This window comes from Rahnella perminowiae (assembly GCF_019049695.1).
In the GTDB taxonomy this organism is placed as follows: domain Bacteria; phylum Pseudomonadota; class Gammaproteobacteria; order Enterobacterales; family Enterobacteriaceae; genus Rahnella; species Rahnella perminowiae.
Window position 1 is genome coordinate 1 of the sequence record NZ_JAFMOT010000153.1, and the last position, 52383, is coordinate 52383.

A 52383-nucleotide genomic window follows, 5' to 3' on the forward strand; every position below is an offset into this window, starting at 1 on the left:
CCCCAACCCTTCCCTTCGCAGGGGAGGTAGCTGATTTGCATAGTTTTTAAACTTTTGAGTTCAAAATTTAGACATGCAGAAACGACGTACAGGAAATACGAATAATCGGGATTGGGTAGTGAATTTTTTTGGGGTATTGAACAGATTTGAGGAAGAAGTTTTTGGAGCGGGTGAAGGGAATCGAACCCTCGTATGCAGCTTGGGAAGCTGCCGTTCTACCATTGAACTACACCCGCTTAGGTGTGCGACTGGCATTATAACCGGTTACGACGGCGGAGCAAGACGTGATTGCGGATAAGCGCTGGAGTTTTAAGCAGTTAGCATTTGTCGTGATCTGCAGCATGAAAAAAGGCGCCGGAGCGCCCTTTTGTAGTTTCTGAAGAAAACTTATTTCTGAGTCTGCGGACGCATCGCCGGGAACAGGATAACGTCGCGGATGGTGTGGCTGTTAGTGAACAGCATCACCATACGGTCAATACCAATGCCCAGACCGGCAGTCGGTGGCAGGCCGTGTTCCAGCGCTGTCACGTAGTCTTCGTCATAGAACATCGCTTCGTCATCGCCTGCATCTTTCGCAGAAACCTGATCAGCAAAGCGCTGTGCCTGGTCTTCTGCATCGTTCAGCTCGGAGAAGCCGTTACCGATTTCACGCCCACCGATGAAGAATTCGAAACGGTCAGTGATTTCAGGGTTCACATCATTACGGCGCGCCAGCGGAGAAACTTCTGCCGGATATTCCGTAATGAACGTTGGCTGGATCAGCTGTGCTTCGGCAGTTTCTTCGAAGATCTCGGTCACGATACGGCCCAGGCCCCAGCTCTTCTCGATTTTGATACCGAGTGATTCTGCAATAGCGGTCGCTTTTGCCAGATCGTCGAGATCCGCAACGTCAGTTTCCGGACGGTATTTGCAAATCGCTTCACGCATGGTCAGCTTGGCGAATGGCTTGCCGAAATCGAAGGTCTGGTCGCCGTACTGCACCACACTGCTGCCCAGAACGGACTCAGTCAGGGTGCGGAACAGGGATTCGGTCAGAACGATCAGGTCTTTGTAATCCGCGTACGCCATGTAGAGTTCCATCATGGTGAACTCTGGGTTATGACGCGGAGAAACACCTTCGTTACGGAAGTTACGGTTGATTTCGAAGACACGATCGAAGCCACCGACAACCAGACGTTTCAGATACAGTTCCGGCGCGATACGCAGGTACATGTCGATATCAAGCGCATTATGGTGAGTGATGAACGGACGCGCCGCCGCGCCGCCAGGGATCACCTGCATCATCGGGGTTTCGACTTCCATGAAGCCGTTTTCCACCATGAAGCTGCGGATGCCCGACATGATCTGAGAACGGATCTTGAAGGTTTTACGGGAATCTTCGTTAGCGATCAGGTCGAGATAACGCTGACGGTAACGCGCTTCCTGATCCTGCAAGCCGTGGAATTTATCCGGCAACGGACGCAGCGCTTTGGTCAGCAGACGCAGTTCAGAACAATGGATCGACAGCTCGCCGGTCTTGGTTTTGAACAGCTTACCGGTCGCACCCAGAATATCGCCCAGATCCCATTTTTTGAATTGCTCGTTATAGATGCCTTCAGCGAGATCATCACGAGCCACGTAAAGCTGGATACGGCCGCCGACATCCTGCAGGGTGACAAAAGACGCCTTGCCCATGATACGGCGGGTCATCATACGGCCACCCACGGTGACTTCGATGTTTAATGCTTCCAGTTCTTCGTTGGTCTTTTCGCCATATTTCGCATGCAATTCATCAGAGATGCTGTCACGACGGAAATCGTTAGGGAAAGCGATACCGGATTCGCGCAGTAAAGCCAGCTTCTCACGACGAGATTTCAGCTCGTTGTTAAGATCTGGTACATTTTCTGCACTTTGCGCTGCTGGTTGTTGCTCAGACATTTTGGTTCCTCATAACCCGGCTTTCAAACTTGCCTCAATGAATTTATCCAGGTCGCCATCCAGTACGGCCTGCGTATTTCGCGTTTCAACACCCGTGCGTAAATCTTTGATACGGGAATCGTCCAGCACGTAAGAACGAATCTGGCTGCCCCAGCCGATGTCAGACTTGTTGTCTTCCAGCTGCTGTTTGTCCGCATTTTTCTTTTGCATCTCATACTCATAAAGCTTCGCACGCATCTGCTTCATGGCCTGATCTTTGTTTTTATGCTGGGAGCGGTCGTTCTGACATTGGGTCACAATGTTGGTCGGAAGGTGGGTAATACGTACCGCAGATTCCGTTTTGTTGACGTGCTGACCACCCGCACCTGACGCGCGGTATACGTCGATACGCAGGTCGGCAGGGTTAATTTCGATTTCGATATCGTCATCCACTTCCGGATACACAAACGCGGAACTGAACGAGGTATGGCGACGACCGCCGGAATCAAACGGGCTCTTACGCACCAGGCGATGGACGCCGGTTTCGGTACGCAGCCAGCCAAACGCATAATCGCCGATGATCTTGATGGTCGCAGATTTAAGCCCTGCCACTTCACCATCCGATTCTTCGATAACTTCAGTTTTGAAACCTTTGGCTTCCGCCCAACGCAAATACATGCGCAGCAACATGCTCGCCCAGTCCTGTGCTTCCGTACCACCGGAACCAGCCTGGATATCGAGGTAGCAGCTCGCACTGTCGTATTCACCGGAGAACATGCGGCGGAATTCAAGCTGTTCCAGTTTGGCGGTCAGTACATCGAGTTCAGCAACCGTCTCATTGAAGGTGTCTTCATCGTCGGCTTCTACAGCCAGTTCCAGCAGGCCGGTGACATCTTCTGCGCCCTGCAACAACTCATCGATGGTTTCAACGATAGCTTCCAGAGAGGAACGCTCTTTGCCCAGCGCCTGCGCACGTTCTGGCTCGTTCCATACGTCCGGCTGTTCCAGCTCGGCGTTTACTTCTTCGAGGCGTTCTTTCTTGGCATCATAGTCAAAGATACCCCCGAAGAACCACTGTCCGATCGGACAGGTCCTGAATGCGGTTTTTAACCGGATTAATTTCAAACATGATTTTCGCGTCTTACGTTAGATTCGGAGTTGGCCCAATGCCATTCGAACCGCAGATTCTAACGGAATTAGCGGTCTTTTTATAGCAAGGAGCCGTTTTTTTGCAGGGTTTATTGCCGGCGTAAATCGCTTATTTCGGCCATAAATGTTCGATAATCAACTGAACGTTGCGATTTCCACGGAATTCATTGATATCCAGCCGGTAGGCCAACTGCACTTCACGGATACTGCTGTCCGGCCAGAAAGTCGGATCGATATTAAAGGCAATGCCGTCAAGAAGCGGACCACCGCCGACAGGTTCAATCATCAGCTTGAGATGACGCTCCTTCAGCAGTTTCTGTTGCAGGATGCGGAACCTGCCGTCAAAGGTTGGTTCCGGGAACGCCTGTCCCCACGGGCCACCATCGCGCAGCATTTCAGCTGTATCAAGGGTCAGCTCGCGGGCAGTCAGTTCCCCATCCGACCAGATCACACCTTCAAGATGAGCGGGATCCAGCCATTCGCCCACCAGTTCAGCGAATTTATCGCGAAATTCATCGAACTTGCTCTCTTCAAGCGATAAGCCAGCCGCCATCGCATGGCCGCCAAATTTCATCATCAGTCCGGGATTGAGTGTATCGAGACGCTCCAGCGCATCACGCATATGCAAACCGGCGATAGAACGGCCGGAGCCTTTGAGAATGCCTTCACCCGCTGGTGCAAAGGCTATCACCGGACGGTTAAAGCGCTCTTTCAGGCGTGATGCCAGAATGCCAACCACACCCTGATGCCATTCGGGGTGATACATCGCCAGCCCGAACGGCAGCGCGTCGGTGCTGCGTTCCAGTTTGTCACACAGCGCCAGTGCTTCGACCTGCATGCCCTGCTCTATCTCACGGCGGGTCTGGTTCAGCGCATCCAGATCACTGGCCAGCGCACGCGCCTGCCCGATGTCTTCGCTGAGTAAAAGCGCCACACCAACCGACATATCATCAAGACGTCCGGCGGCATTCAGCCGTGGCCCGAGCGCAAAACCTAAATCACTGGCGCACAGCGTACGGGCTTCGCGCCCGGCCACTTCCAGCAGAGCACGGATCCCCGCCCGGCATTTTCCGGCACGAATACGGTTCAGCCCCTGATACACCATGATGCGGTTGTTGGCATCGAGCGGCACGACGTCAGCCACGGTGCCAAGCGCCACCAGATCCAGATGTTCCGCCAGATTCGGGATAGCCAGGCCGTGTTGTTCAAACCAGCCGCTCTCGCGTAATGCACTGCGCAACGCCAGCATCAGATAAAATGCCACGCCAACACCTGCCAGCGATTTGGACGGAAACTCGCAGCCGACCAGATTCGGGTTAATGATCGCTTCGGCATCCGGCAATGTTTCGCCCGGCAAGTGGTGATCGGTGACCAGCACCTGAATGCCTTTTTCATGGGCAAGCGCCACACCCGCGTGGGAAGAAATGCCGTTATCAACGGTGAGGATCAACTCTGCACCGCGTGACGCCGCCTGTTCGACCACTTCCGGGCTGAGACCATAGCCATCTTCAAAACGGTTCGGCACCAGATAATCCAGGTTCCCACAGCCCATACTGCGCAACGAGAGCAATGTGAGCGCAGTACTGGTTGCGCCATCAGCATCAAAGTCGCCAACGATAATTATGCGCAGACGTTCAGCCAGTGCTTTTTGCAGTAAGGCAACGGCGGTATCAATACCATCAAGTTGCTGATAAGGCAGCATGCCACGTACGCTGCGCTCAAGCTCCTGGCTTTGTGTCACACCGCGGGCGAGATACAGGCGGCGTAAAAGCGGGGAGAGTTCGGCGGGAAGATCCACGCCAGCCGCCGCCTCCCGACGGCGAAGTTGGGTCTGCAAGGTCACGAAAAATCAACCACCGGTTTTATGTGAAGGATCCTGCTGGTCGAGCATGGCAGCCATTTCTTTTGGCGGCTGATAGCCAGGGATCAAAGTACCGTCTTCCAGCACAATGGCCGGAGTGCCTGTCACTCCGAACTGGACGCCCAGCTCAAAGTGTTTCGCAATATCACTGGATTGACAGGTTGCCGGCGTAACATCATCGCCACGCATTGCCGCATCAAAACTGGTTTTGCGGTTGCCTGTACACCAGACCGACTGCATGTCTTTCTCGGTTTTAGAATTCAATCCCTGACGCGGGAAGGCCAGATAACGCACGGTTATACCAAGATCGTTATAGTCCTGCATCTGCTGATGCAGCTTGTGACAATAGCCACAGGTGATGTCGGTAAATACTGTGATCACATGCTTTTCGTTTTTGGCTTTGTAAATGATCATCTCGTTTTGTAATGCATCCATCTTCTTCACCAGCGCTTTGTTGGTGACGTTAACCGGATGACTGCCGCTGACGTCATACAGCGGCCCCTGCAAAACGTGTTTTCCGTCGTCGGTAATGTAAAGGGTGCCGCTGTCGGAAGAGACCGCGCTCAGGCCGGTTACCGGCGAAGGCTGGATTTCGGCATGGCTCATGCCCAGTTTGCCCAGCGTGGCTTTGATGGCTGCTTCGTCAGCATGGACGGCGGAACTCATACACGCAGCCATAAGCGTCAGCAGCATTAAACCTTTTTTCATCATGTCGTCCTTTTTCTCCGGCCTGTTACGCACGGGGATGATGTTGTTGATGTAGCTGTTTGAGTCGTTCAGTCGCTACATGGGTATAGATTTGTGTGGTCGATAAGTCGCTGTGACCTAACAACATTTGCACCACGCGCAGATCTGCGCCGTGATTCAATAAGTGGGTGGCGAAAGCGTGGCGCAGAACGTGGGGAGACAGCCGCTCTGCATCAATGCCCGCAAGGATCGCATAGTGTTTGATGCGATGCCAGAATGTCTGGCGTGTCATTTGCTGCGCCCGGTTGCTGGGGAACACGATATCCAGCGATTGCCCGTTCAGCAGCCACGGCCTGCCATGCTCGAAATAGTTTTCAATCCAGTACACGGCTTCTTCGCCCATCGGCACCAGCCGTTCTTTATTGCCTTTACCGATAACCCTTACCACTCCCTGCCTCAGGCTCAGATCACTGAGCGTCAGCCCGACCAGTTCGGAAACACGCAAACCGGTGGCATAAAGCAGTTCCAGCATAGCTTTGTCGCGCAGTTCAAGAGGCACATCGACACTCGGTGAAGCCAGTAAGGCGTCAACCTGCGCTTCGCTGAGGTCTTTCGGCAGGCGTTGCGGTAATTTTGGCGAAGACAGCAACGCGGTCGGATCATCCTGACGCACGGATTCGCGGTTCATGTACTGAAAGAGGCGGCGCATCGCGCTGAGCAACCGCGCTGAGCTGGTGGCTTTATATCCCCCTTCGATCCTCTCAGACAGAAACAACTGCAGATCTTCGGCGCTGACATGCAGCAGATCCGTATTATTATGATGCAGCCAGCCCAGCAGAGATTTCAGATCCTGACGATAGGATGACAGTGTATTTTCAGCAAGATTGCGTTCAATCCAGAGCATGTCCAGAAACTGCTCCGTCAGACTCTGATCGGCTTCGTTGACCGCCCGGGCCATCTGCTCAGGTGTCACATCCCGCTGGCTCGCATTATCTTGTTTTGGCATCCCGACTCCTCTTACTCATGACGGCCATTATGCCTTTCCTGTGCCCGGATCTGCTACACTGCCTGTCATTCGTATTCTGATAACGTTATGGCAGCAAGTATGAAGATCGGACTTTTCTACGGTTCCAGTACCTGTTACACCGAAATGGCAGCGGAAAAAATCCGCGACATTTTAGGTGAAGAACTGGTTGATTTGCATAACATAAAAGATGTTGATCCCGACAGGATGGAAGACTACAACATCCTGATCCTGGGCATCCCGACATGGGATTTTGGTGAAATCCAGGAAGACTGGGAAGCGGTCTGGAATCAACTCCCGACGCTTAAATTACGCGGCAAAATCGTAGCCATGTATGGCATGGGCGATCAGCTCGGCTACGGCGAATGGTTCCTTGACGCGCTCGGCATGCTTTATCATCAGCTGGTTCCCCTTGGCGTGCATTTCATTGGTTTCTGGCCGACGGAAGGCTTTGAGTTTACCAGCCCGAAACCGCTGAGTGCGGACGGTAAACATTTCGTCGGGCTGGCTCTGGATGATGTGAACCAGTTCGATCTCACCGAAGAACGTCTGCAACAATGGTGCGAACAGATCCTGCTGGAAATGGATGCGCTGCTTTAACGCCGCATAAAATCCCGGCGTCAGCTTTCCATGAACATGGCCCTTTCAGCCCGGTTTTGCCGGGCTGCGCGGTGCACCGCTGAGCAATATCTGTCGCAACCGCCGCCATTCTTCCAGACTCATGCTGTCCGATGCCAGCCATAACCGCTGCCTTGAACTGCGCATCGCCTGTGCCAGCCCGCCTTTACGCTTTTCGCGACGCAACGAGAGCAGCACACCATGGCTTATCATCCATACCGGCTGTTTAATCTGCCATTCATGGCCGCGCCACAAAAGACGATTATCTTCAAGCAGGATCATTTCGCCCGTGCGTGCTGTAATGCGCCGCTGGCTACGGATGCATTCAAACAACACCAGCAAAAGCAACGTCATCCATACCGGCCAGTAACCTGCAGGCCAGGGTGCCAGCAAAATAAGCAGCATCACGCCACCGTAACATCCCAGTGAAATGAGCTGACTGCGCCAGGACACCCGGAGATCACATCGCCACAGGGCCACGGGCTTTGTTTCGAGTCTGAATAAGGGCAACCATACGCTGTAATTCGGTGTCTTTCGGTTCACCGTGATTCATCAGCCAGTTGAACAAATCCGGATCGTCACAGGTCAGCAGGCGGACAAACACTTCTTTATCAGTATCGCTCAGCGAATCATATTCATACTCGAAGAACGGCATGATGGAGATATCCAGCTCGCGCATACCGCGGCGGCAAGCCCAGTGAACGCGGGAACGATTATTAATATCCAGTGGGTTTTTGCTTTCCATAACAAGACTCTTTTTTAGGATACACAATGAGAATTCTTTTATATAGAAAGCGATTCTAACAGCCCGTTGCGCAGGGGCGTAATTTTTCAGTGCCCTGTTTTGTCAATCTATGTGATGTGCTGGAAAACCTGATGCAAACCTGTCGCTTATCTTACATTCTCTGGAAGGTATCCTGGAAAAGGCACCAATAACTGTTTTCAAAGCGGGTGGGCTCTTTTACCATGAGGCATCAGTCACATTTCATAGACCGGGATCAGAAAATGGCTAACGACTTTCCCTTTCCACCGCAAAAACCTTCAGCATCCTCCCATCTTCCGCTAACGCTGATTTCACTGGAAGACTGGGCACTGGTGACCATGACCGGTGCAGACACCGTGAAATACCTGCAAGGTCAGGTTACCGCGGATGTCGATGCGCTGGCCGCCGATCAGCATATTCTCTGTGCGCACTGTGATGCGAAAGGGAAAATGTGGAGTGATTTGCGTCTGTTCAAGCGTGGCGATGGTATGGCGTTTATTGAACGCCGCAATGTGCGCGACACCCAGTTAACGGAAATCAAAAAGTACGCCGTATTTTCTAAAGTGACTTTCACTGCCGATGACGATGTGGTTTTGCTCGGTGTGGCAGGTTTTCAGGCCAGTGCTGCACTGACCGGGCTTTTTTCAACCTTGCCAACGGCTGAACAGCAAGTCGTGCAACAAGATGAAACTACCCTGCTGCATTTCTCTCTGCCAGCCGAACGTTATCTGATTGTCACCAGCCCGGAAAAAGCCCGTCAGGTGGTGGAAGAACTGGGTGAGCAGGCACAACGCAACGACAGCCAGCAATGGCTGGCGCTGGATATCGAGGCCGGTTTCCCGGTGATTGACACCCTCAACGCCGTACAGTTTATCCCGCAGGCCACTAACATTCAGGCGCTTGACGGCATCAGTTTTACTAAAGGCTGCTACGCCGGTCAGGAAATGGTGGCTCGTGCGAAATACCGCGGTGCGAACAAACGTGCATTGTACTGGCTGGCAGGTAAAGCAAGTAAAGTGCCAGCACCGGCTGACGACCTCGAATTACAATTGGGTGAAAACTGGCGCCGGACAGGCACCGTACTGGCGGCGGTTCAGCTCAGCGACGGTACGCTTTGGGTTCAGGCCGTACTGAATAATGATCTGGAAGCCGATGCCAGTCTGCGGGTGCGCGATGACGCCACCAGTCAGTTGCGCATTCAGCCGTTGCCTTATTCCCTGGAAGAAACGAAGTAGCTTTCAGCATGAAGTCACTTCAGCATATTGCCGCCTTAAAGATATAGGGCGGCAATGGTAAATTTAATCGTGAGGGCGTCGGCCTTGCGCATTCAGCAAATCAACATACGCCTGATCCACCAGTTCCTGCCGGTTAATCCCCAGCCGTTCCAGTAAGTCCTCAGCAATGACAATGCCCTGCTCCGGTGTTTCGTCATCAGCAAGTACGACTTCGAATTCCAGATAATCGCCCAGTCCTTTTACCCTGTCGAGATGCAGTCGGGTTTGTCCGATCATAAAAAGGGTGCGCTGTTTGATGACACGCCCGGCAGCGCCATAGGCCAGTGTCAGGGTTTCGCGCAAACTGTCAGGATCCTGCGTGGGTGAAAGCGTGTAGAAACTGGTTTTAGGGCCAACCTTGTCAGGGCGCTGATAGAAAATCAACTCACCGCGATCGGGCGCTAATGTGCGTAATTTCAGGCGGCCGTGCGGACACACGAAAAAGGTATCATCCTGATCAATGAGATCCGGCAATCCATCAGATAGCAGCGCAATTTTTTCATACAGTGCGGAAAAATCATCGATCCGGGCTTTAATCTCAATATTTCTGGCCATCACTTACTCCCTTAAAAGTTTATGTTATTTACACGGGTATAATGAACGTTAAATGACCGTACCGTGGTTTTGTGAAGATCATCATCTCCACAGAGCGCAAATTCTTTGTCACTCCTTCACGTATTTCCCCCCATTAGCAGATAAACTCGCAGCATCGGGTGTTGCATGCACCTTTCACATCACGCCAGAAAAGGCCGGAGGCCAGAGTCCAGAATGATATGGATTATGCTTGCTGCAGTAGTTGTGGTTTTTATTGTGGGTTATTGGTTTATGACAGCAGATACCCGAAAAGCGAATGATTCTCTCGCCAGTCTGTTGAAAATAAAGCCGGTTTATATCGATTCCATGCTGCTGGAAATGGGCAAACGTCAAAGCGAGATGTTTATCCGCTCAATCAGCGGCGGCTATGCTGAAGAAATCCGCAAAGCCGCGTATGTCGTTTTTATTTATCAGACATTTATTAAAGACGCTTCAGAAGAAAATATCGTCCGCTGGCGGAACATTTTAGTGCGCGCACATCTGCCGCCACAGTTAAGCAGTGAACACGCAGAGCTGGCGTTGTTCTATTTTGCCGAACTGGATATCGAACCCTTCGAGCTGGCGCAATTTCGCCGCGACTACAATGAAACCTATAATCAGATCCATCTGGTTTAAAACGTAAAAAAGCCACTGAGTTCAGTGGCTTTTTTGCATCACCCGCCTGTGTATGAAGATTATCTGAATACGTTATCCAGATAGCTGGCCAGGATCTGGCGTGAACTGAAACCGTGGCAGATGCCGTAGTAGGTCTCATTGTCACTGGAAACATCCAGCGGGAAATTCTTGTAGGCTTCACTGCTGCGAAACGATGCTGTCGGTTCAGCAAAACGCTCACTGCGCTCTTTCAACGCCGGGTGTATTACCAGGGCAGTCCGGCCAAACCGCGCTTCCCGGTTTACATACACATAATGCTCACCCCGGCGGTAACCGTAGGCTTTATCATCAATAAAATCACGTTCAAACCCTGAGGTTTCTAAAACACGTGCCACTTCATCTGGCCGTAAATACATGGTTGCTCCTCGCTTCTTTAACCGCAAGGCGACCTTACCGCAATAACTCTGCCAGACAATGCGTTTATCCCAAATTTCGGCGAATTTAGGATTTATCCAAACGCCTTAGCCCTGAAAATTAAAGGGGTATTACACAGACGTTTGCCGCGAAGTGTTTACCCACAGTCTGAGGGTCAGCAGCCAGGCAATTACCACCATAAATGCCGCTGCAAGATAAATAGACGGCGTGCCAAAATGCGAAATAATTAACCCGGCCACCGGCCCGGTAATGCCGAGCCCCAAATCCAGAAAAGCGGAATACAGCCCAAGTGCCGTGCCCTGATTTTGCGGCGGCACTTGTTTTACCGCTTCAACGCCCAGCGCAGGGAAAATGAGCGAGAAGCCGGAACCGGTAAGAAAGGCACCCAGTTGCACCGACAACGGATCCTGTCCCCACCAGATCATCAGTAATCCCGCGACTTCCAATACAAAAGACACCAGTGAGACCCGCAAACCGCCGAACCGGTTAATCATATTGCCGAAAATAAGGCGCGCACCGACAAATCCGAGGCTGAATAATGTGAGCGTAAATGCCGCCCCGCTCCAGCCTTTATCGGCATAGTAAAGGGTAATAAAGGTGGCGATAACGCCGAAACCGATAGTGCCGAATCCCAGCCCGAGGCCATAAAGCCAGATGCGCCCGACAACCGCTTTGAAGGCAATCCGCTTACCGGCGGTGACAGAAATCGCCGCTTTCATGCAGGCCAGTATGGCGGCAAACGCAGCTGCGACAATAATCAGTACCGCCACACCCATCAACCCGTAAGCATGGTTGAGCAGTACGCCGAGAGGTGCACCGACGGCCATCGCACCGTATGTTGCCACACCATTCCAGGAGATCACTCGCGCGGTATGTTTCGCACCCACTGCACCAATTCCCCACAGCGTAGTCCCGGTGCTGCCAAAGCTTTCACCGACGCCCAGGAAGACACGGCCGACACAAAGCATCAGCAGACTCACCAGCGGAAACGCCGAAAACCAAAACGCCATTGCGTAAAAAATGCCGCTGACTCCGCAGCAAATCAGGCCAAAAATGACCACCCGCTTCGGGCCAAGGAGATCGGCGTATCGTCCGGCATGCGGACGACTGATGAGTGTCGAGAAATACTGAACGCTGATCACCAGCCCTGCCAGCACAGAGTTGTATCCCAGCGTGTTATGCACAAATCCCGGCAATACCGCGAGAGGTAAACCAATGGTCAGATAAACAACGAAAGTGAACAGCATGAACGACAAAATGCGTTTATTGAGCAGCGCGTTAGAACGAAGCGTACTTAAAGACATGGGCGGACCCGAAAAATGAGATCACAAAGAATAGATTAAACAGTATAAACGGGTTTCGCCTTCAAAACGGGCTAAAAATGTTATGGCCTGTAACGCGAATTTCGTTTTGCAGAAGAATCTGAACTGCATCACGCCAGCCGCACCCCGCCTGTCTTTATGACACAGTGTCATGGACTAAAAAGCTTCGTCATCACAGACCTTTGTCCTTAAAGAACCAGCCGGTACAACATTATGGTCTATGCTTAATTCAGCAGTCACACAAGGAGAGACAGAATGTTTAAGAAAAAAGATAAAATTGAAAAAAATATCGATCAGGACGTAACCCTGCTGGCAGACACGCTGGATGAAGTGCTTCAGTCTGCAGGTGATAAATCCAGGGATGAATTGGATAAAATCCGCAGTAAGGCACAGGGTGTTCTGCGTGAAACCCGTGCTCGTTTCAACAGCGAAAAATTGAGTCAGCAGGCGCGTGATGCAGCGGCTACGGCCAATGATTATGTGAAAGATAATCCGTGGTACGGCGTCGGTGCAGGTGCCGCAATTGGTATTGTTATCGGTGTTCTGCTGGGACGCCGCTAACGTAAAGAGGCAATTTGTGATGTTTCACTCCTGTGTCGGGAATATAGCTTAAAAGCTGAAACATCCGCGTGGCTCCCTCATTGCCGCGCAGTTGCTAAAAAGACGACGGAGCCTTCGGGCTCCGTTTTCTATTTTTGCAACCCGTTAACGTTAAAAATGAATGCGAAAACTCTTTGACTGGCAGGGTTTAAACGTCCCCAGGTCACCTTTTTTATGTTGAGAAGAGACCTGCGTTTCATCCATGCGGACTTCCTGCCATTCGGCCACAGTGACATTAATCTGCAAATTATCCTGCGTGCTTTGCGTTTCCGAGGGGTTATAAACCCGCACAATCAACGCCTCTTCATCTTCGGCTTTTTTCAGGGCGCTTAACACCGTACCCGAAATGCATTTGTGCATCAGGCTGAAACGCGACGGGGTCTTGTTTTTCGTCAGATTCAGCTTCATCGCGTCATACGGCATTTTGTTGTAGGTGCGCACCGGCGTCAGATAATCCCGCGCATGTTGCATAACATTTGCCTGAATAGGATCGCCACTGAAACCGAACAGGGCGAAACGGTAAACCTGTTTGCCCGCCATCTGCGAATCCGGCGTCGGCATTTTAATGCCGGAAGGACGTCCAGGACGCAGCAACAGATTTTCCTTACCCAAAACACCGACGGCGCGAAACAGCGTCAGGGCGAAGATATTATAGGATTCGCCGACCACCTCAAACTCACGCAACCCTTCGGTAAACAGCGCCAGCCCATGATTGCCGTCCTGTAATGCCGCGAAATTCATTAGCTGCCATACCGGTACCGGCGCTTCTTTCCAGTTTTCTGCTTCCCAGTTATCCATCGCCGCATCATTTACCGGGCGGGTAATACAACCAAACTGATTGTTGGCCACCACTGTCTGGCTGGCAAACGGCGTCGGGATCAGTACCCGCAACCGGTGATCTTCCGCGCGGTTTTCCAGCGCCAGTTCGATCTCAATCCGGCGGCTGTTTTTCGCCAGCGTCACGTTGATTGTTACAGGCATTTCACGGCTCAAAGTTCGCGTGGCGCGATCTGCCAGCGTCCCCGGCAGCGGCATCGTCAGCGAAATGGTCGCCGTGCTTTGCCACGGCTGATGCTGATAACTCACCTCAGCCGTCAGGCTGCCCGAGGTTAGCACCCATTCGTCACGCGCCGGAGAATAGTCATATTCATCGCCATCGTCAGAGCCGTTTTCCAGTTCCAGTACCTGCTGATAACGGTGGGAAGTCTGTTTATCAAGAATATCCAGCGTACCGTTCGGGTTAACCGTCACGCGGTAATAATCGTTTTCCAGCACCTCTTCGCCCTGCGGCGCGGGCTGCAAAATGCCCGGCTGATGCGGCGTAACGTTCAGGGTGACGTAGCCCATCGCGGGCAGCGTGGCGCAAAGCTGGATGTCGTATTCCATAAAGGGTTCGTAATTGCCGTAGTGCACAATCTGCCTGTCCACCAGCCCCGGATCGATTTCCCGCGCTTCGCGGATGAAATAAGACACCGTACTGCCCTGCCCGTCAGTCAGGCTGAAAGAGGACGCCCGTATCCGCACGGTGGTATTGACCGTTTCCTGCCGCGGATGCAGTGAGAAGTTGAACAGCGCCAGCCGGTCAGCGATGTGACCGTCAGGTTGCAGGTTATCGATGATTTTACGCATCGTGAACTGAATGAGGTTTTCGGCCATGTCGTCAGCGAGAATAAAGCGCGACATAATTTCCTGATGAACCTTGTCGCTGCAACAACAGCCGATGCTGTCATGCGCGTGGTTCTTCATAATTTCCTTCCACATTTTTTCGATCAGGCCATGATGGTAATCAAAACCTAAGCGCCAGGCTATGGAACACAAGGGTTCGAGCACATTGACGATTTTGTTTTCAATCGCTGCGTTGGCTTGTTTGATGTCCATACGGGTAGAGGAAATGGTGCGGTGAACGCGCATGTATTTGCCATCGTTAAATTCCCCCCGCAACAACGCCAGTTGCGGTTTGATGGCATCGATGCGTTCAAAAATTTCTTCAAAACGGCTGAGCTGGAAACTGCGCTGCGGGTAAATCCGCCGCAGCATCTCCATGATGGTAAAGATATTTTGCTGCAGCGGCATCTGATCATGACCGTTAGGCAGCAGAATATCGCCGGTCAGCGACGCCGCTTCCAGCACCGGCAGATACTTATCCAGCCGTTCGCGCAGCGCCTCTTCATTCTCGGGTAAATATTTGCCGATGGCATAACCCAGCGGCAGCACCTGCACGGTGACTTCGCTGCCGTCGTTACTCTGCCAGCGGAACTCGGTTTTATCCGTGCCGTGGCGTTCCGAGCAGCCGCGCCAGAACATGGCATGTTGCAGGCCAAACCCGTTAAAGATATGCGGAAGCTGGGAGGACATACTGAAGGAATCCGGCAGATAGCCGATTTTCATGGGCTCACCAAACTCGCGGCAATCACGCATGCCGTACAGCAGGTTGCGCAGGATGGACTCACCACTGACCACCATCGTGTCGGTCTGCGTATACCACGGCCCGATAATCAGCTTTCCGGCCCTGGCCAGCGCCTTCACACGGGGACGGTTTTCCGGGCAAACCGCAAAATAATCTTCGAGGATCGCCGTTTGTCCGTCCATGACGTAAAACGGATAGTCAGCGTCATTTTCCAGACGAACGAGGATCTCCGCCATGTTATTGACCAGCAGGATCCGCGAGGCTTCCGTCGTGAAATACCATTCGCGATCCCAGTGCATATGCGGGGTCAGATGAACGCGGGAAACAGTCATAAAATCATTCCTTTCAAGCCCTGCAGGGCACAATGTGAATTAACCCGAAATTAAGAAGAAGGGATGTCGCCGGTGAAATGTCCCTGTCGTACCGCGTAACCCCGCCAGCTCAGCAAAACCACCGTGGAAATCACCGTGCCCGCCAGCGCGGCACCCAACCAGATAGCTGCCGACAGCCAGCCACCCCATCCGCCATCATGCAGCAGGAACATGGAGAAAATGCCCGCACCTGGCGTGGAAAGGCCGATCCCCGAAGCCCCGACGATCGCGCCAGTCACGACCGATCCCGCCAGGAAGGAGCCGATGACGCGTAGCGGATCTTCAATAGCCATCGGGATCGCACCCTCGGTGATCCCCGCCAGGCCGAGCAGCCAGGTGGACTTTCCGGTTTCGATTTCAAAAGATTTAAACAGTTGGGGTGCCAGCAGAGTTGACGCGGTCACGGTAAATGCCGAGACCATTTTGGTCGCACCGAAAATAGCGTAAGGGCCGTAAACACCGTTTGCCATCGCGCCCAGACAAAACGCATAAGCCGCTTTGTTGATCGGCCCGCCCAGATCAAAGGAACACATAAAGGCAATCAGCGCGCCGAGTACCATCGCGTTACTGCCGGATAATCCGTTCAGCCATGCGGTCAGACTGGTATTGAGCCACGCCACCGGTTCGCCGATCACAAATAACATGACGCTGCCGGTGACCAGCGTGCCGAGCACCGGATAGAGGTAAAACATCAGGAAGCCGTTGAAGCTGGCGCGCAGGCGGACATGTTTTTTCATCCAGCGCATGACATAACCGGCAATCAGGCCCCCCGCCACACCACCGAGAAACCCTGCGCCGATCATGTTGGCGCACAGTCCGGCGGCAAAGCCCGGCGTCAGCGCCGGTTTGTCTGCCAGCGAATAAGCGGTGTAGGCCGACAGCACCGGTACCATCAGAATGCCCAACATGCCGCCGCCGAGCTGACGGTACATCCACAACCATGACTCTTTCTGCGCGTACAGTTCCTGCCAGCCAAACAGTTGCGCGATCAGCACAGTCACCGCCAGCAACGAGCCACCGGCGACAATCAGCGGCACGGCAAAGGAAATTCCGCTCAGCAAAGCCTGTTTTAAATCTGCTTTTATGCTGGTTTTCTGCGGCTTAACCGGCGCTGAAGCCACGATTTCACCGGGCTGCCGCCGTATCGCAAGCGCCTGTTGCAGCACCGCTTCGGCGTGGCGGATCGGTTCCGCCACCGGCACCTGAACGCAGGGGATCCCGTCAAAACGCTGGCTGTCTTTGATTGCCACTTCAGCGGCAAAAACGCAGGCAACGGCACGATCACATTGCGCGGCAGTGATCGCATTCTCAATGCCGTTAGCGCCCTGCTTTTCCACATCAATGTGGATACCTAATTTTTTCGCCGCTTTTTCCAGATATTCCGCCGCCATATAAGTGTGCGCGATCCCCGCCGGACAGGCAGTGATGCACACTACCCGCGGCGCATCGTCAGGCAAAGCCCTCAGTTTCTGAGTTTCCGGCACAGACTCTTCGCCCAGTAACGCCAGCACCTCCTGCACGTGTCGCGCCACCAGCAGCGCCGCACGGGTTTGATCATCAACCAGCCGCGTGGTCAGTGCCGTCAGCAGTTCCATGTGGGTCGAACCCGCCTCCGCTTCGGGGATCGCCAGCAGGAAGATCATGTTTACCGGCTCCTCACCATCCACGCCCTGCCACGGCAGCGGATTTTCCAGCGTTGCCAGCGCAAACGCCGCGCGCCGGACACTGGCCGATTTGCCGTGCGGTACCGCCAGTCCTTCGCCCAGCGCAGTCGGGCCTTCGTTTTCACGTTCCGTCACCGCCTGCAAAAAATCCTGTGCGTTATCAAGGATCCCCTGCTGATCGAGTTGCTGAACAAGAAAAGCGATCGCCCGTTCACGGCTGGAAAAATGGCTATTGAGGTGTATCAGTTCGGGAGACGTCAGTAATGTAAGATCCATAAGTTGTCCTGTCTGAATCGATGAAAAACGATATTTGTATTATTTTTGTATTGTATTTGTATTAAACATCAGACCCGCAAGAGATGACTGTGATCCAGATAGAAGATCTTTCGTTGGGTTGTATTGTTTTTGCAGGGTCTGTGAACTGTTACACTCGTCCGAACGTGCCCGACAGGAACCTGAAACGTGAGTAATCAGCCGCTTTACCGCCAGATCGCTTCGCAGATCCGCGATCAGATCCAGCGCGGAGAAATCAAAACAGGCGATGCGCTGCCGACAGAATTGCGTCTGCGCGAGCAGTTTGGCGTCAGTCGTGTGACGGTACGGCAGGCGATCAAGCTGCTGGTCGAACAGGATGTGCTGGAAAGCGTGCAGGGCAGCGGGACTTACGTGAAGGAAGCGAAGGTCAATTACGCTATTTATCAGCTGACCAGCTTTGATGAGAAGTTACAGCCTCTGGACAGACCCTCGCACAGTGAGGTTCTGGCGTTCTCCATCGTGAAACCGCCGATCGGTATCGCCGAAGCGCTGGCACTGGCTGAACAGGCGCGGGTGTATTACATCAAGCGCCTGCGCTATATCGCCAGCAAACCTGTGACGCTGGAAGAAACCTGGATGCCGCTGGACTTGTTCCCTGACCTGACTTACGAGGTGATGCAGGGTTCGAAATATGCCTGGATGGAGCAGACCAAACGTCTGGTAATTGACCGCAGCGAGCAGGAAGTTATCCCGCTGATGCCGACCAAAGAGATGGTGTCGCTGCTGGGCGTGGCCGCAGATCAGCCGATTTTACAGAAGATCTCGAAGGGTTTTCTGGCGGATGGCACGGTGTTTGAATTCAGCCGCAATACCTTCCGCACGGATGATTATAAATTCACACTGGTCGCCAGACGGATGCCGCACTGATTAACGGCTGTTTTCAAACACGACAGCCAGCCGTTTCACCAGTCCGTCAGCCTGTTGCTGAGAACTGATATTCACAAACCCCATCAGCAGGCCGTTCGGACGTAAAGCCTCACCCCTCACGCGGCGCTCAACCTGCCAGTCAGACAGCGCCTGCACTGCCAGCCCCTGTTCGCGGGCATTTTTCGCGATCAGCGCATCGTCCAGAGCGGCATTGAGTGTGGTGCAAAGTTGGATCCCGCCGATCTGCTGACTGACGCGCAATATCTGCGCCGGAAACGCCGCCGTCAGTGCCTGTTCCAGATAGCCGCGCCGCTCAGCATAAAGCTGGCGCATCCGCTTCAGGTGCCGGTAGAAATGCCCCTGCTCGATAAAATCCGCAATGCTGCTTTGCACCAAAGGCGGCGTGCCGCAAATACGCAGCGGACAATACGCCTCGATTTTTTCCACCAGACTCTCCGGCACCACCATATAGCCGCAGCGCAGCGCCGGAAACATCACTTTGCTGAATGTACCGGCGTAAATCACCCTTCCCTGCGTATCCAGGCTTTTCAACGAAGGCAGCGGCTGGCCGTGATAGCGGAACTCACTGTCGTAATCATCTTCAATAACCCATGCCTGCTGATTCGCCGCCCAGTCCAGCAGCGCCAGACGTCGCGATAAGCTCATGGTCACGCCGGTCGGGCTTTGATGCGCAGGCGTCACCACGGCAAAACGGGCATGGGGGAAATGTTTTACCGCCTGCGGCACGTTCATGCCTTCGTCATCGACATTCACCGCCATCGGAGTGGCACCTGCCGCGCGGAAAAATGCCTGCGTCACCGGATAACCGGGATCTTCCAGCCAGACGCCGTCACCCTGTTGCAGCAGGCTGCCGGTAATCAAGTCCAGCAACGGCGCATAGCCACCGCAGATAAATATCTGTTCCGGACGGCAGGTAAATCCACGGGAGAGTTGCAGATAACGGGCGACGGCGTGGCGTAAAACGTCCGTACCGGTCAGCGGCGGATGGCCTAAATCATTCATGCTGGTATGACGGATTTGCCGCGAGACAATGCGCGACCAGATAGCACGGGGGAACGCATCCAGCGCCGGCAGCCCGAGCTGGAAAGGAAGGGAAGAAACTGAAGGCAGCATCGGATTGATGGGCTTACGTGCAGCGTCTTTCCTGATCACCTTTGGCGCAGGTGCGGATAAGCTCTCCGGCGCGCTGACAACCGTGCCAGCCTGACCGCGGCTTTGCAGAAAGCCTTCCGCCATCAGCAGGCTATAGGCATTTTCAACCGTGGCCCGCGCCACGCCGAGCTCGCTGGCCAGCGCGCGGACAGATGGCACACGGCTGCCGTGCCTGAGTTGCCCTGCCATGATCGCCTGCTTCACCCGCTGATAAATCTGCCGGTAAAGAGGTTGTTTGTGTCGGGGATCGAGAGGGAAGGCAAGACTGAAGCGGCTCATCATGACCTGCTTAAAGAGACATTTTATGGCCCTGTAGTATAGACCATGTACCGCGTAAAGTAGCGCCTGTTGAGACGCGCTTTGCGTCGCTGTTTAGTCCAGAAATCCCAGAGGAAATCATCATGAATGCACTTCGCCTGCCTTACTATTCCCTGTCTTCTTCCGTGATGGAATCAATGAAAGCGGCGCTCGGCGCACTGGAAAACGGTCCGCTGGATAATGTGATTATCGAGCTGGCTTTTCTGCGTGTGTCACAAATTAATGGCTGCGCGTATTGCCTGGATATGCATTCCAAAGCGTTGCGCAAAATGAATGTCGAACAAACCACACTGGATCAGCTGGCGGGCTGGCAGGTCAGCCATGCATATTCGGAACGTGAACGCGCGGCACTCGCCTGGGCAGAATCACTCACTCTGATTGCCGCCACCGGCGCACCAGATAGCGCCTTTGAACCGCTGAAAGCGCAGTTCAGCAACGTGGAAATCTCGGAACTGACCTTCGCCATCAGCCTGATGAATGCCTTTAACCGCCTCGCCGTCGGTATGCGTCAGTAATTATTCTGTTGTTTTTTTGAACTGAAAAAAGTTTTCTCTCTCCAGCCCGCTCCCTGCGGGCTTTGCCATTTTTGCAACAGGCAAAATTGTAAAATCTACATATTGTGTGGTTGAAAATTTAAATCACCACATCTAGTATTCAAAGCATCGGGACGCCACGATGGCACCGACTATCACGCCTTTCCCCCGGCTGAAGCAGCCGCACAGCGGGAAGGCAAAAATTGTCTCTGATTTTTCACTAAATGGAAATACGAATCATGAGCATTATTATTTACAGTAAACCAGACTGTGTCCAGTGCAACGCGACTTACCGTGCATTAGATAAACAGGGCATCGCTTATCAGGTAGTGGATTTGACTCAGGATGAGCAGGCGCTCGGCCAGGTGCGTGCCATGGGCTATCAGCAGGTACCGGTGATTGTGGCCGGTGACGACCACTGGTCCGGTTTCCGTCCGGATAAAATTTCCGCCCTGCGTCAGCTCCAGAACGCGTTCTGAGGCCCGGCGGATGAATCCGTTGGTCTATTTTTCCAGCAGTTCAGAAAACACCCATCGCTTCGTGGGCAGAACGGGATTACCGGCGATCCGCATCCCGATAGATCGTCAGCCTGAAAAATTGCGGATGGACTTGCCGTATATTTTGGTGGTCCCAAGCTACGGCGGCGGTTCGGCCAAAGGCGCGGTACCGACACAAGTGATCCGTTTTCTGAACGATGAACATAATCGTTCACTCATCCGCGGCGTGATCGCCGCCGGAAACACCAACTTCGGCGCAGCGTATTGCATTGCCGGCGATATTATTTCCCAGAAGTGTCAGGTCCCTTACCTGTACCGTTTTGAGTTACTGGGAACGCCGGAAGACGTTGCAAAGGTCAGACAGGGAGTAACAGAATTTTGGCAGCGACAGAACTAGCAATTACCGACCCCGGCACCCGCAGCCCGGACTATCACGCGCTTAACGCGATGCTGAATCTGTTCGACGCTAACGGCCAGATCCAGTTTGATAAAGACCGCCTGGCCGCGCGTCAATACTTCCTGCAACACGTCAATCAGAATACGGTTTTCTTCCATAACCTGGCGGAGAAACTACGTTATCTGGTGGAAGAAGGCTATTACGAAGCCGACGTGCTCGGCCAGTATGAATTTGACGACATTAAACGCCTTTTCAAACAGGCTTATGCCAAAAAATTCCGCTTCCAAACCTTTCTGGGTGCCTTCAAGTATTACACCAGTTACACGCTGAAAACTTTCGACGGCAAACGCTACCTTGAACGTTATGAAGATCGCGTGTGCATGGTGGCACTGACGCTGGCACGTGGCGACATTCAGCTCGCCAGCCATTTTGTCGATGAGATCATTTCCGGCCGCTTCCAGCCTGCCACGCCGACGTTCCTCAACTGCGGCAAAAAACAGCGCGGCGAGCTGGTTTCCTGCTTCCTGTTGCGCATTGAAGACAACATGGAATCCATCGGACGCTCGGTCAACTCGGCATTGCAACTTTCCAAACGCGGTGGCGGCGTGGCGTTTATGCTGACCAATATCCGCGAAGTCGGCGCGCCAATTAAGCGCATCGAGAACCAGTCTTCCGGCGTCATTCCGATCATGAAGATGCTGGAAGATGCTTTCTCTTATGCCAATCAGCTCGGTGCGCGCCAGGGCGCGGGGGCGGTCTATCTCAACGCTCACCACCCGGATATTCTGCGTTTCCTTGATACCAAACGTGAAAACGCTGACGAAAAAATTCGTATTAAAACGCTGTCGCTGGGTGTGGTTATTCCTGATATCACCTTCGAACTGGCGAAGAATAACGAAGATATGTATCTGTTTTCGCCCTATCACGTCGAGAAAGTGTATGGCGTGCCGATGTCAGAAATCAGTATCAGCGAGAAGTACCGCGAGATGGTGAATGACAAGCGCATTCATAAAAGCAAAATCAATGCGCGTGAATTCTTCCAGGTGCTGGCAGAAATTCAGTTCGAATCGGGTTATCCGTACATGATGTTTGAAGACACGGTTAACCGCGCCAATCCGATCAAAGGCCGCATCAACATGAGCAACCTCTGTTCGGAAATTTTGCAGGTGAATTCGCCGACAATCTACGGTGAAGATCTGTCGTATCAGGAGATTGGTAAAGACATTTCCTGTAACCTCGGTTCGCTGAACATCGCCTCGGCGATGGATTCGCCGGATTTCGGCAATACCGTAGAAATGGCGGTTCGTGCGCTGACGGCGGTGTCTGACATGAGCCACATCCGCTCAGTACCGTCTATCGATCAGGGGAATCAGGATTCGCATGCCATCGGCCTCGGCCAGATGAATTTGCACGGTTATTTGTGCCGTGAGCGTATTTACTACGGCTCGGCAGAAGGTCTGGATTTCACCAACATCTATTTTTGCGCCGTGGCGTTCCACGCAATCCGCGCATCAAACCAGATCGCCATCGAACGCCGGCAGTCGTTTAAAGGCTTCAGCGATTCCACTTACGCCAGCGGCAGCTATTTCGACAAATATGTCGATGAGGCGCAGGCTGAGAAATGGCAGCCGAAAACAGCGCGCGTGCGCGAACTGTTTGCAGACGCCGGAATTGCCATTCCGACGACCGCTGACTGGGCGGCGCTGAAAACCTCCGTCATGCAGCATGGCCTGTATAACCAGAATTTACAGGCGGTGCCGCCAACCGGTTCTATTTCTTACATCAATAATTCGACATCAAGTATTCACCCGATTGTGTCCCGCGTGGAAATCCGCAAAGAGGGCAAAATTGGCCGTGTGTATTATCCGGCGGCGTTTATGACCAATGACAATCTGGATTATTACCAGGATGCGTACGAAATCGGTCCGGAAAAAATTATTGATACCTACGCCGAGGCCACGCAGCACGTCGATCAGGGGCTGTCGCTGACACTTTTCTTCCGCGATACCGCCACCACACGCGACATCAACAAAGCGCAGATTTATGCCTGGCGTAAAGGCATCAAAACCATTTATTACATCCGTCTGCGCCAGATGGCGCTGGAAGGCACCGAAGTTCAGGGCTGTGTTTCCTGCACGCTGTAACCGATTGAAAGGATTTAAAAATGAGCGCAGTAAAACAATTGTTAGTGCCACAACCGGTCAGCAAAGCCATCAACTGGAACAAAATCCAGGATGATAAAGATCTGGAAGTATGGAACCGCCTGACGTCGAACTTCTGGTTGCCGGAAAAGGTGCCGTTGTCGAATGATATTCCCTCCTGGGCGACGCTCAGCGCACAAGAGAAACAGCTGACGATCCGCGTATTTACTGGCCTGACGCTGCTGGATACGGTCCAGAACGTGGCTGGCGCACCCACGCTGATGAAGGATGCGGTGACGCCACACGAAGAAGCGGTTTACTCGAATATCTGCTTTATGGAAGCAGTGCATGCGCGTTCTTACAGTTCGATTTTTTCGACGCTGTGCGCCACCGTTGACGTGGATGAAGCCTACCGCTGGAGTGAGGAAAACGTCGTGCTGCAAAACAAGGCTGCAATCATTTTGTCGTATTACGACGGTGAAGATCCGCTGATGAAGAAAGTTGCCAGCGTGTTCCTTGAATCCTTTCTGTTCTATTCCGGTTTCTATCTGCCAATGTACTGGTCAAGCCGCGCCAAGCTGACCAATACCGCCGATCTGATCCGTCTTATCATTCGTGATGAAGCGGTTCACGGTTACTATATCGGTTATAAGTTCCAGAAAGCCCTGGCGCTGGAAAGCGCAGAACGGCAACGTCAGATTAAGGAGCAGACTTTCGATCTGATTCAGGATTTGTATGACAACGAGATCCGCTACACCGAAGAACTTTACGACGGCGTAGGCTGGAGCGAAGACGTGAAGAAATTTCTGCACTACAACGCCAACAAAGCGCTGATGAATCTCGGCTACGAAGCCCTGTTCCCTGCCAGCATGGCCGACGTCAATCCGGCGATCCTCTCCGCCTTATCGCCAAACGCCGACGAAAACCATGACTTCTTCTCAGGCTCCGGATCGTCGTATGTGATCGGCAAAGCCGTCAACACCGAAGACGAGGACTGGGATTTCTGATTCTCCTCGAGATGAGCAAGGTTTGCTTGTGCTCCTTCCCCTCTCACGAGGGGAAGGTGGGGATGGGGTGTGGGTCAGCGACTCAGTGGCCATTGGCCCTCCCCTTCGCAGGGGAGGGCGCTAAAACCCACTTTCTGATGTTGCCGTTATTTTTCCCCGCGCTAGTATAGAAACAGTGTTTCAAAACCCTACGCGATCAGAAAAAGGAAACATCATGACGCCTTATACGGCTTCCCCTTCCCGCTATGAAACCATGCAATTCCGTCGCTGCGGCCAGAGCGGTTTAAAACTCCCCGCTCTTTCTCTTGGCCTGTGGCACAGCTTTGGCCATGTCAGCCCGCTGGAATCCCAGCGGGCCTTGCTGCAAAAAGCCTTCGATTTAGGCATTACCCATTTTGATCTGGCGAATAACTACGGCCCGCCACCGGGCTCGGCGGAAGAAAATTTTGGCCGCTTGCTGAAACAGGATTTCGCGCCATATCGCGATGAACTGATCATCTCCACCAAAGCAGGTTACGACATGTGGCCGGGGCCGTACGGTTCCGGCGGCTCGCGCAAATATCTGCTCGCCAGTCTGGATCAGAGCCTGCAACGTATGGGGCTGGATTACGTTGATATCTTCTATTCGCACCGTGTGGATGAAGCAACACCGATGGAAGAAACTGCCGCGGCGCTGGCTTATGCGGTGCAAAGCGGCAAGGCGCTGTACGTCGGAATTTCTTCATATTCGCCGGAACGTACGCAGAAAATGGCGGAACTGTTACGCGAGCTGAAAGTGCCGCTGCTTATCCATCAGCCGTCCTACAATCTGCTAAACCGCTGGGTAGACAAGAGCGGGTTACTGAATACGCTGGAGCAAAATGGCACAGGCTGTATCGCGTTTACCCCTCTGGCGCAGGGGCTGCTGACCGGTAAATATCTTCAGGGTATTCCGGACGGTTCACGCATGCAGGTGGAAGGCAATAAAGTACGCGGTCTGAATGCCAATATGCTGTCAGAAGAGAACCTGAACAGTCTGCGGTTGCTCAATGACATGGCGCAACAGCGCGGACAGACCATGGCACAAATGGCGCTGAGCTGGCTGCTGAAAGATGATCGGGTAACGTCGGTGCTGATTGGTGCCAGCCGCCCGGAGCAACTGGATGAAAATGTGCAAGCGCTGAACAATCTGCGCTTCACCGCTCAAGAACTGGCGACGATCGATAAGCATGTGGCGGATGGTGAGCTGAATCTTTGGCAGGCTTCGTCAGATAAGTAGTGTTATAAAGATCAGCATTCTGAATTAACACTAAAATTAAAGTGTTAATTCAGATGCCGGGGGGTTTTAAATGAATACGGGTTAACGAATAACAATGAGATTATTTTTTGGCTTCCGGTGTTTTAACCGTCGGCTGCGGTGCCACTTTCGGCATCAGTTTAGGCATTTCGGCAAAAGTCACTTTTTCATTTTTCAACTGAGCCGCTAACTCTTTACTGATATCCAGATCTTTCGAATAACTTACCGTCGTTTGGACAGGGAAGATAACATCGATCTTATGGGCAACACGGTATTGTTCAGCCGACTTTTTAACCTGATCTGCAACAACCTGACGCGCCGCTTGCAGCTGTACCTGCCATTGGGCATCCAGAGCTTTAGCATCAGCCTGACGAACCTGGGCTGCTTTTTCCGGTGTCATGGTTTTATAAAGTTCTTCCGCTTGTTTAGCCGTGCCCTGAAGGCTCTTGTAAACCGCTTCGAGATGGGTTTTTTGTTGGGTAGCAAGACCAGATTCATCGACCACTTGTTGAATGTTTACGAATTTCACTTCCTTTTCCCCACCAGTTTGTGAATCACACCCGGAAAGCAAGCTTCCTGCAAGAATGGCTAAAGCAAGCGCTTTGCTGAAACGACGATTAATGACTGAATTCATAAAAATCCTAATTTGAATTGCTATATTAAATAAGAAATGAAAAATTATTATCCATAATTAATCGAACAATTCTAATTAATGAATTCTAAAGCATTCGTTAATCGAAAGCTTAATCCTGAAAATTCATAAGATTAATAAAAGCTTCTTATATCGATCAGCATTTTGGAAGTGCTTATTCCTCCCCGGGTAGGAAAATCCCTTTTGTATAGGAAAGGAGAAGACATCGGCACTCAATTAAAAGGGAATAAGAAGCATTAAGGCTGAATAAGCGCGTTAATACGGGACATGCGGAGGATTATTTCATCGGAAAAATACCCCCGCAATGTGTCTAAAAACAGACGCAGGGGCGTTCTCTGTGTCCCCCTTCGGCTGAAGGGGGGAAGATGTTATGCGAAGAATTTCGCCAGCACGAATAATCCGACAGATACGTTAATTGCGCCGCCTATGCGGGTAGCAATTTGCGCGAAGGGCATCAGCGTCATGCGGTTACCGGATGTCAGAATTGCCACGTCACCGGTGCCGCCCTGCCCGCTCTGACAGCAGGAGACGATCGCCACATCGATAGGGTGCATGCCGATTTTCTTACCCACATAAAAGCCGGTGCCGACCAGCGCCATTACGGTGGTCACAATCACCAGCAGGTTCTGAATAGTGAAAGCGTTGATCAGCTCCTGCCAAGGCGTAATGGCCACCCCTACCGCGAATAACACCGGATAAGTTACCGCCGTACGGAAGAATTTATACACCGTCATTGAACCGTGCTGAATAGTCGGCGAAACGCCGTTAGCCAGTTTCACCAGCACCGCCGCAAACAGCATGCCCACGGGCGCCGGCAGGCCAATCCATTTCTGGCCCAGCATTCCGACCATGTACAACAGGATCGCCAGCAGTGCGCCACAGGCCAGCGCATTGACGCCCGGGTTACCGTTAAATTCCTCAGTACCGCTGCCCATCTTGCCGTTGCCCGACGGCATCAGCTGGCCTTCACCCGTCAGATGTGGATAACGTTTCCCCAGCTGATTCAGCACACCCGCCAGCACAATGGCCGTCAGACCGCCAAGCATAACAATCGGCAGAATGCGCCCAAGCGCCACACCTTGCTCCATATGCAGGATGGTCGCGTAACCCATCGACAGCGGGATTGCGCCTTCTCCTACACCACCGGCCATGATTGGCAGGATCAGGAAAAAGAAGGTTTGCACCGGCGGTAAACCTAAAACCGTGCCCATCGCCATACCGGCGATCATCCCGACAACTTCGCCGCACAGCATCGGCACAAAAATACGCATAAAGCCCTGAATCAACACCTGACGATTCATGCTCATGATGCTGCCGACAATAATGCAGCAAATATAGAGGTAGAGAATATTGGTGGATTTATAAAATTTGACCGTGGAGTCAACAACAACATCCGGCAGCAGACCATAATGCACCATCGCCGAAGGAATAAACGTGGCACAAATCGCCGCGGCCCCCAGTTTCCCTACCACAGGTAAGCGTTTACCGAACTCACCGCAGGCAAAGCCGAAGAAGGCCAGCGTGGCGACCATCACCACGATGTCGCTCGGCAACTTGCCGTTCAGGCAGTCAAGCAGGATCAGTACGCCCGCCAGCAGAAAAAATGGCAGCGGGATGATGCCTATTTTGTAGTTATCAAGAATGTGCCACCATTTTTGTCTGGCTGAAAGGCCGGAGGTTTTCGTTTCTTTGACAGCGATGTAGGAATCGTCGGTTGTGCTCATGACATTGCCTCTTTCTTCGGAAGTCTTTTCTTATTGATGGTCTGAGCATATGAAAACGACCGGTCAGCCGGATGTGAGGTTGTTCAAATTAAAATCGCAGGGATAAAGGTTGTTATGGTGTTTATGGTGTTAATGCACCTTGCTTTATAAGGATTATAAGATTAGTAGTAAAACCCACCTTTAACCCTGTCATTACTGTGTGAAATCATCGCCATTTTAATCTCCTGTTCACAACTCTGCTTCTCTGCGATTACGGCTCACATTTTGCCGTGATAGGCTTATTCAATGTATGTTTTAAGTTCGCCTTGCAGCAGGTCGTATGAAATTCAGATTACCTTTTCAGGTAAAACTCTTTTTATCTCTGGTGGTATTTTCCTGCGTGTTGCTGGCACTGCTGGGGGCGATTTTATTTCATATTATCGACCGCCAGTTGCATCATGATCTCGGTCAGCGTGCCCGGGTTCAGGCCAGCGAGATTGCGCTGATGCCAGGGCTGGCGCAGAAAGTTAAGGCGCGGGATATTTCCGGCATCGCGCAGCTTATCCAGCCATTACGCGATAAAAGTGACGCCAGTTATATCGTCATCGGCGACACCCGCGAGCTGCATCTTTATCATTCCGAATCGCCGGATCGCGTAGACCTGCCGATGATCGGCGGTGATAACGCCGGTGTACTGGCCGGTAAAACCATTATTTCTGTGCGTCAGGGCGGCATTGGCGTTTCATTACGCAGCAAAGCCCCGATTCTGGATGCGAATAACCAGGTGATCGGGATTGTTTCGGTCGGTTATCTCACCTCATATATCGATAATATTAATGGCCGCCGTCTGGCGCAGGCCGGTTTATACGGTTTGCTGCTTTTATTATTGTTGTTTATCTTTTCCTGGATGTTTACCCGCAACGTTAAAAGACAGATGTTCTGGCTGGAACCCAAAGATATCGCCCTGCTGGTTCGCCAGCAAAAAGCTTTACTGGAAGCCATGTATGAAGGCGTATTTGCGGTTAACGCTGAAAAGCAGCTGATTTCCATTAACCGGGCTGCGCGTGAATTGCTCGATATCCGCCGGCCCGAAAACGAACTGCTGGGTAAACCCCTGGCGGAGGTGCTTCAGACGCCTCCCGCATTCTTCACGCAAAGCGGCGTCAGTGGAAATAACAGTCAACATGATCAGATTACGGTACTTAATCAGCGCCAGGTGATCGTCAACCGCGTGCCAATCGAACTGGAACCCGGTGCAGAGAGTGGCTGGGTATTCAGTTTCCGCGATAAAAATGACATTAATACGCTGAGCAGCCAGTTGAGTCAGGTGAAACGCTATGCTGATAATCTGCGCATCATGCGCCATGAACAGCTCAACTGGACCGCCACGCTGGCAGGTTTGTTGCAAATGCAGCGTTACGATGACGCCATGCACTATATACAGGCGCAATCGGAAGGCGCACAGGCGGTGCTGGATTTCGTCTCAGCGCGCTTTACCTCACCCGCGCTGTGCGGCCTGCTGCTGGGGAAATACGTCAGCGCGCGTGAAAAAGGCGTCGGGCTGAGCTTCGACCCGGCTTGTCAGCTCACCCGCATTCCGGCAGGCATTAGCGAAACCGAGCTGATGTCCGTAGTCGGTAACTTGCTCGATAACGCCGTGGACGCCACGCTGAAAGCGCTGTCGCCGCCTGCACCGGTTGAATTGTATATTTCCGACAGAAACCAGGAACTGCTGATTGAAGTCGCCGATCAGGGCAACGGTGTGGAAGATGCGCTCAAACCGCACCTGTTTGAACAAGGCGTCACCAGTAAGCCTTCCAGCGGACAGGACGCCACGGGTGCAGAACATGGCATCGGCCTGTATCTGGTTGCCGGTTATGTCCGTCAGGCGGGTGGTAGCATCGAAATATCAGACAACACGCCGCAAGGTACGATATTTTCAGTCTTTATCCCGTACCCGGCTGAAGCGTTAACAGGACAGAACCATGAATAACAGCAGCGCACTTGATGTCGTGATTGTGGAAGATGAGCCGCATCTGGCCGGTCTGCATCGTGATTTTATCGAGCAAAATTTTAATCTGCGCGTGGTGGGCATTGCGGCCACACTGGAACAGGCGCGTTCTCTGCTGCGGCTGCATCAGCCGCGGTTGATCTTGCTGGACAATTATTTGCCCGATGGTCAGGGCGTGGATCTGATCGACAGCCCGTTGCTGAAAAGTGTCGAATGTTCGGTCATTTTCATCACCGCCGCCAGCGACATGCAAACCTGCAGCCAGGCAATGCGCAGTGGCGCGTTCGATTACATTATCAAGCCGGTGTCATTTCATCGCCTGCGCAGTTCACTTGAACGCTTCATGCAACTGGTGCAAACCCTGCGTAATGTCAAAGTTGTTGATCAGCGGGCGCTGGATAAACTGTTTAATCTGCCCGCTACCGACACACCTTCAGCGCCTTCAGCCAAAGGCATTGAGCCGAATACGCTGGAACTGGTTCAGCGTGCGTTCACCACCAAACCTGATGTCAGCTGGTCAGTCGAGCAGGTGGTAGAAGAAGTCGGGATCAGCAAAACGACAGGCCGCCGTTATCTGGAATATTGCGTGGAAATTGGCTTTATCGCCGTGGAGATGCAGTACGGAAATATCGGTCACCCGAGGCGCCTGTATCGCAAAATAGCCGATGGCGGGAAATCTGCGTCATGATGTCCAATTGTGTCGGTTTCCCTGAGCGAATTACCCCCTCCCTGCCGGTGTTCTCACCGGCCAATTTCCGGCTTACCCCACCTGTTCAGGCTATTATTTCAGTGCATATTCATGTTTCAGACAACCGGTAAATTTCCGGCTTTCACGCAAATCTGAAATCTCTATTTACACCTGCCAATATGCACCGGCCATCACACGTTAATTTCATTTAAATTACAAAATTCAAACCCGCTAAAACCCCACAAAGAAAAAAGTTATTAACTTTATTAAAATCAACAAATTAACTATATTCTTAACGGATTACCCTGTCCTTTAATTAGGGGGGTAACCTCAAATATTTTCACCCGGAAATTTGTCATTAATTGTCAACGCTCACCGGGCGAAATTAGCCCCCCAAAATACCAACAAATACATAACCTGGAAATCAATCATGATTATTCCCCGGAAACATTGAGACTTGTCTCAGAATTTCGATGTGTTAGGGTATAACGCGTTCACTATTTCGTTACAGGCAAAATCCTATACGGTCCAACACAAAAACTAGACATCGAGCCGATACGGCTATTTATATCCAAGGAATGCACATTGCATGGCAATTAAAATCGAAGTAAAGAATCTTTATAAGGTATTTGGTGAAAATCCGGATCGCGCTTTCAAGATGATTGACGCAGGTAAGGGTAAAGAAGAAATTTTTGAGAAAACCGGTCTTTCACTTGGCGTTAAGAATGCCAGTCTGGCCATTGAAGAAGGCGAGATTTTCGTCATCATGGGGTTATCCGGTTCAGGTAAATCCACCATGGTACGCCTTCTCAATCGTCTGATAGAGCCCACCCGCGGCGAAGTCCTGATCGACGGCGAAGATATCGCCAAAATCTCAGAAGCAAAATTACGCCAGGTACGTCGCAGTAAAATCAGTATGGTGTTTCAGTCCTTTGCGCTGATGCCACACCTGACCGTGTTGAATAACACTGCGTTTGGTATGGAACTGGCCGGCGTGCCGGTGGAAGAGCGCAACGCCAAAGCGATTGACGCATTGCGTCAGGTCGGGCTGGAAAACTATGCCAATTCTTATCCGGATGAATTGTCAGGCGGGATGCGTCAGCGTGTCGGTTTAGCCCGGGCGATGGCCAACAACCCTGACATTTTGCTGATGGATGAAGCTTTCTCCGCACTCGATCCGTTAATTCGTACTGAAATGCAGGATGAGCTGGTGAAGCTTCAGGCTCAGCATCAGCGCACCATCGTGTTCATTTCTCATGATCTGGACGAAGCCATGCGTATCGGTGACCGTATCGCTATTATGCAGGGCGGCGAAGTGGTGCAGGTCGGCACGCCGGAAGACATTCTTAATAATCCGGCCAATGACTACGTTCGCACGTTCTTCCGTGGTGTCGATATCAGTCAGGTCTTCAGCGCCAAAGACATTGCCCGTCGTCGTGGCGCGCTTATTCGTAAAACCCCCGGTTTTGGCCCGCGTGCCGCGCTCAAGTTGCTCGAAGATGAAGACCGCGAATATGGTTATGTGCTTGAACGTGGTCAGAAATTTATCGGCGTGGTGTCGATTGAATCCCTGAAAACTGCGTTGAAAGCCAATCAGTCGCTGGAAAGTGCCCTGCTGGAATCGCCGGCAGCCGTACAGGCGGATATGCCGCTCAGTGAACTGATCTCTCACGTTGCCGCTGCGCCTTGCGCCGTGCCGGTTATCAATGAGGACAATAACTATATCGGCATTATTTCCAAAGCCATGCTACTTCAGGCTCTGGACAAAGAAGGGGGTAACGAATGAGCACTTCAATCCTAAATAACACCATTACACAACACGCTCAGGCCGCTCAGGCACAGGCTCTTGATCCTTCCGTGGATCCGTGGAGTGCTGATAACGCCAGTGGCGGTGTCGCACCGCACGCTGACGCCGCAACCTCTGCCGCACCGGCCGATGCGGGCAGCAGTGATCCGTGGGGCGGCGGCAGCGATGCCGCGACCAGCACACCGGACGCCACACATCACGCCGCGGCCCAGACCAACGACTGGCTCAGCATCGCGCCGGAACATCATCAGCATTTTAATGTTCTCGATCCGTTTCACAGCACGCTGATCCCGCTCGACCGCTGGGTCACGGAAGGGATCGACTGGCTGGTGGGCAACTTCCGTCCGGTATTCCAGGGGATCCGTGTTCCGGTCGATTTCGTCCTGAGTGGTTTCCAGCACGGTCTGGAATCCCTCCCCGCGCCGATTGCGATCCTGGTCTTCGCCTTGCTTGCCTGGCAAATGGCCGGTTTCGGCATGGGTGCCGCCACGCTGGTTTCGCTGGTGCTTATTGGCGCAATCGGTGCCTGGTCACAGGCCATGGTGACACTGGCGCTGGTTCTGACGTCTCTGTTTTTCTGTATTTTGATAGGGCTACCCCTCGGTATCTGGCTGGCACGCAGTCAGAAGGCGGCCAAAATTATACGGCCGTTGCTTGATGCCATGCAGACCACACCGGCGTTCGTGTATCTGGTGCCGATCGTTATGCTGTTTGGTATCGGGAACGTGCCAGGCGTCGTGGTGACAATCATCTTCGCCCTGCCACCGGTGGTGCGTCTGACCATTCTGGGTATTAATCAGGTTCCGGAAGATCTGATTGAAGCAGCCAAATCCTTTGGTTCAAGCCCGCGACAGATGCTGTTTAAAGTTCAGCTACCGCTGGCTATGCCGACCATTATGGCCGGGATTAACCAGACGCTGATGCTGGCGCTGTCGATGGTGGTTATCGCCTCCATGATCGCCGTAGGCGGGCTTGGCCAGATGGTACTGCGTGGTATCGGACGTCTGGATATGGGTCTGGCATCAGTGGGTGGCGCGGGTATCGTTATTCTCGCCATTATTCTCGACCGTCTTACCCAGTCGATGGGTCGCGACAGCCGCAGCAAAGGCGGTCACCGCTGGTTCACCCGTGGCCCTGTCGGTCTGGTGATGAAGCCTTTCACCAGGAAAGCCTGATTCACACCCTGCATTTTTCCCGGCGGTCCGCTGCCGGGAACACTCAACAGCTAAAACAACCCAGTCCACTCTTAGGTATTCATAAACAATCCTCAAAAACATTCGGACAGCCAACGCAGAGGCAACCTGAATGATAAAGAGGAAAAGAAATAAGGGTTCACCATGCGCACAACGCCTATTTGGGCACTAGCCCTGAGCACACTCGTCACATCCTCAACAACGTTCGCTGCCGATTTACCGGGTAAAGGCGTGGTCGTCAAACCGTTGCAAAGCACCATTGCAGAAGAAACTTTCCAGACCGAACTGGTTAACCGCGCGCTGGAAAAACTGGGCTACGACGTTCAGCAAACCGGCGAAGTGGATTACAACGTCGCGTATACCGCCATCGCCAGCGGCGATTCCACCTACATGGCGGTGAACTGGGAGCCGCTGCAAAAAGACATGTATAACGCAGCCGGTGGCGACCAGAAGTTCTACCGTCAGGGCACTTATATCAGCGGCGCAGCACAAGGCTATCTGATCGACAAAAAAACCGCCGACAAGTACCACATCCACGATTTGTCGCAGTTGAAAGACCCGAAAATCGCCAGACTGTTTGACGAAGACGGTGACGGCAAAGCTGATATGGCGGGCTGTAATCCGGGCTGGGTCTGCGGCCAGGTAATCAATACCCAAATCAAAGCTTACGGACTGAGCAATACCGTGACGCAAAACGAGGGCAATTATTCGGCCATTATTGCCGACACCCTTACCCGGTTTAAATCCGGTAAGCCGGTTCTGTACTTCACCTGGACGCCTTACTGGGTCAGCAACGAGATGAAACCGGGCAAAGACGTGGTCTGGCTGACCGTGCCGTTCTCGGCAAATCCGGGTTCGCAGAAAGATCTCGATACCACGCTGCCGAACGGTAAGAACTACGGCTTCCCGGTCAACAACGAACACATCGTGGCGAACAAAGCCTGGGCTGAGAAAAACCCGGCAGCAGCGAAACTGTTCGCCATCATGAAATTGCCGCTGGCCGACGTTAATGCACAGAACCTGCGGATGCATGAAGGGGAATCGTCTTCAGATGATATCCGGCAGCACGTTGATGGCTGGATCAAAGCGCATCAGGCGACCTTCAATGGCTGGATCAAAGAAGCTGCCGCCGCAGCAAAATAACACATGATAAAAACTGAGGTAATGATGAAAAAGACAGGACTCTGGGCCGTTGCCGCCCTCACCACATTTGCAACAGCAACCCCATTCGCTGCCGAACTGCCGGGTAAAGGTGTCACCGTGACGCCAATTCAGAGCACCATCAGCGAAGAGACATTTCAGACTGAGCTGGTGAATAAAGCGCTGGAAAAACTGGGCTACGATGTACAGCCAATCCGCGAAGTCGATTATAACGTCGGCTACACCACCATTGCGGCCGGAGATGCGACATTCACCGCCGTCAACTGGTCACCGCTGCACGATGAAATGTACAAAGCCGCCGGGGGCGATAAGGTATTTTACCGCGAAGGGACTTACGTGACCGGCGCGGCGCAGGGCTGGTTAATCGATAAGAAAACTGCTGAGAAATATCACATCACCAATATTGAGCAGTTGAAAGACCCGAAACTGGCTAAGTTGTTTGATACCAACGGCGACGGTAAAGCCGATCTGACCGGTTGTACACCGGGTTGGGGTTGTGAAGCGGCACTGAATGAACAGCTGAAAGCCTACGGCCTGGAAGATACCGTGACCCACAATCAGGGTAACTATTCTGCAATGATCGCCGACACCATCACGCGTTACAAAGAAGGTAAACCGATCTTCTATTACACCTGGACGCCATACTGGGTCAGCAATGTGCTGGTTCCTGGCAAAGACGTGTTGTGGATGCAGGTACCGTTCTCTGTCGTACCGGGTGATAAAAATGCCGATACCACACTGCCAAACGGTAAGAACTATGGTTTCCCGGTGAGCACCATGCACATCGTGGCGAACAAAGCCTGGGCTGAGAAAAACCCGGCGGCGGCGAAACTGTTTGCCATCATGAAACTGCCGCTGAAAGACATCAATGCGCAGAATGCTGCCATGCATGCCGGTAAAAATTCAGAAGCCGATATCGACGCACAAACCGACGGCTGGATCAAAGCCCACCAGGAGCAGTTCGACGGCTGGGTAAAAGAAGCGGCTGCTGCAGCGAAATAACGCTACATCAGATTCAGTCAGGCCAGCGGGCGGGGAGAAATCTCCGCCCGTTTTTTGTGAAGAAAATGTCCATTACAAAACCAAATAGTTGCCATGAAAACTATTCATTGGTTTAATATTTCAACCAAAACGATAATTACCTTTCGCTTTCCTCTGCTCCTTCAATAAGATACGTTTATTCATATTATGAAAAAAACTACAGCACATTCTCCACTCAGCCCGGCGCTGATTATTCTGATGGCAGTGGCCACCGGGCTTGCCGTCGCCAGTAACTATTATCCACAACCGCTGCTGGAAACCATCGCCCGGGCGTTCAGCCTGTCGGTGAATCAGGCCGGATTTATCGTCACGGTGGCGCAGCTCGGTTACGCCTGTGGCCTGATGTTTATCGTGCCGCTCGGCGATATGTTTGAACGCCGCAGTCTGATTGTGCTGATGACGTTACTTTCTGCTGCAGGTCTTCTGATTACTGCGATGGCGCCCACGCTGACCATCATGCTGATCGGGACGGCGCTCACCGGATTGTTCTCGGTAGTGGCACAAATTCTGGTGCCGCTGGCTGCCACGCTGGCAGAACCGGAGCGTCGCGGTAAAGTCGTCGGACTGATTATGTCTGGCCTGTTACTGGGGATCCTGCTGGCACGTACCGTCGCGGGTGCGCTGGCATCACTGGGAGGCTGGCGGACGGTGTACTGGGTCGCCAGTGCGTTGATGGTCGTGATGGCGCTGGTGTTGTGGCGTAAATTGCCAAAGCACCAGCAGAAAACCGATCTCAATTACCCGCAGTTACTGAAATCTATTTTCACACTCTTCATCCGTACGCCAGTTTTACGCACCCGTGCGCTGATAGGCATGTTCTGTTTCGCCAACTTCAGCATTCTCTGGACCTCGATGGCATTCCTGCTCGCGGGCCCGGCGTATCACTATTCCGAAGGGGTTATCGGCCTGTTTGGTCTGGTGGGTGCGGCGGGTGCGCTGGCAGCCACCCGCGCAGGGAATCTGGCGGATAAAGGCAAAGCCCATCTGACCACCACGGCGGGTCTGATCCTGCTGTTGCTATCCTGGGCAGCGATTGCATATGGGCAATATTCGGTGATCTCACTGATTATCGGTATCATCGTTTTGGACCTTTCGGTTCAGGGCGTCCACATCACCAATCAAAGCGTTATCTATAAAACGATGCCGGAAGCGCGTAACCGCCTGACAGCGGGTTACATGACGACATACTTTATCGGGGGTGCGGTGGGGTCACTGGTGTCTGCTTCGGCTTATCAGGCGGCGGGTTGGTACGGGGTCTCAGCAGCGGGTACTGTCATGTGTGTGCTGAATTTACTGGTCTGGTGGAAAGGACATCAATACACCCTGGCCTGATAACGTACGAAACTACATCAGGAGGGAACCATCACTCCTCCTGATTAGCTTGCGAATAGTCATTAAAGAAATTTATTTGAACCAAAGGGTGTCATCAATACTTACAGTCTGGTAATGTTTACGCCATGAATTATTTGCCGGCAACCATCCGGTTTCACAATGTTTTAAACACCCATGCAAACCAATCCAGATCTCGAAGCACCCGACCCCGTTCGTGTTTCCACTTTCGCACAAGGTATTACCGATAGCCTCCCTATCGTGATGGGTTATCTGCCCATCGCTTTTGCATTCGGTCTCAGCGCCGTCAAACTGGGTTTCACCCCTTCTGAAAGTCTGCTGTTTTCCATTCTTATCTACGCTGGCGCCAGCCAGTTTGTGATCACCGCGTTGCTCAGTGCAGGCATGTCGTTATGGGTTTCCGCCCTGACAGTGATGGCGATGGATGTGCGGCATGTGCTGTATGGTCCTTCACTGCGCAATCGTATTGTGGGAAAACTCTCTGGCAAAAAAACCGCGCTTTGGGCATTCGGCCTGACGGACGAAGTCTTTGCTGCCGCAACGGCCAAACTGATCCGCAATAAACGTAGCTGGAGCGAAAACTGGATGTGCGGCATTGCGCTGTCATCATGGCTTTCATGGGTTTTTGGCACCGCAGTGGGTGCGCTGTTTGGTAATGGTCCGCTGGAAGATTTCCCCGCCATCGAAGCCGCACTCGGATTTATGTTACCGGCGCTGTTCCTGAGTTTCCTGCTCGCGGCCTTTAAGCGCCAGCAGAGTGGAGTGTTTGTCGCCTCACTGACCGGTGCGCTGGGCGGGTTGCTGTTCTGGTCGATTCCCGCCGCCATCGCCTGCGGCCTGGGTGCGGGGTGCCTCGCCGCCTTGCTGCAACGCCCCGTTCCCCCTTCTGCCACGGAGATCACCTCAGATGAGCACTGATGTCATTTTGGTTTGTCTGCTCGTCGGCACCGTCAATTACCTGTTCCGGTATCTGCCTCTGCGCCTGGATTCGCGGCAGAAGTCAGCACTGAAAAGTGGCCCGTTATCCCGCGTACTCGACAGCATTGGTATCGCATCAATTTGTGCGCTGCTGGTGGTTTCAGGCACCCCAGAAATTCTGCGCGATCAGCAAAAGCTGCTGCCGTCACTGGCCGGTTTTGCTCTGCTGGCACTGATTTTCTGGCGTACCAAAAGCATTGTTATTGCCACCCTGACCGGCGCCGTGGCGTACGGTCTGGTGTTCAAGCTGATGCTGATGGCAGGCTGAAGACCATTTTTATCAGGGGGATAATCAACGGGCGAAGTCCGCCTGTTACAGTCAATATCGAATAATTCACCGGAGTTATGAATAACACTAATTGTTAAAGAATAGGTGATTCATAACATTGATATTATTAATTACCGTCGTTACTATGTCATTCGTAACTAATGAGGCTTCTCATATGGACAGTTCGTTCACGCCAATTGAAAACATGTTAAATTTCCGGGCTAAAAAGCAAAAAGATTTCCCCTATCAGGAAATTTTGCTGACCCGCCTGTGTATGCACATGCAAAGTAAATTGCTTGAAAACCGTAATAAGATGCTGAAAGCGCAAGGCATTAATGAAACGCTGTTTATGGCGTTGCTCACCCTTGATGCACAGGAAAGTCACAGTATTCAGCCTTCGGAGCTTAGCTCTGCGCTGGGTTCATCACGCACCAACGCCACCCGGATTGCGGATGAGCTGGAAAAGCGCGGATGGATCGAACGCCGTGAAAGCGATAACGACCGCCGGTGTCTGCATTTGCACCTGACAGCTGACGGTGAAGCCTTTATTCAAAAGTTACTGCCGCCTCAACATAAGAGCCTGCATTTTCTCTGGTCGACATTAGACGCAGATGAACAGAAGCAGTTAGAAACCCTGACGCGCAAACTGTTAACTCGCCTTGATCAGATGGATGCGACAGCACTACAACAATTCTAGATTTCTGTTCAGGTAAACTACACATGTCACTCCAAGCTCGCTGGAGGCTTACGCCGCTGTTTGCCGTTTTTATTTTGGCCGGCTGCGCTTCCGGTAATAATATTGCTCCTCAGTCGTCGCTGCTCGATACGCAACAGCTTCATCTGCAGCAGGCAAAAGTCAGTTCCCTGACCATCGGTCCCCAGTGGTGGCGCAGTCTTAATGATCCGCAACTCGATAATCTGATGACCACGACGTTGCAGAACTCGCCATCATTACGTCAGGCAGCCGCACGGGTGCGCGAAGCGCAAAGTGTGATGGGCGAAGCCGATGCCGCCAATGGCCCTTATCTGGATTTGAACGGTTCAACGCGTCGTGAACGTGTCGCAAAAAACACGATCCCGCCGTTTCTGACCAGCTATCCCGAAGCGCCAATTTACGACAGCAGCAACAGCCTCGGGCTGAATCTGAGCTATGAGTTTGACTGGTGGGGTAAATACCGCAATCAGGTGAATGCCGCGAAAGCACAGGTGGATTCTGCCCGTGCAGAACAGGCTGAAGCCGCCCTGACGCTGACCAGTTCGGTGGCGTCAGCTTATTATCAGTTGCAGGCAAACCTTGCCTTGCAGGATATTCTGCAACACGAAGTGGATAATAATCAGCACCTTGCCGATTTGCGCAAAGCGCAATATCAGGCAGGCGTCTACGGCGTTGAAATTCCGCAACAAACTCAGGCTCAGGCCGACAGCGCCAAACAGCAGATCATCAATCTGAAATCGCAAACTGAACAGCTGAGACATCAGCTTTCTGCGCTGGCCGGACGTGGTCCGGACGCGATGGACGGTTTGCATGCCGTTGCGTTGCCATCACCCGACACGCTGGCACCCAAAGGTGAACTGACCCTGGATTTACTCGGCAAACGCCCTGACATCGCCGCACAGCGTGATCTGGTGGAGTCCTATTCCCAGAGCGTCAGTGCCGCGAAAAAAGAGTTTTATCCAAGCCTTTCTATCAGTGCCTTCGGGGGTCTGACGACCACCAACTTCGGCGGCACCAGCCCGAATCTTTTTGAAGCAGCCAGCAAAGCCTGGAATATCACACCGGCGATTTCGCTGCCGATTTTCCACGCCGGTGCGTTGCGCTCCAAACTGGGCGAAGAGTCCGCGTTATATGACCAGTCCGTTGAGTCGTATAACCAGACCATCCTGAACGCCATCCAGCAAACTGCGGATGCCATTACTGTCTCGAAAAGCAGCGTTGAACAATTGCAGCAGGCTTCTTCTGCCGCTAAATCGCTGGAAGAGGTGTATCGCGTTTCAGATGCAAGGTACAACGCTGGCGTCATCGGACGGGATGAGCTGTTAACCAGCCAGTCAGCACTCCTGCAACAACAGCAGGCACAACTTACCGCCAGCAGTCAGTTGATGCAGGCAAAAATCAGTCTCGTCCGTGCGCTTGGGGGAGGTTATCAGGCCCCGGCAGCGGATCCAAAATCATAATAAAAGACTCAGTGTGGAGAAGACCATGAGCGCAAATGCCGATACTCAGGCAACGCCGCAAGCTCCGAAAAATAAGAAGAAAACGCGCAAAGTCGCGATGCTCTTGTTAACCGGGATTTTCATTATTATTGCCATCGCCTACCTGTTTTACTGGCTGCTGGTATTACGTCATTTCCAGTCTACCGACGATGCTTATGTTGCCGGTAACCAGGTGCAGATTATGGCGCAGGTGTCGGGCAGCGTAACCGATGTCAATTTCGACAGCACCGACTTTGTAAAAAAAGGTGACGTGCTGGTGACCATCGATCCTACCGATGCTGAGCAGGCGTTCGAACGCGCTAAAACGGCGCTGGCGAACAGCGTGCGGCAGACGCATCAGCTGATCATCAACGGTAAGCAATACCAGGCCAATATCGCGCTGCGTCAGACGCAACTGCAACAGGCGCAGACAGACCTTAAGCGCCGTATTGTGCTGGGAAATGTCGATGCGATTGGCCGTGAAGAACTGCAACACGCACGTGATGCCGTCGATACCGCAAAAGCGCAATACGATGTCGCTGTTCAGCAATACAACGCCAATCAGGCGATGATTCTGGATACCCCGGTCGATAAGCAGCCACAAGTTCTGCAGGCCGCCGCTCAGGTCCGTGACGCATGGCTTGCCCTGCAACGTACTAAAGTGCGCAGCCCTGTTGACGGTTTCGTCTCGCGCCGTGCTGTTCAAATCGGCCAGCAGATCAGCCCGACAACGTCCCTGATGGCTGTGGTGCCCGCGCATCACATCTGGGTCGATGCCAACTTTAAAGAAACCCAGCTGGCAAACATGCGTATTGGTCAGGTGGCCACCGTGGTCAGCGATATGTACGGCGATGACGTGAAATATCACGGTAAAGTGGTCGGCATGGACATGGGCACCGGCGGTGCGTTCTCGCTGTTACCGGCGCAGAATGCCACCGGCAACTGGATCAAAGTGGTTCAGCGTCTGCCGGTACGTATCGAACTCAACGATCAGGAAGTGGCTGAACACCCGCTGCGTATCGGGTTATCCACGCTGGTGACGGTTGATACTCAGAACCGTGATGGCCTGGTGCTGGCCAATAAAGTGCGTAGTGAACCGCTGTACCAGACTTCAGCGCTGACGCTGGATCTGACACCGGTTAATGCCATCATTGCTGACGTTATTCATGCTAATGCAGGCTAAAACATCCGGAGGCCTCTGTGGCAAATAAACCGCTGGTAGGCGCCCCGCTGGCCTGGATGACGGTGGCTTTGTCTATGGCCACCTTTATGCAGGTGCTGGACTCTACCATCGCCAACGTGGCGATCCCGACCATTGCCGGGAATCTGGGTGCCTCGAACTCACAGGGTACCTGGGTTATCACCTCGTTCGGGGTGGCAAATGCCATCTCGATCCCGATCACCGGCTGGCTGGCAAAACGCATCGGTGAGGTCAAACTGTTCCTGTGGTCCACCGTGCTGTTTGCCCTCGCCTCCTGGTTGTGCGGGATGTCCAACAGCCTGGAAATGCTGATTTTCTTCCGTGTGGTACAGGGCGTGGTAGCAGGTCCGCTGATCCCGCTTTCACAAAGTCTGTTACTGAATAACTATCCGCCAGCCAAGCGAAGTACCGCACTCGCGCTCTGGTCGATGACGGTGATTGTCGCCCCGATTTGCGGGCCGATCCTCGGCGGGTATATCAGTGACAACTACCACTGGGGCTGGATCTTCTTCATCAACGTGCCGATCGGTCTGGCCGTGGTGTTCCTGACGCTCAGAACGCTGAAGGGGCGCGAGACCGCCACGCAGATCCGTCCGATCGACAGTGTGGGGTTAGTACTGCTGGTGCTGGGTATCGGGGCTTTACAGGTGATGCTCGACCGGGGTAAAGAACTCGACTGGTTTAACTCGACGGAAATTATCGTGCTGGCGGTCGTGGCCGTGGTCGCGCTGTGCTTCCTTGTCGTCTGGGAGCTGACCGATGACCATCCGATCGTTGATTTGTCCCTGTTTAAATCACGAAACTTCACCATCGGTGTGTTGTGTATCAGTCTGGCTTATATGCTCTACTTCGGCGCCATTGTATTGCTGCCGCAGCTATTGCAGGAGGTCTACGGATATACCGCCACCTGGGCCGGTCTGGCGTCCGCGCCGGTCGGTATTTTGCCAGTACTGATGTCGCCGATCATCGGGCGTTTTGCGCACCGTCTGGACATGCGAAAGCTGGTGACTTTCAGCTTTATCATGTATGCCTATTGCTTCTTCTGGCGCGCCTATACGTTCGAACCGGGGATGGATTTTGGCGCTTCCGCCTGGCCGCAGTTTATTCAGGGCTTCGCGGTGGGTTGCTTCTTTATGCCGCTGACCACCATTATTCTGTCGGGATTACCGCCGGAACGTATGGCGGCGGCATCGAGTCTGTCAAACTTTATCCGTACGCTGGCGGGGTCGATTGGTACTTCAATCACCACCACCTTGTGGTCGAACCGTGAATCGCTGCATCACGCGCAGTTAACGGAAAATATCACACCGTTTAATCCGACAGCGACGCAGACCTACCAGCAGCTCGAAGGCCTCGGCATGAGCCAACAGCAAGCTTCAGGATGGATAGCACGGGAGATCACGAATCAGGGATTAATCATCTCTGCCAATGAGATTTTCTGGTTATCCGGTGGCGCATTCCTGGTGTTGCTGATTTTAATCTGGTTCGCCCGTCCGCCGTTCACCAGTGGCGGGGGCGCGGGTGGCGCGCACTGATTCAGATAAACCTTGAGTATCAGAAAATAAAACGGACGCCTTAAGCGTCCGTTTTTTTATGGCTAAAACCAGGTTATTACGCCTGGTTCTGGCGCCACCATTCTGCCAGTAAAATACCGGATGCGACGGAAACGTTGAGGCTTTCCACTTTACCCGTACCACCGATAGAGACACTCAGGTCGCCCTGCTGCCATGCACTGTCAGACAAACCATCACTTTCTTCACCCAATACCAGCACCATTTTGGCCGGTAATTGTGCTTTGCCCAACGCCGTACCTTTATGGCTGGAGGTGGTGACGATGGTGTATCCCGCTTTACGGAAGGTTTCCAGAACATCAAGGAAGTTATCCGCGTTAATGGCTTTAACGTGTTCCGCGCCGCCTTCTGCCGTACGCACTGCCGCACCGGATTCCAGTTGAGCCGGATCCTGAACCATCATCCCGTTGATACCAAAATGCGCACAAGAACGCATGATACCGCCGAGGTTGTGCGGGTTGCCGACGTTTTCCAGCGCCAGTACACAGTCTTTTGCCGGCGCAGTTTGCAGATAAGTTTCCGCATCCAGACCCTGACGTTTTTTAATCAGGAAACATACGCCGCCGTGGTGTTCGGTGCCGGAGGCTTTCGCCAGTTCGTCATCTTCAACCACATGATAGGCTTTGCGGTTAGCGGCCATCCAGCGCAGCGCTTCACGAAAACGCGGAGTGACGGATTGCACAAACCACGCCCGCACAATCGCGTCCGGACGGCTGGCAAACAGGGCCTGACAGGCGTTTTCGCCATACACGCGGGTCTCTTCCTGACGCTGACGACGCAGCTGCTCAGGATCGATAAAACTTTTACCGCTGATACCGCCGTGATCCGGTACGGCATCATCTGCCGGTGGACGTGAGACCGTTTTCCACGGCGAAGAGTACGGGCCATCGTCGTCACGGGCCGGACGACGCGGGCGATCGTCCCCACCACGGCGCGGTGCCGGGCCGCGGGAATCACCACGGGAATCGCTGCTGCGACGCTCATTGCGGCGGGCATCGTCTGGACGGGAACCCTGGCGAGGTTTATCGCCCGGACGTCCTTTATTGTTGGAAGGACGTTTATCGTTATTGCGGTTATCGCCGTCGTCGTCACTACGGACGTACATCACTTTGACTTTGCCGTTCTTGCCACTGAATGAATCGTTCATTTTTCTCTCCACCTACGCGCAGGGCGCGAAGATTACCTGATGTCTGTGAGCTAAGCCACAGGCTTTGGACCAAAAGCTAAAAACTATCGTAATCATTGAATAAACCACGTTGTTTACATGACGTAGCAACCTCATACTTACAACATACAAGTAACATATCAGCCGTGTTGTTTACCGCTTTTAAGGATAAAACCGGGGTTGTGGTTGATACCATTCTCACGTTAAGCAATGTAGAGGCTATTTTATGAATACGGTTTGTTCATCTTGTCAGGCCACCAACCGCCTGCCTGAGGATCGTATCGACGACGGCGCAAAATGTGGCCGATGCGGCCATGCACTTTTTGAAGGCGATGTCATACACGCGACTGCCGCCACGCTGGACAAATACCTGCAGGATGATCTGCCGGTTGTCGTCGATTTCTGGGCACCATGGTGTGGCCCTTGTGTTAATTTTGCGCCGATTTTTGAAGATGTGGCGCAGGAGCGCGCCGGTAAAATCCGCTTCATCAAAGTGAATACCGAGGCAGAACCTGAACTGAGCGCGCGATTCCGCATCCGCAGTATTCCGACCATTATGGTGTTTAATGAAGGCAAAATGGTCGATATGTTGAGCGGGGCGATGCCTAAAGCGCCGTTCAATAACTGGCTTAATGAATCATTGTAACGCATAAGCGGTTATAAAGCCCTTGAAGGCCCGTCACTGTGCGGGCCTTTTTCTGTTTATAACAGATGTCCCTTGCCTGCCAGCATCGGGGGATTAGAATAACCGTTTTTCAAAAACCGGAATGCCTATGTCAGACAACGCCGTCCTTCGCCTGCGTGAGCAGCGTTTAGCCCGCTCCACCCGCCCTTTTCTTGCACGCGGTTCACGGGCGATACGCTGTCAGCACTGTCTGTTGCCCAAACGCAACTGCATCTGTGCTACGCGCGAAATTCATCAGGCTGCCAGCCGTTTTTGTCTGGTGATGTTTGACACGGAGCCGATGAAACCGAGCAATACGGGTCGCTTAATCGCGGATGTACTGCCCGATACGCAGGCGTTTTTGTGGTCACGCACGCAAACTGATCCGGCTCTGCTGGAAGCCATTGCCGATCCGCAGCGGCAGGCTTATGTGGTTTTTCCGGCCTCTTTCGCCGCACCGCCACGTCAGGTGTTTACCGACGTTCCGGCAGGCAGCAAACCGCCTTTGTTCATTATGCTCGACGGTACCTGGAACGAAGCGCGTAAGATGTTCCGCAAAAGTCCTTATCTGGATAATCTTCCCGTTTTCTCTCTCGATGTGAGTGCCAGCTCTGGCTATATCCTGCGTGAAGCCTCACGTCCGGAATTGCATTGCACCGTAGAAGTCGCCGCCGCATTGTTGGAAAAAGCCGGGGATCTCAATGCCTCAGCGGGCCTCTCGCGCCACTTTACCCATTTCCGCACCCAGTATCTGGCCGGAAAACCCCATCATCCGGTGCATCAGCTCACAGCAAAGAACGAAGAAAGCCTCTAGAATCAGTTAAGGATAATTGTTCGGAGTACTCATGAGTCAGCGCGGACTGGAAGCACTACTACGACCTGAATCTATTGCGGTCATCGGCGCCAGCAATAAAGCGGGACGGGCCGGATATCTGATGATGCGCAATCTGCTCGACAGCGGATTCAACGGCCCGGTCTTACCGGTCACTCCGGCTTATCGCGCGGTGTGTGGTGTGCTGACCTGGCAGGACGTCGCCAGCTTGCCGATGTCACCGGATCTCGCCATTCTTTGCACACACGCAGACCGCAATCTTACGTTACTTGAACAACTCGGCGAACGTGGCTGTAAAACCGTCATTGTGCTTTCCTCACAGCCACAACAATTCGCTGAACTTAAAACCTGCGCCCAGCGCTTTTCGATGCGTCTGCTCGGTCCCAACAGCCTTGGTATTCTCGCGCCGTGGCAAAAGCTAAATGCCAGTTTTTCGCCGGTGCCCATTATTCCCGGCAAACTGGCATTTATTTCGCAGTCGGCGGCAGTTGCCAATACCATTCTGGACTGGGCGCAACAGCGTGCCGTGGGCTTTTCCTATTTCGTATCGCTGGGCGACAGCCTGGATATCGATGTCGATGATCTGCTTGATTTCCTCGCCCGTGACAATAAAACCAGCGCCATTCTGCTGTATCTCGAACACATCAGTGATGCACGACGTTTTCTTTCCGCCTCACGCAGCGCCTCACGTAATAAACCGATTCTGGTGATCAAAAGTGGCCGCAGCGGACAGGCGCAGCAATTACTTAATAGCCCGCTAAGCCTTGATGCCGCTTACGACGCGGCGATTCAGCGCGCCGGTTTACTGCGTGTGCAGGATACCCATGAGCTATTTTCCGCTGTTGAAACGCTGAGCCATATGCGGCCGTTACGTGGCGAGCGGTTGCTGATCGTCAGTAACGGTGCCGCGCCCGCTGCGATGGCGTTGGATCAGTTGCTTTCACGCAATGGTAAACTGGCGCAACTGAGTGAGGAAACCTGTCGAACAGTGCGTGCCATTTTGCCTGAGAATATCACTGTTTCGAATCCGCTGGATTTGCACGATGACGCCACACCGCAGTTGTATCAGGCGGTGATGACCGCTCTGCTCGGCAGCACCGATTACGATGCAATACTGGTGATCCACGCACCCAGCGCTGCCGCACATGGCACGGTGACCGCCAGCCACGTCATCGACGCTGTGCATACGCATGCCCGGGGTAAATACATCACACTGCTGACCAACTGGTGCGGTGAGTTTTCCTCGCAGGAAGCCCGTAAGCTGTTCACAGAAGCAGGGATCCCGACTTACCGGACCCCGGAAGGGACAGTGACGGCGTTTATGCATATGGTGGAATACCGCAGGAACCAGAAGCAACTCAAAGAAACGCCGGCACTTCCGGCCGACCTTGGGCAGAACACCGGTCAGGCGCATCAGGTGATCGCCCGCACGCTGGCGGAAGGTACGACACAGCTGGATACGCATGAGGTACGCGCCATTTTGCAGGCATACGGCATGAATGTGCTGCCGACATGGATTGCCAGCGACAGCGCAGAAGCGGTGAATATCGCCAGCCAGGTGGGTTATCCGGTGGCGCTGAAATTGCGCTCCCCGGATATCCCGCATAATTCTGAAGTACAGGGCGTAATGTTGTATCTGCGTACCGCCAGCGAAGTTGCACAGGCTGCCAATGCTATTTTTGACCGTGCCAGACAGGCGTTTCCGCAGGCAAAGATCCTGGGGCTGCTGGTGCAAACCATGGCCAACCGGCCGGGCTCACAGGAACTGCGCGTGGTTGTCGAACAGGATCCGGTATTCGGCCCGCTGATCATGTTGGCAGAAGGCGGTACTGACTGGCGACCGGAAAGACAGGCGGCGATTTCTCTCCCTCCGCTGAACATGACGCTGGCGCGTTATCAGGTGGTTCAGGCACTCAAAAGTGGCAAAATTCGTGGCCGTAATGCCCTGCATCCTTTTGATATTCCGGCGCTGAGCCAGTTACTGGTGAACGTGTCGAACCTGATCATCGACTGCCCGGAGATCGAAAGGCTGGATATTCATCCTCTGCTGATTTCCGGCAGTGAACTCAGCCTGCTCGATGTGTCCATGCAGCTTTGTGTACAGGGAGCAGACACCCGATCGCGACTGGCGATTCGCCCTTATCCGCGTGAACTGGAAGAGCACGTTATACTTAAAGATGGTTCACCGGCGCTGTTCCGCCCCATCCTTCCGGAAGATGAGCCGCTGCTAAAAGCGTTTATCCTGAAGGTCACTAAAGAAGACCTGTACTACCGCTACTTCAGTGAGATTAATGAGTTCACGCATGAAGACTTAGCGAACATGACACAGATTGACTATGACCGTGAAATGGCATTCGTCGCCATTCATAGTGTGGATAATGAAAACGAAATTATTGGCGTTACCCGGGCGGTGTCTGATCCTGATAATATTGATGCCGAATTCTCGGTGCTGGTACGGTCGGATCTGAAAGGACTCGGGCTCGGAAGACGGTTGCTTGATAAAATGATCCATTACGCGGCAGAGCACGGCCTGCAACGCCTCACAGGCATTACGATGCCCAATAACCGCGGCATGATCACGCTGGCCAGGAAACTCGGATTCGACGTTGATATTCAGATCCAGGACGGCATTGTGAACCTCTCACTGACGCTGGAAAAGGCCCGGATTTCGCAGCAGAAAACCGTGAACCTGCGCCGCGAACAGGCAAAAGATGCGCACATGAGACAGGACTAATGGTATTATCGACCGATTGTGCGGTCACCACTGTCTGCTTGTGCCGCTAAAGCCATTACATAAAGAGAGAAGAAGCGCACTGTGATGTTGTCAAAATTGAAACGTAATAAACATCAACAACACCTTGCTCAACTGCCCAAACTCCCCCAAACGGTTGATGCTGTAAAAACGCTCTACTGCCCTGCAGATTTCCGTAAGACGCTGCTCGAAGCGATTGCCAACGCCACCCAACGGATTTATCTGGTCGCGCTCTATTTAGAGAATGATGACGGCGGTCGTGATGTGCTTTCGGCGTTGTATGCCGCCAAGCAGCGACGTCCTGACCTGGAGATTTGTGTGCTGGTTGACTGGCACCGCGCTCAGCGTGGCCGCATTGGCGCGGCAGCCTCAAACACTAATGCTGACTGGTATTGTCGCATGGCAAAAGAGCATCCTGAGCTTTCCGTGCCGGTGTATGGCGTTCCGGTTAATACCCGTGAAGCGTTAGGTGTTTTGCATCTGAAGGGCTTTATTATTGACGATCAGGTGATCTACAGCGGTGCAAGCCTCAATGATGTTTACCTGCATCGCCATGAAAAATACCGCTACGATCGCTACCAGTTGCTGACTAACGCTCCGCTGGCCAATACCATGATCGACTTTATGAAGAAATCGATCCTGACTGCGGCTGCCGTACAGCGTCTTGATCGTGAAGATCGTCCTAAAAGCATTGAGATCAAAAACGAAACGCGTCAGTTCCGTCAGAACCTGCGCGCCAGCGGTTATCATTTCAAAGACAGTGCAGGAAATGATGAACTGGCAGTGACGCCTATCGTGGGTCTGGGCAAACAAAATGAACTAAACCGGACCATCCATCATCTGATGTCCAGTGCGGAACATAAGCTGACGCTGTGTACGCCTTATTTCAATATGCCTGCGATGCTGGCGAGAAATATCATTCATCTGCTGCGCCGGGGTAAGCAGGTGGAAATTATCGTGGGTGATAAAACCGCCAACGATTTTTATATCCCGCAGGATCAGCCATTCAAAATCATCGGTGCCTTACCCTATTTGTATGAAATTAACCTGCGTCGCTTCCTGAGCCGCTTACAACGTTTCGTTGACAGCGGGCAGCTGATTGTTCGCCTGTGGAAAGATGGCGATAACAGTTACCATCTTAAGGGAATGTGGGTTGATGATCGCTGGCAGTTGATCACGGGCAATAACCTGAATCCACGCGCATGGCGTCTGGATTTGGAAAATGCCATTCTGATCCATGATCCGCATAAGGAGCTGGCATCCGCGCGACACAAAGAGCTGGAAGAAATACGCCAGCACACGCAGGTTGTTTCGCATTATATGGAACTGGAAAGTATTCCTAATTATCCGGTGAAAGTCCGTAAACTTATCCGCCGTCTGCGCAGGATACGTATCGACAGATTAATCAGCCGGATTCTGTAATTGCCTATACTAAAAGCCTGATCATTCTGATCGGGCTTTTTTATATCAGGAAATCCACTTTATGATACAAAAATTATCGTGGGCCCTCAGGCTTCCCGTCATTATTCTGATATCCGCATGTAGCGGATGTACGCATTACGCAAATGACGCCTGGACTGGCAAAGATAAGGCAGAGCACTTTGTAGGTTCCGCTGTATTAGCAGCAGCGGGGGCAGCATACGGTGATCATCAGGGATGGAATGAAGCACGCAGCCGCTCATTTGGATTACTATTTTCCGTCGGACTTGGCGCGACCAAAGAAGTTTATGACAGCCGCGCGGGTGGCAGCGGCTGGAGCTGGAAAGATTTTAGCTGGGATATTGCAGGCGCAGCCACTGGCTACAGCGCTTATCATCTGACTCATTATTAAAGTGCATCCGTGCACCCTCTCAGCGCGGACTAAAGCTGTATTTCCTTTCCCTTACGATGTAATTTCATCGACACAATAAATGCAACGAAACACATTACGCAGACATACCAGAAAAACACTTCTTCAATATTCCATGATTTAAAGGTCAGCGCGACATATTCTGCCGAACCGCCAAACACAGCATTAGCAACCGCATAAGATAATCCCACACCTAATGCCCTGACTTCAGGTGGAAACATTTCTGCTTTTAATAATCCGCTGATGGATGTGTAAAAACTGACAATCAGCAGTGCCAAAACAATAAGCCCGAAGGCAATATAAGGACTGGTAACGGTTTGTAGAATATACAAAATCGGTAGGGTTAAAACAGTCGCCAGACCGCTAAATATCAGCATAGAACTGCGCCGACCTATTTTATCTGACAGCCCGCCAATAATAGGTTGCAGGCACATGAAGACAAAAAGAGCGATAGTCATTAAGGCGCTCGCTGTTTTGGTTTCCATACCGGCCGTATTCACCAGGTATTTTTGCATATAAGTCGTGAAGGTATAGAAAGTCAGGGAACCTGCCGCAGTAAATCCTAATACCATGAGGAATGCTTTTTTATGCTTCCATAATCCCGAGAGTTTACCGGCATCTTTATGCTCACGAGTTTGTTTATCTGATGTTTCATTCAATGAACGACGCAGAAACAGCGCCACAACAGCAAGTATCGCGCCCAATGCAAAGGGGATGCGCCATGCCCAGGATTTCAGCTCATCATTTGAGAATATCTGCTGCAATATAACCAGTACCAGAAGTGCCAGTAATTGCCCTCCGATAAGGGTCACATATTGGAATGAAGCATAAAAACCGCGACGGCCTTTAATCGCCACTTCACTCATATAAGTGGCGCTGGTTCCATATTCACCACCAACGGAAAGCCCCTGGAACAGGCGGGCGACCAGCAATAATATCGGGGCCCAGCCGCCTATAGTTGCGTAAGTTGGCAAACAGGCAATCACCAGCGAACCACAGCACATCATACAGACTGAGATCATCATAGAGTTTTTACGCCCATGTTTATCGGCAACGTAGCCAAATAACCATCCACCAATCGGACGCATAAAGAATCCGGCGGCAAACACACCTGCAGTTTGTAATAACTGAGTTGTGCTGTTTCCGCTCGGGAAAAATGAAGAAGCGAAGTAGAGCGAACAAAAGGAATAGACATAAAAATCGAACCATTCGACCAGATTTCCCGAAGAAGCCCCCACAATAGCGAAAATACGTTTCTTCTTATCCTGCTGATCGTGATTCCCAGACTGAGATCCCAGAGTATCCATTGTATTAATATCCCCAATAGTTCCTGTTAAAAACGAGGTTATGGCTATTTTTTATCGATAGGAAATATTGAGTTAAGCAACGAATCGGCGAATTGGGGAGATGAATTTGAATATTACCTGGAGTTGCGGTGCCTTTTGTGAAGTGAAGCGCAGTAAAAGGTGATTGTAATCACCACCTGATAGCAATAAAGCGAAAAGCCCCGCACTTTCGTAC

At 52.6% G+C, this 52383-nt stretch carries 46 protein-coding genes and 1 tRNA gene; 29 read left to right on the forward strand and 18 right to left on the reverse strand.

Annotation, left to right across the window (positions count from 1 at the left end):
• Positions 1 to 162 precede the first annotated feature (162 nt).
• From J1781_RS03370 to xerD, 6 genes are all read right to left on the reverse strand, one after another.
• Positions 163 to 236: transfer RNA gene (locus J1781_RS03370), tRNA-Gly, on the reverse strand.
• Positions 237 to 387: 151 nt separating this feature from the next.
• A complete protein-coding gene (gene lysS / locus J1781_RS03375; protein WP_217157879.1) occupies positions 388 to 1917 on the reverse strand; it encodes a lysine--tRNA ligase in 1530 nt (509 codons plus the stop codon).
• Positions 1918 to 1926: 9 nt separating this feature from the next.
• A protein-coding gene (gene prfB, locus J1781_RS03380; protein WP_129954899.1) for a peptide chain release factor 2 occupies positions 1927 to 3025 on the reverse strand; the annotation gives its coding sequence in 2 pieces (ribosomal slippage) (positions 1927 to 2949 and positions 2951 to 3025; 1098 coding nt in all).
• A gap of 129 nt (positions 3026 to 3154) precedes the next feature.
• Positions 3155 to 4888: a single-stranded-DNA-specific exonuclease RecJ gene (gene recJ / locus J1781_RS03385; protein ID WP_129954898.1), complete on the reverse strand. Its 1734-nt coding sequence runs from the start codon at positions 4886 to 4888 to the stop codon at positions 3155 to 3157.
• Between the two features lie 6 nt (positions 4889 to 4894).
• On the reverse strand, positions 4895 to 5614 hold the full coding sequence (gene dsbC, locus J1781_RS03390) for a bifunctional protein-disulfide isomerase/oxidoreductase DsbC (RefSeq protein ID WP_129954897.1): 720 nt from the start codon (positions 5612 to 5614) through the stop codon (positions 4895 to 4897).
• 25 nt (positions 5615 to 5639) lie between these two features.
• Positions 5640 to 6551 carry a site-specific tyrosine recombinase XerD gene (gene xerD / locus J1781_RS03395; protein ID WP_217137562.1) on the reverse strand — a complete coding sequence of 304 codons (912 nt, stop codon included), beginning with the start codon at positions 6549 to 6551 and terminating at the stop codon, positions 5640 to 5642.
• A 147-nt stretch (positions 6552 to 6698) separates the two neighbouring features.
• Between xerD and fldB the strand changes: the two genes are divergently transcribed.
• Complete coding sequence (gene fldB, locus J1781_RS03400; RefSeq protein ID WP_013574110.1) at positions 6699 to 7217, forward strand: flavodoxin FldB; 519 nt, start codon at positions 6699 to 6701, stop codon at positions 7215 to 7217.
• A gap of 45 nt (positions 7218 to 7262) precedes the next feature.
• On the opposite strand, the gene J1781_RS03405 is transcribed toward fldB, so the two are convergent.
• Together J1781_RS03405 and sdhE are read right to left on the reverse strand one after the other, a co-directional pair.
• Entirely contained in the window at positions 7263 to 7715 is a 453-nt protein-coding gene (locus J1781_RS03405; protein WP_129954896.1) for a protein YgfX, read from the reverse strand.
• Entirely contained in the window at positions 7696 to 7962 is a 267-nt protein-coding gene (gene sdhE, locus J1781_RS03410) for an FAD assembly factor SdhE (RefSeq protein WP_129955005.1), read from the reverse strand. The genes J1781_RS03405 and sdhE overlap by 20 nt, the downstream gene beginning before the upstream one ends.
• 278 nt (positions 7963 to 8240) lie before the next feature.
• On the opposite strand from sdhE, the gene ygfZ reads away from it, so the two are divergent.
• On the forward strand, positions 8241 to 9233 hold the full coding sequence (gene ygfZ, locus J1781_RS03415; protein ID WP_217219167.1) for a tRNA-modifying protein YgfZ: 993 nt from the start codon (positions 8241 to 8243) through the stop codon (positions 9231 to 9233).
• A 63-nt stretch (positions 9234 to 9296) separates the two neighbouring features.
• On the opposite strand, the gene J1781_RS03420 is transcribed toward ygfZ, so the two are convergent.
• Entirely contained in the window at positions 9297 to 9827 is a 531-nt protein-coding gene (locus J1781_RS03420) for a class IV adenylate cyclase (RefSeq protein WP_129992023.1), read from the reverse strand.
• A 213-nt stretch (positions 9828 to 10040) separates the two neighbouring features.
• On the opposite strand from J1781_RS03420, the gene J1781_RS03425 reads away from it, so the two are divergent.
• Positions 10041 to 10481 carry a DUF1198 domain-containing protein gene (locus tag J1781_RS03425; protein WP_129954893.1) on the forward strand — a complete coding sequence of 147 codons (441 nt, stop codon included), beginning with the start codon at positions 10041 to 10043 and terminating at the stop codon, positions 10479 to 10481.
• Between the two features lie 59 nt (positions 10482 to 10540).
• On the opposite strand, the gene J1781_RS03430 is transcribed toward J1781_RS03425, so the two are convergent.
• The gene (locus J1781_RS03430; RefSeq protein WP_013574102.1) at positions 10541 to 10876 is read right to left on the reverse strand and encodes a DUF2002 family protein; all 336 of its coding nucleotides are present in this window, start codon (positions 10874 to 10876) and stop codon (positions 10541 to 10543) included.
• 129 nt (positions 10877 to 11005) lie between these two features.
• Complete coding sequence (locus J1781_RS03435; protein ID WP_217233206.1) at positions 11006 to 12199, reverse strand: MFS transporter; 1194 nt, start codon at positions 12197 to 12199, stop codon at positions 11006 to 11008.
• 273 nt (positions 12200 to 12472) lie between these two features.
• Between J1781_RS03435 and J1781_RS03440 the strand changes: the two genes are divergently transcribed.
• Positions 12473 to 12778, forward strand: a complete 306-nt coding sequence (locus J1781_RS03440; protein ID WP_129954891.1) for an ElaB/YgaM/YqjD family protein — start codon at positions 12473 to 12475, stop codon at positions 12776 to 12778.
• Positions 12779 to 12928: 150 nt separating this feature from the next.
• Here J1781_RS03440 and mngB read toward each other — a convergent pair whose 3' ends face one another.
• Positions 12929 to 15556, reverse strand: a complete 2628-nt coding sequence (mngB, locus tag J1781_RS03445; RefSeq protein ID WP_217233207.1) for a mannosylglycerate hydrolase — start codon at positions 15554 to 15556, stop codon at positions 12929 to 12931.
• Positions 15557 to 15606: 50 nt separating this feature from the next.
• A complete protein-coding gene (mngA, locus tag J1781_RS03450) occupies positions 15607 to 17535 on the reverse strand; it encodes a PTS 2-O-a-mannosyl-D-glycerate transporter subunit IIABC (RefSeq protein ID WP_129992021.1) in 1929 nt (642 codons plus the stop codon).
• Positions 17536 to 17721: 186 nt separating this feature from the next.
• On the opposite strand from mngA, the gene J1781_RS03455 reads away from it, so the two are divergent.
• Complete coding sequence (locus tag J1781_RS03455) at positions 17722 to 18441, forward strand: GntR family transcriptional regulator (RefSeq protein ID WP_217137547.1); 720 nt, start codon at positions 17722 to 17724, stop codon at positions 18439 to 18441.
• On the opposite strand, the gene pdxR is transcribed toward J1781_RS03455, so the two are convergent.
• Positions 18442 to 19893, reverse strand: a complete 1452-nt coding sequence (pdxR, locus tag J1781_RS03460; protein WP_217233213.1) for a MocR-like pyridoxine biosynthesis transcription factor PdxR — start codon at positions 19891 to 19893, stop codon at positions 18442 to 18444.
• Positions 19894 to 20015: 122 nt separating this feature from the next.
• Between pdxR and J1781_RS03465 the strand changes: the two genes are divergently transcribed.
• The 6 genes from J1781_RS03465 to mgrA all read left to right on the forward strand — a co-directional run bounded on the left by J1781_RS03465 (position 20016) and on the right by mgrA (position 25765).
• Positions 20016 to 20447 (forward strand): carboxymuconolactone decarboxylase family protein, encoded by a 432-nt coding sequence (locus J1781_RS03465; protein ID WP_217233208.1) that lies wholly within the window; start codon positions 20016 to 20018, stop codon positions 20445 to 20447.
• A 257-nt stretch (positions 20448 to 20704) separates the two neighbouring features.
• On the forward strand, positions 20705 to 20944 hold the full coding sequence (gene nrdH / locus J1781_RS03470) for a glutaredoxin-like protein NrdH (RefSeq protein WP_095923387.1): 240 nt from the start codon (positions 20705 to 20707) through the stop codon (positions 20942 to 20944).
• A gap of 10 nt (positions 20945 to 20954) precedes the next feature.
• Entirely contained in the window at positions 20955 to 21359 is a 405-nt protein-coding gene (nrdI, locus tag J1781_RS03475; RefSeq protein WP_129954886.1) for a class Ib ribonucleoside-diphosphate reductase assembly flavoprotein NrdI, read from the forward strand.
• The gene (gene nrdE, locus J1781_RS03480) at positions 21341 to 23503 is read left to right on the forward strand and encodes a class 1b ribonucleoside-diphosphate reductase subunit alpha (RefSeq protein ID WP_129954885.1); all 2163 of its coding nucleotides are present in this window, start codon (positions 21341 to 21343) and stop codon (positions 23501 to 23503) included. Before nrdI ends, nrdE begins: the two co-directional genes overlap by 19 nt.
• 20 nt (positions 23504 to 23523) lie before the next feature.
• Positions 23524 to 24507, forward strand: a complete 984-nt coding sequence (gene nrdF / locus J1781_RS03485) for a class 1b ribonucleoside-diphosphate reductase subunit beta (RefSeq protein ID WP_217233209.1) — start codon at positions 23524 to 23526, stop codon at positions 24505 to 24507.
• Between the two features lie 214 nt (positions 24508 to 24721).
• Positions 24722 to 25765 carry an L-glyceraldehyde 3-phosphate reductase gene (gene mgrA / locus J1781_RS03490; protein ID WP_217137545.1) on the forward strand — a complete coding sequence of 348 codons (1044 nt, stop codon included), beginning with the start codon at positions 24722 to 24724 and terminating at the stop codon, positions 25763 to 25765.
• A 100-nt stretch (positions 25766 to 25865) separates the two neighbouring features.
• Here the strand turns inward: mgrA and J1781_RS03495 are convergent, their stop codons facing one another.
• Positions 25866 to 26417 (reverse strand): OmpH family outer membrane protein, encoded by a 552-nt coding sequence (locus J1781_RS03495; protein WP_129954882.1) that lies wholly within the window; start codon positions 26415 to 26417, stop codon positions 25866 to 25868.
• 386 nt (positions 26418 to 26803) lie between these two features.
• Positions 26804 to 28159, reverse strand: coding sequence for a 2-hydroxycarboxylate transporter family protein (locus J1781_RS03500; RefSeq protein ID WP_129954881.1), 1356 nt, complete (start codon positions 28157 to 28159; stop codon positions 26804 to 26806).
• Between the two features lie 319 nt (positions 28160 to 28478).
• Here J1781_RS03500 and J1781_RS03505 point away from each other — a divergent pair, with 319 nt between their 5' ends.
• The 13 genes from J1781_RS03505 to emrB all read left to right on the forward strand — a co-directional run bounded on the left by J1781_RS03505 (position 28479) and on the right by emrB (position 43564).
• A complete protein-coding gene (locus tag J1781_RS03505; RefSeq protein ID WP_217137544.1) occupies positions 28479 to 30131 on the forward strand; it encodes an ATP-binding protein in 1653 nt (550 codons plus the stop codon).
• A complete protein-coding gene (locus J1781_RS03510; RefSeq protein WP_129954879.1) occupies positions 30124 to 30837 on the forward strand; it encodes a response regulator in 714 nt (237 codons plus the stop codon). Before J1781_RS03505 ends, J1781_RS03510 begins: the two co-directional genes overlap by 8 nt.
• Positions 30838 to 31426: 589 nt before the next feature.
• Entirely contained in the window at positions 31427 to 32623 is a 1197-nt protein-coding gene (gene proV / locus J1781_RS03515) for a glycine betaine/L-proline ABC transporter ATP-binding protein ProV (RefSeq protein WP_129954878.1), read from the forward strand.
• Positions 32620 to 33819 (forward strand): glycine betaine/L-proline ABC transporter permease ProW, encoded by a 1200-nt coding sequence (proW, locus tag J1781_RS03520; protein WP_129954877.1) that lies wholly within the window; start codon positions 32620 to 32622, stop codon positions 33817 to 33819. Before proV ends, proW begins: the two co-directional genes overlap by 4 nt.
• A gap of 162 nt (positions 33820 to 33981) precedes the next feature.
• Positions 33982 to 34980, forward strand: coding sequence for a glycine betaine/L-proline ABC transporter substrate-binding protein ProX (proX, locus tag J1781_RS03525; protein WP_217233210.1), 999 nt, complete (start codon positions 33982 to 33984; stop codon positions 34978 to 34980).
• A gap of 24 nt (positions 34981 to 35004) precedes the next feature.
• Positions 35005 to 36000, forward strand: coding sequence for a glycine betaine/L-proline ABC transporter substrate-binding protein ProX (gene proX, locus J1781_RS03530; RefSeq protein WP_129955003.1), 996 nt, complete (start codon positions 35005 to 35007; stop codon positions 35998 to 36000).
• Between the two features lie 186 nt (positions 36001 to 36186).
• The gene (locus J1781_RS03535; RefSeq protein ID WP_129954875.1) at positions 36187 to 37371 is read left to right on the forward strand and encodes an MFS transporter; all 1185 of its coding nucleotides are present in this window, start codon (positions 36187 to 36189) and stop codon (positions 37369 to 37371) included.
• Positions 37372 to 37545: 174 nt separating this feature from the next.
• A complete protein-coding gene (locus tag J1781_RS03540) occupies positions 37546 to 38307 on the forward strand; it encodes an AzlC family ABC transporter permease (RefSeq protein WP_129954874.1) in 762 nt (253 codons plus the stop codon).
• Positions 38297 to 38635, forward strand: a complete 339-nt coding sequence (gene ygaH / locus J1781_RS03545) for an L-valine transporter subunit YgaH (RefSeq protein WP_217233211.1) — start codon at positions 38297 to 38299, stop codon at positions 38633 to 38635. The genes J1781_RS03540 and ygaH overlap by 11 nt, the downstream gene beginning before the upstream one ends.
• Positions 38636 to 38810: 175 nt before the next feature.
• Positions 38811 to 39332, forward strand: coding sequence for a transcriptional repressor MprA (gene mprA / locus J1781_RS03550; protein ID WP_101079342.1), 522 nt, complete (start codon positions 38811 to 38813; stop codon positions 39330 to 39332).
• A gap of 23 nt (positions 39333 to 39355) precedes the next feature.
• The gene (locus J1781_RS03555) at positions 39356 to 40810 is read left to right on the forward strand and encodes an efflux transporter outer membrane subunit (RefSeq protein WP_217137542.1); all 1455 of its coding nucleotides are present in this window, start codon (positions 39356 to 39358) and stop codon (positions 40808 to 40810) included.
• Positions 40811 to 40835: 25 nt separating this feature from the next.
• Positions 40836 to 42011, forward strand: coding sequence for a multidrug efflux MFS transporter periplasmic adaptor subunit EmrA (gene emrA / locus J1781_RS03560; RefSeq protein ID WP_129954871.1), 1176 nt, complete (start codon positions 40836 to 40838; stop codon positions 42009 to 42011).
• 17 nt (positions 42012 to 42028) lie between these two features.
• On the forward strand, positions 42029 to 43564 hold the full coding sequence (gene emrB, locus J1781_RS03565; RefSeq protein WP_129954870.1) for a multidrug efflux MFS transporter permease subunit EmrB: 1536 nt from the start codon (positions 42029 to 42031) through the stop codon (positions 43562 to 43564).
• A gap of 76 nt (positions 43565 to 43640) precedes the next feature.
• On the opposite strand, the gene J1781_RS03570 is transcribed toward emrB, so the two are convergent.
• Positions 43641 to 44747 (reverse strand): tRNA/rRNA methyltransferase, encoded by a 1107-nt coding sequence (locus J1781_RS03570; protein ID WP_129954869.1) that lies wholly within the window; start codon positions 44745 to 44747, stop codon positions 43641 to 43643.
• A 244-nt stretch (positions 44748 to 44991) separates the two neighbouring features.
• Here J1781_RS03570 and trxC point away from each other — a divergent pair, with 244 nt between their 5' ends.
• From trxC to J1781_RS03595, 5 genes are all read left to right on the forward strand, one after another.
• The gene (gene trxC / locus J1781_RS03575; RefSeq protein WP_013574074.1) at positions 44992 to 45411 is read left to right on the forward strand and encodes a thioredoxin TrxC; all 420 of its coding nucleotides are present in this window, start codon (positions 44992 to 44994) and stop codon (positions 45409 to 45411) included.
• Between the two features lie 127 nt (positions 45412 to 45538).
• Complete coding sequence (locus J1781_RS03580) at positions 45539 to 46243, forward strand: tRNA-uridine aminocarboxypropyltransferase (RefSeq protein ID WP_129954868.1); 705 nt, start codon at positions 45539 to 45541, stop codon at positions 46241 to 46243.
• Between the two features lie 31 nt (positions 46244 to 46274).
• Positions 46275 to 48995, forward strand: coding sequence for a bifunctional acetate--CoA ligase family protein/GNAT family N-acetyltransferase (locus J1781_RS03585; protein ID WP_217219770.1), 2721 nt, complete (start codon positions 46275 to 46277; stop codon positions 48993 to 48995).
• Between the two features lie 87 nt (positions 48996 to 49082).
• Entirely contained in the window at positions 49083 to 50435 is a 1353-nt protein-coding gene (gene pssA / locus J1781_RS03590) for a CDP-diacylglycerol--serine O-phosphatidyltransferase (RefSeq protein ID WP_370278362.1), read from the forward strand.
• A gap of 61 nt (positions 50436 to 50496) precedes the next feature.
• Positions 50497 to 50844: a YfiM family lipoprotein gene (locus J1781_RS03595; protein ID WP_129954865.1), complete on the forward strand. Its 348-nt coding sequence runs from the start codon at positions 50497 to 50499 to the stop codon at positions 50842 to 50844.
• Between the two features lie 29 nt (positions 50845 to 50873).
• Here J1781_RS03595 and J1781_RS03600 read toward each other — a convergent pair whose 3' ends face one another.
• The gene (locus tag J1781_RS03600) at positions 50874 to 52169 is read right to left on the reverse strand and encodes an MFS family transporter (RefSeq protein ID WP_217233212.1); all 1296 of its coding nucleotides are present in this window, start codon (positions 52167 to 52169) and stop codon (positions 50874 to 50876) included.
• Between the last annotated feature and the right edge of the window lie 214 nt (positions 52170 to 52383).

Excerpts from the sequence above, each read along its gene's own strand:
- lysS (WP_217157879.1), bottom strand. The coding sequence starts at position 1,917 with ATGTCTGAGCAACAACCAGCAGCGCAAAGTGCAGAAAATGTACCAGAT.
- dsbC (WP_129954897.1), bottom strand. The coding sequence starts at position 5,614 with ATGAAAAAAGGTTTAATGCTGCTGACGCTTATGGCTGCGTGTATGAGT.
- xerD (WP_217137562.1), bottom strand. The coding sequence starts at position 6,551 with ATGGCCCGGGCGGTCAACGAAGCCGATCAGAGTCTGACGGAGCAGTTT.
- fldB (WP_013574110.1), top strand. The coding sequence starts at position 6,699 with ATGAAGATCGGACTTTTCTACGGTTCCAGTACCTGTTACACCGAAATG.
- ygfZ (WP_217219167.1), top strand. The coding sequence starts at position 8,241 with ATGGCTAACGACTTTCCCTTTCCACCGCAAAAACCTTCAGCATCCTCC.
- J1781_RS03420 (WP_129992023.1), bottom strand. The coding sequence starts at position 9,827 with ATGGCCAGAAATATTGAGATTAAAGCCCGGATCGATGATTTTTCCGCA.
- J1781_RS03425 (WP_129954893.1), top strand. The coding sequence starts at position 10,041 with ATGATATGGATTATGCTTGCTGCAGTAGTTGTGGTTTTTATTGTGGGT.
- J1781_RS03430 (WP_013574102.1), bottom strand. The coding sequence starts at position 10,876 with ATGTATTTACGGCCAGATGAAGTGGCACGTGTTTTAGAAACCTCAGGG.
- J1781_RS03435 (WP_217233206.1), bottom strand. The coding sequence starts at position 12,199 with ATGTCTTTAAGTACGCTTCGTTCTAACGCGCTGCTCAATAAACGCATT.
- J1781_RS03440 (WP_129954891.1), top strand. The coding sequence starts at position 12,473 with ATGTTTAAGAAAAAAGATAAAATTGAAAAAAATATCGATCAGGACGTA.
- mngB (WP_217233207.1), bottom strand. The coding sequence starts at position 15,556 with ATGACTGTTTCCCGCGTTCATCTGACCCCGCATATGCACTGGGATCGC.
- mngA (WP_129992021.1), bottom strand. The coding sequence starts at position 17,535 with ATGGATCTTACATTACTGACGTCTCCCGAACTGATACACCTCAATAGC.
- pdxR (WP_217233213.1), bottom strand. The coding sequence starts at position 19,893 with ATGAGCCGCTTCAGTCTTGCCTTCCCTCTCGATCCCCGACACAAACAA.
- J1781_RS03465 (WP_217233208.1), top strand. The coding sequence starts at position 20,016 with ATGAATGCACTTCGCCTGCCTTACTATTCCCTGTCTTCTTCCGTGATG.
- nrdH (WP_095923387.1), top strand. The coding sequence starts at position 20,705 with ATGAGCATTATTATTTACAGTAAACCAGACTGTGTCCAGTGCAACGCG.
- nrdI (WP_129954886.1), top strand. The coding sequence starts at position 20,955 with ATGAATCCGTTGGTCTATTTTTCCAGCAGTTCAGAAAACACCCATCGC.
- nrdF (WP_217233209.1), top strand. The coding sequence starts at position 23,524 with ATGAGCGCAGTAAAACAATTGTTAGTGCCACAACCGGTCAGCAAAGCC.
- mgrA (WP_217137545.1), top strand. The coding sequence starts at position 24,722 with ATGACGCCTTATACGGCTTCCCCTTCCCGCTATGAAACCATGCAATTC.
- J1781_RS03495 (WP_129954882.1), bottom strand. The coding sequence starts at position 26,417 with ATGAATTCAGTCATTAATCGTCGTTTCAGCAAAGCGCTTGCTTTAGCC.
- J1781_RS03500 (WP_129954881.1), bottom strand. The coding sequence starts at position 28,159 with ATGAGCACAACCGACGATTCCTACATCGCTGTCAAAGAAACGAAAACC.
- J1781_RS03505 (WP_217137544.1), top strand. The coding sequence starts at position 28,479 with ATGAAATTCAGATTACCTTTTCAGGTAAAACTCTTTTTATCTCTGGTG.
- J1781_RS03510 (WP_129954879.1), top strand. The coding sequence starts at position 30,124 with ATGAATAACAGCAGCGCACTTGATGTCGTGATTGTGGAAGATGAGCCG.
- proV (WP_129954878.1), top strand. The coding sequence starts at position 31,427 with ATGGCAATTAAAATCGAAGTAAAGAATCTTTATAAGGTATTTGGTGAA.
- proW (WP_129954877.1), top strand. The coding sequence starts at position 32,620 with ATGAGCACTTCAATCCTAAATAACACCATTACACAACACGCTCAGGCC.
- proX (WP_217233210.1), top strand. The coding sequence starts at position 33,982 with ATGCGCACAACGCCTATTTGGGCACTAGCCCTGAGCACACTCGTCACA.
- proX (WP_129955003.1), top strand. The coding sequence starts at position 35,005 with ATGAAAAAGACAGGACTCTGGGCCGTTGCCGCCCTCACCACATTTGCA.
- J1781_RS03535 (WP_129954875.1), top strand. The coding sequence starts at position 36,187 with ATGAAAAAAACTACAGCACATTCTCCACTCAGCCCGGCGCTGATTATT.
- J1781_RS03540 (WP_129954874.1), top strand. The coding sequence starts at position 37,546 with ATGCAAACCAATCCAGATCTCGAAGCACCCGACCCCGTTCGTGTTTCC.
- ygaH (WP_217233211.1), top strand. The coding sequence starts at position 38,297 with ATGAGCACTGATGTCATTTTGGTTTGTCTGCTCGTCGGCACCGTCAAT.
- mprA (WP_101079342.1), top strand. The coding sequence starts at position 38,811 with ATGGACAGTTCGTTCACGCCAATTGAAAACATGTTAAATTTCCGGGCT.
- J1781_RS03555 (WP_217137542.1), top strand. The coding sequence starts at position 39,356 with ATGTCACTCCAAGCTCGCTGGAGGCTTACGCCGCTGTTTGCCGTTTTT.
- emrA (WP_129954871.1), top strand. The coding sequence starts at position 40,836 with ATGAGCGCAAATGCCGATACTCAGGCAACGCCGCAAGCTCCGAAAAAT.
- J1781_RS03570 (WP_129954869.1), bottom strand. The coding sequence starts at position 44,747 with ATGAACGATTCATTCAGTGGCAAGAACGGCAAAGTCAAAGTGATGTAC.
- trxC (WP_013574074.1), top strand. The coding sequence starts at position 44,992 with ATGAATACGGTTTGTTCATCTTGTCAGGCCACCAACCGCCTGCCTGAG.
- J1781_RS03580 (WP_129954868.1), top strand. The coding sequence starts at position 45,539 with ATGTCAGACAACGCCGTCCTTCGCCTGCGTGAGCAGCGTTTAGCCCGC.
- J1781_RS03585 (WP_217219770.1), top strand. The coding sequence starts at position 46,275 with ATGAGTCAGCGCGGACTGGAAGCACTACTACGACCTGAATCTATTGCG.
- J1781_RS03595 (WP_129954865.1), top strand. The coding sequence starts at position 50,497 with ATGATACAAAAATTATCGTGGGCCCTCAGGCTTCCCGTCATTATTCTG.
- J1781_RS03600 (WP_217233212.1), bottom strand. The coding sequence starts at position 52,169 with ATGGATACTCTGGGATCTCAGTCTGGGAATCACGATCAGCAGGATAAG.